Origin of the sequence: Burkholderia sp. NFPP32 (assembly GCF_900119325.1) — a bacterium.
GTDB lineage: Bacteria > Pseudomonadota > Gammaproteobacteria > Burkholderiales > Burkholderiaceae > Burkholderia > Burkholderia pyrrocinia_C.
In genome coordinates, this window is record NZ_FPJP01000009.1 from 57,672 (window position 1) to 115,342 (window position 57,671).

The 57,671-nt window shown below is 66.8% G+C and carries 19 protein-coding genes and 2 pseudogenes (2 of these 21 cut by a window edge); 18 read left to right on the forward strand and 3 right to left on the reverse strand.

Features of this window, described 5'->3' with window-relative positions:
• On the reverse strand, positions 1-417 hold the 5' end (the start) of the coding sequence (locus BT264_RS18635) for an efflux RND transporter permease subunit (RefSeq protein ID WP_072439742.1). The gene continues 2,748 nt to the left of window position 1, outside the view; the window shows 417 of its 3,165 coding nt (coding positions 1-417); the start codon lies at positions 415-417; the stop codon falls past the left edge of the window.
• Entirely contained in the window at positions 414-1,547 is a 1,134-nt protein-coding gene (locus BT264_RS18640) for an efflux RND transporter periplasmic adaptor subunit (protein WP_072439739.1), read from the reverse strand. Before BT264_RS18640 ends, BT264_RS18635 begins: the two co-directional genes overlap by 4 nt.
• A gap of 417 nt (positions 1,548-1,964) precedes the next feature.
• On the opposite strand from BT264_RS18640, the gene BT264_RS18645 reads away from it, so the two are divergent.
• Both BT264_RS18645 and BT264_RS39980 read left to right on the forward strand, forming a co-directional pair.
• Complete coding sequence (locus BT264_RS18645; protein ID WP_083534100.1) at positions 1,965-2,690, forward strand: TetR/AcrR family transcriptional regulator; 726 nt, start codon at positions 1,965-1,967, stop codon at positions 2,688-2,690.
• 168 nt (positions 2,691-2,858) lie between these two features.
• A pseudogene (locus BT264_RS39980) lies at positions 2,859-3,143 on the forward strand (helix-turn-helix domain-containing protein); the annotation flags it as partial.
• Positions 3,144-3,316: 173 nt separating this feature from the next.
• Here BT264_RS39980 and BT264_RS18655 read toward each other — a convergent pair.
• A complete protein-coding gene (locus BT264_RS18655; RefSeq protein ID WP_072439737.1) occupies positions 3,317-3,520 on the reverse strand; it encodes an ectoine synthase in 204 nt (67 codons plus the stop codon).
• Positions 3,521-3,926: 406 nt separating this feature from the next.
• Between BT264_RS18655 and BT264_RS18660 the strand changes: the two genes are divergently transcribed.
• The 16 genes and pseudogenes from BT264_RS18660 to BT264_RS18730 form a co-directional block, all read left to right on the forward strand.
• Entirely contained in the window at positions 3,927-4,646 is a 720-nt protein-coding gene (locus BT264_RS18660) for a thioesterase II family protein (protein WP_072439735.1), read from the forward strand.
• A gap of 153 nt (positions 4,647-4,799) precedes the next feature.
• Positions 4,800-5,750 (forward strand): UDP-glucuronic acid decarboxylase family protein, encoded by a 951-nt coding sequence (locus BT264_RS18665; protein WP_072439733.1) that lies wholly within the window; start codon positions 4,800-4,802, stop codon positions 5,748-5,750.
• 198 nt (positions 5,751-5,948) lie between these two features.
• On the forward strand, positions 5,949-7,259 hold the full coding sequence (locus BT264_RS18670; RefSeq protein ID WP_072439731.1) for a diaminobutyrate--2-oxoglutarate transaminase family protein: 1,311 nt from the start codon (positions 5,949-5,951) through the stop codon (positions 7,257-7,259).
• Positions 7,260-7,336: 77 nt separating this feature from the next.
• Positions 7,337-8,323: a TauD/TfdA family dioxygenase gene (locus BT264_RS18675; RefSeq protein ID WP_072439729.1), complete on the forward strand. Its 987-nt coding sequence runs from the start codon at positions 7,337-7,339 to the stop codon at positions 8,321-8,323.
• Positions 8,324-8,519: 196 nt separating this feature from the next.
• Positions 8,520-12,935 carry a beta-ketoacyl synthase N-terminal-like domain-containing protein gene (locus tag BT264_RS18680; protein ID WP_072439727.1) on the forward strand — a complete coding sequence of 1,472 codons (4,416 nt, stop codon included), beginning with the start codon at positions 8,520-8,522 and terminating at the stop codon, positions 12,933-12,935.
• Positions 12,932-16,255: a type I polyketide synthase gene (locus BT264_RS18685; protein WP_072439725.1), complete on the forward strand. Its 3,324-nt coding sequence runs from the start codon at positions 12,932-12,934 to the stop codon at positions 16,253-16,255. The genes BT264_RS18680 and BT264_RS18685 overlap by 4 nt, the downstream gene beginning before the upstream one ends.
• Positions 16,252-29,508 (forward strand): hybrid non-ribosomal peptide synthetase/type I polyketide synthase, encoded by a 13,257-nt coding sequence (locus tag BT264_RS18690; RefSeq protein WP_072467046.1) that lies wholly within the window; start codon positions 16,252-16,254, stop codon positions 29,506-29,508. Before BT264_RS18685 ends, BT264_RS18690 begins: the two co-directional genes overlap by 4 nt.
• 10 nt (positions 29,509-29,518) lie before the next feature.
• Positions 29,519-31,135 (forward strand): MBL fold metallo-hydrolase, encoded by a 1,617-nt coding sequence (locus tag BT264_RS18695; protein WP_072439723.1) that lies wholly within the window; start codon positions 29,519-29,521, stop codon positions 31,133-31,135.
• Positions 31,123-35,043: a non-ribosomal peptide synthetase gene (locus BT264_RS18700; RefSeq protein WP_072439721.1), complete on the forward strand. Its 3,921-nt coding sequence runs from the start codon at positions 31,123-31,125 to the stop codon at positions 35,041-35,043. The genes BT264_RS18695 and BT264_RS18700 overlap by 13 nt, the downstream gene beginning before the upstream one ends.
• Positions 35,040-44,126 (forward strand): non-ribosomal peptide synthetase, encoded by a 9,087-nt coding sequence (locus BT264_RS18705; RefSeq protein ID WP_072439719.1) that lies wholly within the window; start codon positions 35,040-35,042, stop codon positions 44,124-44,126. The genes BT264_RS18700 and BT264_RS18705 overlap by 4 nt, the downstream gene beginning before the upstream one ends.
• 855 nt (positions 44,127-44,981) lie before the next feature.
• Positions 44,982-48,617 (forward strand): annotated as a pseudogene (locus BT264_RS39985) (amino acid adenylation domain-containing protein); the annotation flags it as partial.
• A gap of 100 nt (positions 48,618-48,717) precedes the next feature.
• Positions 48,718-53,628, forward strand: coding sequence for a condensation domain-containing protein (locus tag BT264_RS39990; RefSeq protein ID WP_371293636.1), 4,911 nt, complete (start codon positions 48,718-48,720; stop codon positions 53,626-53,628).
• A complete protein-coding gene (locus tag BT264_RS18715; RefSeq protein ID WP_072439717.1) occupies positions 53,625-54,281 on the forward strand; it encodes a glycosyltransferase family 25 protein in 657 nt (218 codons plus the stop codon). Before BT264_RS39990 ends, BT264_RS18715 begins: the two co-directional genes overlap by 4 nt.
• Positions 54,282-54,344: 63 nt before the next feature.
• A complete protein-coding gene (locus BT264_RS18720) occupies positions 54,345-54,824 on the forward strand; it encodes a hypothetical protein (RefSeq protein WP_072439715.1) in 480 nt (159 codons plus the stop codon).
• A gap of 16 nt (positions 54,825-54,840) precedes the next feature.
• Complete coding sequence (locus tag BT264_RS18725; RefSeq protein ID WP_072439713.1) at positions 54,841-56,541, forward strand: cyclic peptide export ABC transporter; 1,701 nt, start codon at positions 54,841-54,843, stop codon at positions 56,539-56,541.
• A 465-nt stretch (positions 56,542-57,006) separates the two neighbouring features.
• On the forward strand, positions 57,007-57,671 hold the 5' portion of the coding sequence (locus BT264_RS18730) for a helix-turn-helix transcriptional regulator (RefSeq protein ID WP_256260668.1). The gene runs 172 nt beyond the window's last position; the window shows 665 of its 837 coding nt (coding positions 1-665); its start codon is at positions 57,007-57,009; its stop codon lies off the right edge, out of view.

The window sequence follows — 57,671 nt, forward strand, 5'->3', positions numbered from 1 at the left end:
GACCTTCTTGCGCACCTGATACCAGGTCTCAGGCACCTGATTGACCGGTGCCGAATCCTTCATCGCGAAGAAGATCATCGACTCGCCGGGGCGAGAGTAGCTCTTGATGTTGTCGACGTACGGCGCGGCCTGAAGCTGGCGGCCGATCCGGTCGGTGACCTGCTCCTGGACTTCGCGGGCGGTGGCGCCCGGCCAGTAGGTCTGGATCACCATCGTGCGGAACGCGAACGGCGGATCCTCGGACTGCGCGAGGCGCGTATAGCCGATCACGCCGAAGATCGTCGCAAGGCCGATCAGGAAGATCACCAGTTGCTGATGCTTGAGCGCCCATGAGGACAGATTGAAGCGACGGTCGTCGGCCGGGCCGGCGTCGGTTCGCGCGTCGTCCGGTAGTTGCTGATGTTCGGGGGCGTTCATGACGGGAAGTCCTCCGGATGCAGCGGCGGCACGACGCGCACGCGTTCGCCGGCGGTGACGGTATGGACACCTTGCATCACGACGCGCTCGTCGCTCGCGAGCCCCGACGTGATGGACACCGTGCGTTCGTCGTAGCGTCCGATCGACACCGTGCGCAGTTCCAGCGTGTCGCTGCCCTTGCGGACGACCCACACCGCCGGCATTTCGCCGCGGTGAAAGAGGGCGGTGGCCGGCAGCGTGATCGTATGGTCCGCGGCGGCGTCGGTGCTGCCGTCGAACGCGACGTTGGCCGTCATCCCGGAGCGCACGTCCGGGCTCGGCGCGATCAGCGTCAGTTTTACCCGCCACGTGCGGCTTTGCGGATCCGCGGCGGCCGCGACCTCGCGCACGCGCGCATCGAACACTTTGCCCGGCAGCGCCGTGAGGCTGACGCGCGCGCCGCGGCCGATCACGAGATCGCGCAGGTCGCGCTCCGAGGCGTCGCACACGATGTCGAGCTCGCCGCTCCAGTCCAGATGAAACACCGCCTGCCCCGCCTCGACGTTCTGCCCGGTATCGGCATCTTCGGACGTCACGACGCCGTCGTGATCCGCGACGAGCGTCGCGTAGCGCAGATGATCTCCGGCGAGCGCCATCTGCGCGAGGGCGGCATCGCGCTGCGCGACCGCCGATGTATAGGCATCCTGCGTTGTCTCGAGCTGCGCGGGGGCGATCAGCGCCGCCTGTGCCTGCGCGCGGTCGCGCTCCAGCTGCTGCTTCGCGTAGACGACCCGATGCTCGGCGGCGTCGAGCTGTGCGCGGGCATTGAGCAGCGTGTTGTGCAGATCGGCGGGATCCAGGGCCGCGAGCGTCTGCCCGGCCTTCACGGTGTCGCCGATGCGCACGCGCCGCTCGACGATCTTGCCGCCGACCCGGAACGACAGCGCCGTCGAATAGCGCGCCTGGACTTGCGCCGGCAGCACGCGCTGCGATGCGCCGCTGTCTGCGTGAGCCGGCAGCGCGACCACCGACCGCGGTTCGGGCGCGGGGGTCTCATGCGAATGACAAGCCGTCAGAAGAATTGCACAGCATGCGAGCGCGATCGGCGCCCGCTGAACCGGCGGCGCGATGCGTGTCAGGAGCCGGCGCATCGAAATGCGCGCATCAAGACCTGGTGATTTCACGATGTTTCCAAGACGAATGAAGGGCCAACTAAAAAAAATCCGGCGACCTCGGCGGGCCGGCCGACTGGGGCGGGGCGCGATCCGGCTTCGCTGCCGACGGCGCATCCATTTGCTAAATCAGTACTCCGATGTTTGCGTGGCAGCGTCCGATGCCGGCACGCCAGGTCACGCAGCCTGCGCCCGCCGCAGGGAGCGGTGGGGCTGGCTACCGCGCGGGCATCGAATGCCCGTGCTGGCCGTTACCGCACGTCGAGGACCCTTCCGGCAGACACGCTCGGCGCAGCGATTTCCGAGATTAGACTCATAACTGATAATATTGTCAAGTATGAGACAATAATCTACGATTGCGGAATGCAAGAAATTTCGAAGGGGGGAGACGCTGTCATGGAACAAACGTCCGAGCCGCCGCGGCCCATCGGGGCCGCCGTCGCGACCGAGCACCGGCTGCCGCGGGGCGCGCGGCGCAAGCAGGCGACGCGCATGCGTCTGCTGCGGGCGGCGTTCATGCTGATGGCGGAAAAGGGGATGGACAACGTGGCGATCAGCGAGATCACCGAGGCGGCCGACGTCGGGTTCGGCTCGTTCTACAACCACTTCGCATCGAAAGACGGACTTTTTGCCGCGTTGATCGAGTGGGTGTTCGACGATTTCGCGGATCGGCTCGAGCGCGTGACCGGCGGCTTGTCAGATCCGGCGGAGGTCGTGTCGGTCTGCGTGCGCCATACGCTGATGCGAGCGCATCGGGAGCAGATGTGGGGTCGGTTCTTGATGCGCGAGGGTTTCTCGGTGCGCGCGCTCGACCGAGGGCTTGGGCAGCGCTTGCGGCGGGACAGCGTGCGCGGCATCGCGGCGCGCCGCTTCGTCGTCAGCGATCCGTTCGTCATCGTTCTGGCGTCGACGGGGACGATTCTCGCGGCAATCGCCGCGCAGCTTCACATCGCCAGGACGGTCAAGGGCGGGACGAGGCGACGGGTGGAGGGCGTTGGCGGTTTCCCCGAACGGACCGCCGCGATCGTGCTGCAGACGCTTGGCGTTGCGCGCGCCGAGGCGCACGCCATCGCGAATCGCCCGCTACCGCCGGGCGATTTCGCCGGCGCGGGAGGCGGTTGAGCGGCGGTAGCCGCCGACGCACGTCGGGCCGCTTGGGTCAGGCAACGAAGGCGGCAACGCAACCGTGTCCGGTTGCGAGCGCGCCGCCGGACTCGCGAGGTCAAGGCCTGCAGAATTTGCTGGTTTTGCATTTTACATAAGCTAAATTATCAACGTTAAATCTTGTAGCGGCTAAGTTGTAATGTCCGCTTCGGGGGTGCGGCTGGACTGACGTCGCGCAAACGTGGTCGCCCGGGGAACCGGCGATTGGACGAGGAACTGGCTCGGCAAGCGCTGACGATCATTCGCGAGCGCTACGCGGATTTTGGCCCGACGCTGGCCTGCGAGAAGTTGTCCGAGTGCCACGGCGTCCAGTTGGCCAAGGAAACGGTGCGGCGGCTGATGACGGATGCCGGTTTGTGGGTGCCACGCCGGCAGCGTCCACCCAAGGTCTACCAGCCGCGATCGCGACGAACGCGACGATTCCGAGCCGCACGCGCGATACCTCGATACGCGCGACGAACAACAGGATCGCGACCGTCGCGACGGCACCCGCGACCTGCAGTCCGGCATAGAAACCGTCGGACTGCCGAAACACACCGGTGACTATTGCAGCCGACGTCGCAAGTGTCGGCTTCACTAGACGCTCAATGTGTCGATCCGGATGCGCCGTCGAGCGTGTGCCGTTCGGTGCCACGCAGCGGCGAATTGTCGAGTGCATACATATCTCCCGGCCGGATCGGGTAAACGTTCCCGTCCACGTCCTCTACTTCGCCATGACCTGCGATGCAATAGCAGGCTTCCAGATGATTCCTGTATTGCAACAGCGACTCCGTACCCGCCGGTACCACGGTATTTTAGGTGTGAAATCAGGGGACGACATTTTCGACTACGCGCGTCCCCTTTTCCTACGACATACATCCACGCGGCGTCATGTTTAACTCATGCCAAACCGGATCGGGCGTATTCCGAATCCGAGCGGCGCGCATCTTGAATGTTCACGAAGCAAATCAATGCTTCCATGACTTCCGGTGTGCTTCACGCACTGCCTTTGTACCGCGATGACGAACCGGCTATCGACGTGCGAACTGCGGCGCCTGGCTGTCGCACCCGTTTCTCTCCAAGTGAAGATTGCCGATGCATCGCCATGGCAATCATGACCGGAACTTTAATGGTGAAAAACACCGAACACGTGAATTTCCGCAGCGCGATCTCATGTGCGCCAGTAACAAGCGAGCCGCTCGAGTACCCGCTCGCATGCGTCTGATCTGTTTCCCCTATGCGGGCGGCTCGGCCGCCGTTTATCGTGGTCTGCAAGCCTTGTTGCCCGGCATCGAAGTACGCCGTCATGAACTTGCGGGCCGAGGCAGCCGCCTGTCCGAGCCTGCCGTACGAGACATGTCGACGCTGATCGACGTGTTGCTGTGCGACTTGGACAACTGCTTCGATCGTCCCTTCGCACTGCTCGGACACAGCATGGGCGCGGCTATTGCCGTCGAACTGGCGCTGCGGCTTCCCGCCCAGGCGCAACCGAATCTGCGGCATCTGTTCGTGAGCGGGCGCGCCGCACCGGGCAAGGAGCGACCTGTTCGACGCATGCAGGCGCTGGACGACCGCGCCTTCCTCGATGCACTGCACGAGATGGGCGGCACGCCGAAGCCGGTACTGGACAACAGCGAACTGATGGCGCTGCTGATGCCGGCGCTACGGGCGGATTTCACGATGATCGAAAACTACCGGCCCGTGCCCGGGCGCAGGCTGGCGGTGGACATCACCGCGTTCGCGGGCCGGGCGGATGAACAGGTCCCCGTTGATTCCGTTGCAGGCTGGGGCGCCGAGACGACCGGGCGGTTCGATTTTCACGTCATCGAAGGAGATCATTTCTTCATGAGAAGCGAAATGCGGGCGATGGCCGGCATCATCGCGGCGCGCCTGCGGCGCGCGGAACACGTTGCGTCGAGCGCACTGCAGGCATGACGGGCCGATCCTCGCGATCGGCGTGCCGGCCGGTGCCGTGTCGAATGAAGAGGCTCGTGCGCCCTATCGGCTTCCATGCCGGAGCCGCGGGCCGGTCAAGCATGCCTGGAGGCCGCGCGTCGCTTCCTTGCGCGCGATACTTGGAGTGCAATTGTGCAACGTAATCGAAAGCGAATCCTCGTAACAGGTGGCGCGGGTTTCCTCGGTTCGCATCTTTGCGAGCGCCTGGTCGAACTCGGTCACGACGTATTGTGCGTCGACAACTATTTCACCGGCACGAAGCAGAACGTGGCTGCGCTGCTCGGCAACCCGAGCTTCGAGGCGCTGCGCCACGACGTGACCTTTCCGTTGTACGTCGAGGTGGACGAGATTTACAACCTCGCCTGTCCGGCTTCGCCAATCCACTATCAATTCGATCCCGTGCAGACCACCAAGACCAGTGTGATGGGCGCGATCAACATGCTGGGGCTCGCCAAGCGCACGCACGCACGCGTTCTGCAAACCTCGACAAGCGAAGTGTACGGCGACCCCGATGTGCATCCGCAACCCGAGAGTTACCGGGGCAACGTCAACCCGCTCGGGCCGCGCGCCTGCTACGACGAAGGAAAACGTTGCGCGGAGACCCTGTTCTTCGACTATCACCGCCAGCAAAACGTGCGAATCAAGGTGGTACGCATCTTCAACACGTACGGGCCGCGCATGCATCCCAATGACGGTCGCGTGGTTTCCAACTTCATCGTGCAGGCGCTGCGCGGCGAGGACATCACGCTGTATGGCGACGGCAGCCAGACCCGGGCGTTCTGCTATGTCGACGATATGGTCGACGGTCTGATCCGGATGATGGCCACGCCCGCGGACCTCACCGGCCCGATCAATCTCGGCAATCCGCACGAGATCGCGGTCAGCGAACTTGCGCAGATCATTTTGCGCCTGACGGGCTCGAAGTCGCGGCTCGTATTCCGTCCGCTGCCGAAGGATGATCCGACACAACGTTGCCCCGATATTGGCCTCGCACGCGCCCACCTCGACTGGGAGCCGACGGTCGGGCTCGACGCGGGGCTCCGGCGGACCATCGACTATTTTCGCGCGACCATGCCGGCTTGACGCCGCGTCCGGAAACCACGCTTCGATGATCGGGATGCGATGGCATGACGTAGTGACGTTGCATCGCCTGTGTCCCATTTTTACGTGACAGACGCGATATGGACTACATGCTCCAATCAGGCCGTACCGTTACGCCATTGGCCAGGATGAAGCAATGCCAATGTCCATCAATCCGCCTCGCAAGCCGGATCTCCGCGCATGGAAAAACTTGAGTATCTGAAGCATGTCGAATCGAAGGCGCGAACCTACGCGACATCTTTCCCACGGCTGTTTACCCATGCCAAAGGCATACGGGTGCGCGACTCCGAGGGGCAGGAATACATCGACTGTCTGTCAAATGCAGGTACGCTCGCGCTCGGACATAATCACCCGGAAGTCAATGAAGCCGTCATGCGGTTTCTGTCGTCCGATCAAATTCAACAGGCACTCGACCTGGCGACGCCAGCAAAGCACGCGTTCGTCGAGCAGCTTTTCTCGCTCTTGCCCAACAAGATCGCCGAATCCGGCAAGATCCAGTTTTGCAGTCCCAGTGGGGCGGATGGCGTCGAAGCGGCTATCAAGCTGACCAGGCACCATACGGGCCGCTCGACGATCATGGCGTTCCACGGTGCCTACCACGGCATGACGGCCGGCGCACTCGCCGTGTCGGGAAATCTCACGCCGAAATCGGCCGGCGGCAATGGACGCGACGTTCATTTCCTGCCTTATCCCTATGCTTTTCGCTGCCCGTTCGGCACCGATGGCTCGGCGACCGATCAACTCAGCATCAACTATATTCGGACCGTCCTGTCCGATCCCGAGAGCGGGATAACGAAACCGGCGGCAATCATTGTCGAAGTCGTGCAAGGCGAAGGGGGTTGCATCCCCGCTTCCGACGCCTGGTTGATCGAGTTGCGCAACCTGACGCTGCGGCATGAAATCCCGTTGATCGTCGATGAAGTGCAGACCGGACTCGGTCGAACCGGCGCGCTGTTCGCGATCGAACATTCCGGCATCCAGCCGGACGTACTGGTGTTGTCGAAGGCATTCGGCGGCGGCTATCCATTATCGGTGGTGGTCTATGACAAGCGCCTCGACACCTGGCCGCCCGGCGCGCACGCCGGCACCTTTCGAGGCAACCAGATCGCGATGGTGGCCGGCTTGTCGACCATGCGCATCGTCGAACGAGACGGTCTGTCGGCGCACGCTGACAGAGTCGGAAAACTACTGGTTGCCGGCCTCGAAGCGGTTGCCGGACGCTTCCCCTGTCTGGGCCAGATACGCGGCCGCGGCCTGATGATCGGCGTTGAAGTCGTCATACCCGGCCCACATGGCCAAACAGGCCCGACCCATGCGGAACTGGCAAAAGCCATCAAGCTGAACTGCCTGCGAAACGGACTCGTCATCGAAACCGGCGGCCGCAACGGCGCGGTACTCAGGTTCCTGCCGCCGCTGATCGTTTCGGAAGCGGATATCCACGAGATTCTCAATCGCTTCGAGCATGCGGTGGAAACGGCTTGCCGTGCATAGCCGCACCGCGGCGCGACCATGCAGACCGACCGGTTCGGGTCTCGCCGTGATCCACGTTCAGAAAAGGACTATTGACCATGCTGGGCATGACGGAACGCAAGCTGCTTGCCGACGGGAGTTCTCCGTGGCTGCTGGAGCCTGCGTCGAACGGGCGCGATATCGTGCTGGCGGTGAACGACAACCGGGTGGAGCTGGAATCCCGGCTTCTCGAACATGGCGCGCTCCTGTTTCGTGGCTTCGACGTTTCATCCGTGGGCGGCTTCGAAGCGTTTTCTAACGCGATTTCGGCCCATAAGTCCGACTACGTCTATCGTTCCACTCCGCGCACCTCGATCGGCAATGGCATATTCACCGCAACCGAGTATCCGCCGAGCGAGACAATCGCACTTCATTGCGAAAACGCGTATCAACGAACCTGGCCGCTGAGAGTGGCATTCTGTTGCCTTACTCCGGCCACGACCGGCGGCGAAACGCCGATTGCCGACATGCGCGAGGTGAGCCGCAGGATCGGACCGCGCATCCTGCAGAACTTCGAGGCGAAACAGGTCCGCTATGTCAGGCACTACCGGCGGCACGTCGACATTCCGTGGGAAACCGTCTTTCAGACCTGCGACCGCAGCCAGGTTGCGGCCTTCTGCGCAGACAACGGCATCGAGCTCGAATGGCTCGACGACGACACGCTACGCACCGCACAGATCAGCCAGGGTGTGGCTTACCATCCGGTAACCCGCGACAGGGTGTTCTTCAATCAGGCACATCTGTTCCATATCTCGAACCTGGAAGCATCGCTCGCCAGTTCGATCGTCAGCCTGTTCGGCAATGACCGAATTCCGCGCAACGCTTTCTATGGCGACGGGAGTCCATTCGATCTCGCCGACATCGAGCAGATCCGCAACGCATTCCGCGACTGCGCCATCACGTTTCCATGGCAACGAGGCGACGTCCTGCTGGTCGACAACATGCGCTTCGCGCATGGCCGCAACCCATTCGAAGGCGAGCGCAAGGTCGTCGTGTCATTGCTGGACCCGTACTCCCCCGACAGTGAAGAAATGGCCGACCGTTAGCCAGCGCGAGCGTACGAATAAATAAAAATCCATATTGATCAAGTGCGCGAAACGCCATGTCCATGGATTACGGGGCAGACGTCGGATTAGAGCGATGCTCTAATTTCAATACCATCCAATTCAACAAGCAAGCTTGGCGGGATCGCCGCAACTGGTCCTGATGAATTCAACGTTTGGCAGACAACGAAGGTTGAGTATGCTTCCCGATACAAAATTCAGGACTGTTACAGAAATATTGATATTTCGCGGCAAGGTCGAACCGGAGAAGACGGCATTCATTTTTCTCGAGAACGGCGAATCGGAACTGACTCGGCTCACGTTCGGCGACCTGGACAAGCGGGCTCGCGGCATCGCCGCCAGGCTGCAAGGCATGGCGCAACCGGGCGATCGCGTCCTGCTGGTCTATCCGCCCGGACTGGAATTCATCTGCGCATGGGTGGGATGCCTGTATGCCGGCCTGATCGGCGTGCCTGCCTATCCTCCGCGCAGGCATCGTCCCGCGGATCGTCTCAAGGCCATCGTCGCCGACGCCGGGCCGGTCGTCGCGCTGACCGACGCAGCCACGCTCGACGGCATGGTGCATCGCGCGGACGGCTATTCCGACACGCTGGAACTGAAGATCCTGGCGACGGACCGGAGCTTCGACGCACCGGCCGAACAATGGCGCGCACCGGAAATCACGCCGCAGACGCTGGCGCTTCTGCAATACACGTCAGGCTCCACCGGTACGCCAAAAGGCGTGATGATCAGCCACGCGAACATCCTGAGCAATATGGCGGTCATCGCCGAGGCGAGCGATGCCGATGCGTCGACGGTATTCGTCAGCTGGCTCCCGGTGTTTCACGACATGGGGTTTTTCGGGAAGGTGCTGCTGCCGATCTATCTCGGTGTGCTGTCGGTGCTGATGGCGCCCGCGGCGTTCGTGCAGAAGCCCATCCGCTGGCTGCAGGCAATCACGAAGTATCGCGGCACGCATTGCGCCGCGCCGGATTTCGCGTATGACCTGTGCGCGCGCAAAATATCCGATGAAGCCCGCGCGCAGCTGGATCTGAGCAGCTGGCGGGTCGCATTCAACGGCGCGGAACCGGTGCGCGCGGAGTCGGTGGCACGTTTTTCGCGCGCATTCGCCGCGTGCGGCTTCCACGCGCAAACCATGCGCCCCGTCTACGGCATGGCCGAGGCGACCTTGTTCATCTCCGGTCAGCCGGCACGCTCGCTGCCGCTCGTGGCGGACTACGACGCCGACGGCCTGGCACGAGGCGTGGCGACGAGAAGCGACCGCGGCAAGCGCCACGCGCTGGTCTCATGCGGTCGGACCTGGGCGGAGCACCGCCTGCAGATCGTGAATCCGGATACCGGTGAGCGCTGCCCGCCCGACCGGATCGGCGAAATCTGGTTGACGGGCCCGAGCGTCGGCGTCGGCTACTGGAACCGCGTCGAGGAAACGGAGCACACCTTTCGCGCGAAGCTGGATGGCGATGACGCGCGTTACCTGCGCACCGGCGATCTCGGCTTCGTCGATGGCGATAACCTCTTCGTCACCGGCCGTTTGAAAGACCTCATCATCGTCGCCGGCCGCAATCACTACCCGCAGGATCTCGAGCAATCCGCCGAAGGAAGCCACCCCGCGCTGGCGCCCAACGCGTCGGCGGCTTTCTCGATCAACGTCGATGACGTGGAGCGGGTCGTTATCGCATGCGAAGTGCGCCGGGAAGCGCTCAACACCCTGAACGCGGAAGCCGTCGCCGCGGAGATCCGGCGCAAGCTCGCCGAAGAGCATGACGTCGATCTGTATGCGGCGATCCTGTTGAAGCCCGCCACGATCCTGCGCACGTCCAGCGGAAAAATCCAGAGGAGCCGAATCAGACAGGCATTCCTCGATGAACAGGGGCTCGCGATCGCAGGCGAGTGGCGGCGTTCGTTTTCCCCGGAGGCCGCGCCCTCCACCGCCGCGGCACGCGACACGCAAGCGCTGGTGCAATGGTGCGTCGAGCGTGTCTCGCGACTGTCGGGAATCGATTCCGGCAATATCGACCCCGACGCGCCGTTCAGCATCTATGGGCTCGATTCGAAGGACGCCATCATGCTCTCGGGCGAGTTGCAGGACTGGCTCGGGCTGCCGGTTTCCCCTACCGTCGTCTACGATTTTCCGAGTATTGCCCTGCTCGCGCGCCATTTGAGCGGCACCGGGAATGCCATGCCGGACCAGGCGCCCGGTTCGGCCGAAGCACGCGCGGATATCGCCATCGTCGGCATGGGATGCCGTTTCCCCGGCGCCAGTCATCCCGACGCATTCTGGCAGCTTCTGCAGGAGGGCCGGGACGCGGTCGGCGCGTCGCAGCAGCGCGCCGGCGGCCTTCCGCCCACCGGACTGCTGGAACAGGTCGATCTGTTCGATGCGGCGTTCTTCGGCATCAGCGCCCGCGAAGCCGAATCGATGGATCCGCAGCAGCGTCTGCTTCTCGAGGTTGCGTGGGAGACGCTCGAGCATGCGGGGATCGCGCCCCGGAGTCTCGCCGGCGGACGCACCGCGGTCATCGTGGGCATCAGCAATTCGGACTACATCCGTCTGGCGCAGGAAGAAGTCGCGGATGTCGGCCCTTATGTCGCGACCGGCAATGCGCTCAGCGTCGCCGCCAACCGCATTTCCTACACGCTCGATTTGCGCGGCCCGAGCTGGGCGGTCGATACCGCGTGTTCGTCCTCGCTCGTCGCGGTTCATCAGGCGTGCCGCGCGCTGCAGCGCGGCGAGTCCGATGCGGCGCTTGCCGGCGGGGTCAACCTGATTCTGGCGCCGCAATTGAGCGCCTCCTTCACGCAATCGGGCATGCTTTCGCCGGACGGCCGATGCAAGGCGTTCGATGCGGCAGCCAACGGTTATGTGCGCGGCGAAGGCGTGGGCATGGTGCTGCTCAAGCGGCTCGACGATGCGCTCGAGAACGGCGACACCGTGTTCGCCGTGATCCGCGGCTCCGCGGTGAATCAGGATGGACGCAGCAATGGCCTGACCGCGCCCAACGGCCCGGCCCAGCAGGCCGTGATTCGCAGTGCGCTGCGCGATGCCGGCGTACGCGCGCAGGACATCGGCTTCGTCGAAGCGCACGGTACGGGAACGCCGCTCGGAGACCCGATCGAGTTGAACTCGCTGGCGGCGGTCCTGGGCGAATCTCGTCGGCCGGACGATCACTGCTGGATCGGTTCGGTCAAGACCAACATCGGCCATCTGGAGTCGGCGGCGGGCATCGCCAGCCTGATCAAGACCGCCCTTGCGCTACACCATCGTGCCATTCCGCCGAACCTCCATTTCCGGTCGATCAATCCTCAAATCGCGCTCGACGGCACGCCCTTCCGTATTCCGCAGCAGGTCACGCGCTGGCATTCGGAACACGGGCCGCGCATGGCCGGCGTGAGTTCGTTCGGCTTCGGCGGCACCAATGCGCACATGATCCTGTCCGAAGCGCCGGGGCCCGCGGAGATCGAAGCCGACTCGGCGGCGCCCGCGGCGCGCGTCGTGACGCTTTCCGCGCGCACGCCCGAAGCGTTGCAAGCGCTGGCGGCGTCGTATGCGGCGTATCTCGACGCCCATCCCGAGGTGCGCGTGCGGGATGTCGCGTTCACGGCAAATACCGGGCGCACCCATTTCACGCGGCGAGCGGCCATCGTCGCATCGAGTCTCGATACGTTGCGTTCGCAACTGGACGCCGTTTCGGCCGGCGAGCCCGCCGAAACACCGCCTGCGGTGACCTTCCACTTTTGCGCCGACGACGGCGGCAGCGCCGACGCGGTTCGGCAATTGCGTTCAGCCAGCCCCGCCTTCGGCGCGCTGATGCAGCGGCAATCCGACGCGCCCGGGCACGTCTCCACCGAGGCCGGGTTCACGGCATTCCAGCGCGCGCTGGCGCAACTGTGGATGTCCTTCGGCATTGCGCCGCTCGCCGTCAGCAGCACGGGCGACGGGCATCGCGCCGCAGCCTCGCTGGCGGGCGTGCCGCAGGTGCCGGACGGCGGTGCGGCGGGAAACCCCGGCATCGTGATCGAAATCGGCGCGCACACGGCCGCATGGGACACGATCCTTCACACGCTCGCCGAGCTCTACGTACGCGGCGCGTCCATCAACTGGGATGCCGTGGAGCAGGACGCACCGCGCCGCCGGCTCGCCCTGCCGACCTACCCGTTCGAGCGTCGCGGCTTCTGGATCAGTCCACGCGCGCCTCGGCATCCGTTGCTCGGGCGCCTCATGGAGCCGCACGCGCATGCGCCGGCCACGTGGATCTGGCAGTCGCGTCTCGATGCTCCGGCAACCATCTTTCTCAGCGGTCATCGCGTCAAGGGATCGCCCGTGCTGCCCTATTCCGCCTACGTGGAAATGGCGCTGGCGGCAACTTCGGAAATCGGCGCCGCCAGCCATACCACGTTGAAGGACCTCGCACTGCATGCGCCGTTGCCGCTGCATCCGCATGAATCGTGCACCGTGCAGACCGTGCTGAGTCGCCAGTCCTGGGGACCGTTTTCGTTTGCCGTCTATCACCGGATCGAGGACACCAGCGCCGCCGCGACATGGCAGATGTGCGCGAGTGCCGAAATTCACGAATCGGATCGGAGCCACGCATGAAATTCGGCCTGATGTTCTTCGCCAGCAGTGAAGAGGCGCTGTCCGGCAACAAGTACCAGCTCGTGATGGAAAGCGCGCGTTTCGCCGATGCGAACGGGTTTTCCAGCGTCTGGGTGCCGGAGCGCCATTTCACCGAATTCGGCTCGCTGTACCCGAATCCCGCTGTCCTGCACGCCGCGCTTGCCGCTGCCACCCGACGCGTGAAGCTGGTCGCAGGCAGCGTGGTCGCAGCGCTGCACAACCCGATCCGGATCGCGGAAGAATGGTCCATGGTGGACAACCTGTCGAACGGCCGCGTGGGCGTGTCGTTCGCGTCCGGATGGAATCCGGACGACTTCGTGTTCGCGCCGGACAAATACGCGACCCGGCAGGACGACATGCTGACCACGATGCGCGCCGTCCAGCATCTGTGGCGCGGCGGGTCGCTGGATGCGAAGAACGGCGTCGGCAAGCCGGTGCAGTTGCGCATCTATCCGACGCCGGTGCAGCCGGAACTGCCCGTCTGGGTGACTGCCGCGAGCAATCCGCAGACCTTCGTGCGCGCCGGCGAAGTCGGCGCCAACCTGCTGACCCACGTGCTCGACCAGGATCGGGACCAGCTCGCGCACAAGATCGCCCTCTACCGCGACGCGCGCGCAAAGCATGGCTTCGATCCGGCGGCCGGCACCGTGTCCGTGATGCTGCACACGTTCGTCGGCGACGATGCGGCGCGGGTGCGCGAGCAGGCGCGCGCGCCGTTCTGCAACTACATCCGCAGCAATATCGGGCTGTTGAACGGGCTGGCGCAGAGCCGCGGCCAGTCGGTGGACGTGCGCGCGATGGGCGCGCGCGAACTGGACGAGTTCGTCGAGTTTCTCTATGAACGCTTCGCGCAATCGCGCGGCCTCATCGGCACGCCGGAAACCTGCGTCGAACTGGTGCGGGATCTCGAGTCGATCGGCGTGGACGAAGTGGCCTGCCTGCTCGATTTCGGTCCGCCGGTCGAGCTGATCCTCGGCAATCTTCCGCAGTTGCGTCGACTACGGGAGATGTGCGCCCCCATGCGATCCGCCGCGCCGACGAGATTCGATGCCGCCGAGGTGCAGGCCCGCTGCACCGAAACGACTTCGGGCGCCGACTTCAATGGCGAAATCCGGCAGCACGGCGTGCAGATCGACGGCGTGTTCAACGCAATCCAGCAGATCTGGCGCACGGCCGGTGAGGCGCTGGGGAAAATCAGCCTGCCGGCGGACGCGCTGGCATCGTCGCAATACCAGGTGCACCCCGCTTTTCTCGACGCGTGCAGCCGCGTGCTCGCCGCCGCTATCGATCCGGACGCGCTGGAGGCAGGCGACCTGTACCTGCCCAGTTCGATCGGCGCGGTACGGGTTCATCAGCCGCCGTCGTCAGCGGATGCGTGGAGTCACGCCACGCTGCGCAAGCCGAGCGGGCAAGGCGCGCTGGAGGGCGATATCCGCGTCCATGACCTCGCCGGGCGACCGCTGATCGAGATCGATGCGCTGCGGTTGCAGCATGTGCGTTCCGGGCGAACCGTCGAGCGGCACGACTTGTCCGCGCTGCTTTATCGGCGCGTCTGGAGACCGTCGAGCGTCGACGCGGCAACCGGCGGTTCGGCGCAGGGCGAGTGGCTGATTCTCGCGGACCGTGGCGGCGTCGGCGCGCAACTGTCGGCTCTGCTGGAAAGCGCGGGCGATACGTGCACGCTGCGCTTCGCCGACGCGACGCCGGAACTGTCCGCGCTCGACCGGCCGCTGAAGGGCATCATTCACCTGTGGAGTCTCGATCTCGCGCCCGCCGACATCGCGTCGCGACGGCGTGCCAGCGCGAGCGTGCTGCAACTGGTCAGGGCGCTCGCGTCACGCGCACCGGCAGCCCGGCAGGCGCGTCTGTGGCTGGTGACGTCGGGTGCGATGAATGTACTGGACGGCGAATCGACCGCCGTCGCGCAGGCCCCCCTGTGGGGATTGGGCCGCGCGATCGCCGTGGAGCATGCGGCGATGTGGGGCGGACTGGTCGACCTCGATCCCGCACAGCCGTCAGCGGCGCACATCGTGCAAGCGGTACAGGCCGGCGGCCGTGAAGACATGATCGCGTTTCGCCGCGGACAGCGCTACGTCGCGCGTATCGCCCGCGACGATCGCGAATTCGTCAGCCACCGGCCGATCCGGTTCCACCACGACGCGACCTATCTGGTGACCGGCGGGCTCGGCGGGCTCGGCCTGCGGCTCGCGTCCTGGCTCGCCGCCAACGGCGCCGGCAAAGTCGTACTGCTCGGGCGCGGCGCGCCCTCCCCGGCAGCCGAGAAAATCCTGCGGACGCTCGACGCACAGTTCGTTCGCGCCGACCTGTCGCGTCGCGAGGACGTCGCGCAAGCGCTCGGCGAAATCGCGCATTCGATGCCGCCGCTCAAGGGGGTCTTTCACCTCGCCGGCGCGCTCGACGATGCGCTGCTGACGCGCCAGGACGACGACTTCTTCCATCGCGCCGGTAGCGGCAAGGCCGACGGCGCCTGGTATCTGCACGAGCTGACGGCCGACTTGCCGCTCGACCATTTCGTCCTGTTCTCGTCGATGGCCGCGCTGATCACCATGCCGGGCCAGGGCAACTACGCGGCGGCGAACAGCTTCCTCGACGCCCTCGCGCAGCATCGGCACGCGCAGGGGAAACCGGGGCTCAGCGTCAATTGGGGGCCGTGGGCGGACATCGGTCATGCCGCCACCGACTACGGACGGCGCGCGCACGAACAACTGGCTGCGCTCGGCGTCGGCACGCTGCCGCCCGAACTGGCCATCGCGACGCTGGAACGGCTGATGGCGTCGGGCATCGCCCAGTCCGGGGTGGCGCGCATCGACTGGCCGACCCTGTTCCGGGTCGATGCGCCGGCCGCCGGGTCGGCGCTGTTTTCCGAACTGTCGCAACCGGCCGCGCAGCCTGCGCAGCAAGAGACGGCATTGCTGCGCCAGCTGCATGCGTGCGCGCCGCGCGAGCGGATCGAGCTCATCACCGACACGCTCGCGAAGATGCTGGCCGAGACGCTGCGGCTCTCCGGCCCCGACGCCATTGCGCCCGAGCAATCGCTGCTCGATCTCGGCCTGGATTCGCTGATCGCGCTCGAACTGACCGACCGCCTCAACAAGGTGTTCGGAAGGCCGTTTCGCGCGACGCTGTTCTTTTCCTATCCGAACCTGCAAACGCTCGCCCGGTTCGTTCTCGACGAACTGTCGCCGTCGCTCCCCGCGCCTGTCGTCGATAAAGCATCCGACGACCTCGACGAGGACGACCTTTCCGAACTGATCGCCCAGGAGATAGGCGCCCAATGAACGCCAAGGCCACGCATGCACTGAAAGCCGCGCTCGACGAACTGCGCCTGCGGCGCGCGGAAATCGCGGCGCTGCGTTCGGACCGCAACGAACCGATCGCCGTCATCGGCATGGCTTGCCGCTTCCCCGGCCGCAGCGATACGCCGGACGCGTTCTGGCAGTTGCTCGATGACGCGCGCGATGCCGTCACCGAAGTGCCGGGCGAACGCTGGGACATCGATCGCTATTACGACCCCGATCCGTCCACGCCCGGCAAGATGGCGACCCGCCACGGCGCCTTTCTCGAACGCGTGGATCAATTCGACGCGGCGTTCTTCGGGATCGCGCCGCGCGAAGCGACCTACCTCGATCCGCAGCAACGGCTCCTGCTCGAAGTGGCCTGGGAGGCGCTCGAGAACGCCCATCTCGCGCCCGAGCGCTTCCGGCAGTCCGCCACGGGCGTGTACGTCGGCATTACCTGCTTCGATCATGCGATCCAGGTGTCCAATGCGTCGATGCCGTCGAGCAGCTACGCCGGCACGGGCAGCGCGCTGAACATGGCCGCGGGCCGGCTGTCGTTCGTGCTGGGCCTCACCGGCCCGAGCATGGCGATCGATACCGCCTGCTCGTCGTCGCTGGTCTGCCTGCACCTGGCCTGCGAAAGCCTGCGCTCGCGCGAAAGCAACATGGCGCTCGCGGGCGGCGTCAACCTGATGCTGTCGCCCGAGGTGATGGTCAGCTTCTCGCAAGCGCGCATGCTGTCGCCGGACGGACGCTGCAAGACCTTCGACGCGGCGGCGGACGGCTATGTGCGCGGCGAAGGGTGCGGCATGGTGGTGCTCAAGCGCCTCGCCGACGCGCTCGCCGACGGCGACCGGGTGCTCGGCATCGTGCGCGGCACGGCGGTCGACCAGGGCGGCGCGGGCGGCGGGCTGACCGTTCCGAGCCGCGATTCGCAGGAACGGGTGATCCGCCGCGCACTGAACCAGGCCGGCCTCGCGCCCGGCGACGTCTCCTATGTCGAGGCCCACGGTACCGGGACGTCCCTCGGCGACCCGATCGAGGTCGAAGCGCTGGCCGGCGTCTACGGCCCCGGGCGCGCGGCGACCGAGCCGCTCGTGATCGGTTCGGTCAAGACCAATATCGGGCATCTGGAATCGGCCTCCGGCATCGCCGGCCTGATCAAGGTCCTGCTGTCGTTCGAGCACGACCGGATTCCGGCGCACCTGCATTTCACGCAGCCCAATCCGCATACGCCGTGGCAGGACATTCCAATCCGTGTCGCGGCCGATCCGGTCGCATGGCGGCGCGGGGAACGCAGGCGAATCGCCGGGGTGAGCGCGTTCGGGTTCAGCGGCACCAATGCCCACGCGATCGTCGAGGAACCGCCCGTCGCGCCGGCGCACGCCGCGCAGCGCGGGCTGCTGTTGCTGTCGGCCAAATCGGAAGCGGCGCTGGCAGCGCTCGCGCAACGCTACGAGCGCGCGATCGCCGGCGCGACGCCGCGGGAGCTGGCCGCCATCTGCCGCGCCGCCGCCACCGGACGGAGTCACTATCCGTTTCGCGCGGCCTATGTGTCGGGCGTGAGGGAAGCGTCGGCGGCCGCGGCGCGCACGGGCAAGGCGTTGCGCATGGGCTTCCGGTTCGGCGCGCCGGACACCGGCGTCGCGCGCGAGCTCCACGCGTCGGAACCGCTGTTCCGCGACGCGTTCGCGCGTTGCTCGGTGCCGCTGGAAGCACTCGATACCGACGCGGGCCGTTTCGCGATCCAGTTCGCGTGGGCGGAACTGTGGAAGGGATGGGGCATCCACCCGTCCGTCGTATCGGGCCACGGCATCGGCGAATATGTGGCGGCCTGCGTGGCGGGCGTCGTGAGCGTTGCCGACGCGCAGCGCCTCGTGGCCGCCCGGTCGGATGCCGAAGCGTTGCGCGCCGCACTTCAGGACACGCCGCTCGCACGGCCGTCGGTCCGCCTGATCTCCGGCTGCCTCGGTGCCGAAGTGACCGACGAGGTGACGCATCCGCAGTACTGGCTGCAGCTTGCCGGGGCGTCGGAGCAAGCCGACGCGCCGCACACGCCGGAGGGGCTCGCCGACGGCTGGCTGCCGCCGCCATGCGCCGGCGATGCACTGGAGCGCGCACTCGCGGTGCGGTACGTGCAGGGCTGGCAGTTCGACTGGAGCGCGCTGTTCCCGGCGCCCGCCCAGCCCGCCACGACCCTGCCGAACTACCCGTTCGAGCGGCAGCGCTTCAGCCTGGAGAAGATCCAGTCGCCGATCGTCGGCATGGATGCCGGCAGCATCGACGAAGCGTTGCGGCACCTCAAGTCGTCGGGCAAGTACTCGGAGGACGTACTGAACGCCTTTCCGGACCTGCTCAGGACTGCGTTCACCCCCGCCGAAACCGCCGCCCCGACCGCACCCCCGCTCTATCACGTGGTGTGGGAGCCGCAAGCCGCGTTGCCGGCGGCCCGGTTCGCCGCCGACGCGTCGCCGTGGCTGATCTTCGCGGACGAGAGCGGTGTCGGCGAGCGGCTCGCGGCGCTGCTGCGGGAGCGCGGCGCATCCTGCTCGCTGGTGCGCCCCGGCCCTGACCATGGCGCCGGCGCGGAAGCGGGCCGGCAGATCGCCCCCGAGCGGCCGGACGATTTCGTCCGCTTGCTGAACGAGACGGCCGCCCCCGGGCAGCGCATCGTCTTTCTATGGGCGCTGGACGAAGCCGTCGGCGAGACGCGCATGTCCACTGCCCTGCTGCATCTCGTGCACGCGCTGGTCGGCAGCGAGCGCGAGTGGACGCCTTCGACCCGGCCCAGGATCTGGGTAGTCACGCGCGACGCGGTGGAAGCCGGCGAAGCGCCGCACGTATCGGGGTTCGCACAGGCTGCGCTGTCGGGCCTGGCACGCGGGGCGATGATCGAGCATCCGGAATGGTTCGGAACCTTGATCGATCTCGATCCGGCCGCGCCGGAGGACGAGACGCAGGCGCTGCTTCAGGAGATGCTCGGCGAGAGCCGCGAAGAACAGGTGGCGTTGCGGCACGGCGCGCGCCATGTCGCGCGCCTGAGCCCGCTCGCGCAAGCCGAAACGGCCGCGCTGCGGGTCGAACCGGACGCGGCCTACCTGATCACCGGCGGGTTCGGCGCGCTCGGGCTGCACACCGCCCGGTGGCTGGCGGCGCGCGGTGCGGGCACGCTGATCCTGGTCGGCCGGCAAGGCGCCGCGAGCGATGAGAGCCAGCGGGCGATCGCCGAGCTGCGTGAGCGGAACGTGTCGCTGCGCTGCGAGCGCCTCGATATCGCCGACCCGGTGGCGGTCGCCGATTTTTTCGCCGCGCTCCGGCGCGACGGCGTGCCGCTGCGGGGCATCGTGCATGCGGCCGGCATCGTCGGCTACAAGCCGATCATGCAGGTCGAGCGCGAGGAGCTCGACGCGGTCCTGCAACCCAAGGTCGCCGGCGCGTGGCTGCTCCATCAGCAAAGCGAGCACTTCCCGCTCGATTTCTTCATCCTGTTCTCGTCGATCGCGTCCGCGTGGGGTTCGCGTGAGCAGGCGCACTACAGTGCCGCGAATCGATTCCTCGACGCGCTCGCGCATCATCGCCGCAGCCGGGGCCTGCCGGCCCTGAGCGTGAACTGGGGGCCCTGGGCGCAAGGCGGCATGACGTTCCCCGAGGCGGAAGCGCTGCTGCGGCGTGTCGGCATCCGTTCGCTGGCGGCGGATCGCGCGCTCGACGTGCTGGATCACCTCCCCGCCGTGCCACAGGTGGCGGTCGTCGATATCGACCTGGCGCTGTTCCAGGGCTCCTACGAGGCGCGCGGACCCAAGCCGTTCCTCGACCGCGTGCGGGTGGGCGGAAGCCCGCCGAGCGCGCCGGCGATGCCGGCGTTGAGCGGCGCATCGCCGCGCGAGCGAAAGCGCCTGCTGGCGGACAGCATCGATCGCGCGGTTGCCCAGGTGCTCGGCTACGGAGCGGGGACGCTGGATCGCGACCTCGGCTTCTTCGAGATGGGCATGGATTCGCTGATGGCGCTGGACGTGCGCACGCACCTCGAAAAAGCGCTGGGCATCCCGTTGTCGGTCGCGCTGTTGTTCGATCATCCGACGGTCAACGCCCTCGCGGATTTCCTGGCGGAACAGTCGTCCGGCGCCGCGCCGGACGCGGACGCGCACGCGGCGCCGACGCAGGCCGTGCCGGCGCAGCCGCGGCCGCGGCCGGTCGCGCCGGCCATCGAGGCCCGCGAGGCCGGCACGCCGGAACCGATCGCCATCGTCGGCATGAGTTGCCGGTTTCCGGGCGCCGCGCACGATCTCGACGCCTACTGGCGGCTGCTGAACGACGGGGTGGATGCGATCTCCGAAGTGCCGCGCGAACGCTGGGATGTCGACGCGTACTACGATCCGGATCCGGAAGCGCCGGGGCGCATGGTTTGCCGCTTCGGCGGTTTTCTCGACGACGTCGATCAGTTCGATCCGGCCTTTTTCCGTATCACGCCGCGCGAAGCGGCCGCGATGGACCCGCAGCAGCGCCTGTTGCTCGAAGTCAGTCACGAAGCGCTGGAGCATGCCGGCATTCCCGTCGACAGTCTCAAGGGCAGCCGGACCGGCGTCTTCGTCGGCATCACCACCAACGATTACGCGAACCTGCAGCTTCGCAACGGCGGCGGCAGCGGCATCGACGGCTATTTCTTCACCGGCAATCCGCTCAACACGGCGGCCGGCCGCATCTCCTATGGGCTGGGCGTGCAGGGGCCGAGCATGGCGATCGACACCGCCTGCTCGTCGTCGCTCACCGCGATCCACACCGCCAGCCAGAATCTGCGCACCGGCGAGTGCGATCTCGCGATCGCGGGCGGCGTCAACCTGATCCTGTCGCCGGACAACTCCATCGCCGTCTCGCGCACGCGGGCGCTGGCGCCGGACGGCCGCTGCAAGACCTTCGACGCGGCGGCGGACGGCTTCGTGCGCAGCGAAGGCTGCGGCGCGCTGGTGCTCAAGCGCCTGTCCGATGCGCTTGCCGCGGGCGATCGCGTGCTGGCCGTGCTGCGCGGCTCGGCCGTCAACCACGACGGCGCGTCGAGCGGCTTTACCGCGCCGAACGGACGCGCGCAGGAAGCCGTGATCCGCCAGGCGCTGGGCGGGCTTCCCGCCGCGTCCGTCGATTACGTGGAAGCGCACGGCACCGGCACCCCGCTGGGCGATCCCGTCGAGGTGCAGGCGCTGGCGACGGTGTTCGGCGAAGGCCGCGACGGGGGCCGGCGGCTGCGCGTCGGCTCGGTGAAAACCAACATCGGCCACACGGAATCCGCCGCCGGCATCGCGGGGGTCATCAAGGTCGTGCTGTCGCTGAACCACGACCGCCTTCCCGCCCACCTGCATTTCCGCCACCCGAGCCCGCTGGTGCAGTGGGACGCGCTGCCGCTCGAGATCTGCGCCGAGGCGAGCGCGTGGCCGCGCGGCGAGCGGCCACGGCGAGCCGGCGTCAGCGCGTTCGGCGCGAGCGGCACCAATGCCCACCTGGTGCTGGAAGAAGCGCCCGCGCCGGCGCGGCCGGCGACGCCGTCGAAACACAAGGTGCATCCGCTGGTGCTGTCGGCCAAGACGCCAGCGGCATTGCGAGAGCTTGCCGGGCGCTATCAGCGGCGGCTCGAAGCCGAACCCGGTCTCGATATCGCAGCCGTGGCGTTTTCGGCGGCGACCGGCCGCTCGCATTTCGCGCATCGGCTGGCGCTGCCGGTGACGTCGCTCGAGGACGCCATCGACAAGCTGCGCGCGTTCCAGGCGAAGGAACCCGCCGGCGTGGCGCGGCCCGCCCCCCGCGTGAAGATGGCATTCCTGTTCACCGGCCAGGGCTCGCAATACGCCGGCATGGGCCGCCGTCTGTACGACGCGTATCCGGTGTTCCGCGACGCCATCGACCGCTGCCGCGCGGTGGCCGATCCGTTGCTCGACAAGCCGTTGCTCGAGGTGCTGTCCGCCCAGGGCGAGGAGATTCACCAGACCGGCTACAGCCAGCCGGCCCTGTTCTCGCTGCAGTTCGCGCTCACCACGTTGCTGGCGTCGTTCGGCGTGGTGCCCGACGCCGTGATGGGCCACAGCGTCGGCGAGTACGCGGCGGCTTGCGCGGCCGGCGTCTTCTCGCCGGAAGACGGCCTGCGGCTGATCGCCGAACGCGGCCGGCTGATGCAGGCGCTGCCCCGCGACGGCGAGATGGCGGCCATTTTCACCGACCTCGCGACGGTCGAGCGCGCGATCGAGGCCTATCCGCACGATGTCGCGGTGGCGGCCGTCAACGGTCCGGCGAGCATCGTGATCTCCGGCAAGCGCGAGCGCATCGCGATGCTGGTCGACGCATTCGCCGCGCAGGACATCCGGTCCGTGCTGCTCAATACGTCGCACGCGTTCCACTCGCCGCTGGTCGAGCCGATGCTGGACCGCTTCCAGGCCGCCGCGAAAGCCGTGCACGTCGCGCGCCCGGCGATCCCGTTCTATTCGAATCTCACGGGCGCCGTGATGGACGAGGCGCCCACCGACGCGTACTGGCGCCGTCACTGCCGGGAGCCGGTGCAGTTCGCGAGCAGCGTCGAGCGCCTCGCCGAAGCCGGTTTCAACGTGCTGGTCGAAATCGGCCCCAAGCCGGTGCTCGTCAACCTGGCCCGCGCGTGCTGTGCGCCGGACGCCGGGATCCAGTTCCTTGGCCTGCAGCGGCCGCAAGTCGAGCAGCAAGCGCTGGTCGAAACGCTGTCGAGCCTGTATGCCCGCGGCGTCGATGTCGATTGGGCCCCGACCGAAACACCCGCGCCCACGCGCGTCGCATTGCCGTCCTATCCCTTCCAACGCAGCCGTACCTGGTTCCAGAAAGCGGACACGTCCATGACTCAGACAATCGCATCACCCATCGCCGCCACGCCGGCGCACAACCGTAGCGGCGAGGTTCTCGAATGGCTTCGCGGCAAGATCGGCGAATTGATCCAGGCCGATCCCGCCACCATCAACATCGACCTGCCGTTCCTGGAGATGGGCGCCGACTCGATCGTGCTGATCGAGGCCATCCGGCACATCGAGAAACAGTACGGCGTGAAGCTGGCCATGCGCCGCTTCTTCGAAGACCTGGCGACGGTGCAGGCGCTCGCCGAGTATGTCGCGGACAATCTGCCGGCGGCCGCCGCGCCGTCCGGGGCCGAGTCCGTCGCAGGGCCGTCCACGGCGGCGGTCGCGGTCGCGGTCGCGCAGTCTGCGGAGGTGCTTGCGCCGCTCGCCGCCGCCCCGGCGGAATGGGTGGCGGCCGAAGGCGGCTCCACGGTCGAGCGCGTGTTGCGGGAGCAGAATCAGCTGCTGTCCCGCGTGATGAGCCAGCAGATGGAACTGCTGCACACGTCGCTGACCGGCCAGGCCGGCGTCCGGCCGACGACGCTCGCCGCACAAGCCTTCGCGAGCACGGCGAGCGTCGCACCCGCGGCCGCGATCGCAGTCCCGGCCGCCGCGCCCGCAACGAAGCCCGCGCCTGCAACTGCGGCCGCAGCGGACGATCGGCCGCCCAAGCCGATGATGCCGTGGGGCAGCCCGGTCGAACAGCGGGCGCGCGGCTTGTCCGCCGTGCAGCAGGAGCATCTCGAAGCGCTGATCGTGCGCTACACGACGCGCACCCGGAAATCGAAGGACTCGGTGCAGGCGTCGCGCCCGGTGCTGGCCGACAGCCGTGCCACGGTCGGCTTCCGCTTTTCGACCAAGGAGATGCTGTATCCGATCGTCGGCGATCGCGCGGCCGGTTCGCGGCTGTGGGATATCGACGGCAACGAGTACATCGATTTCACGATGGGCTTCGGCGTGCATCTGTTCGGCCACACGCCGGACTTCATCCAGCAGCAGGTCACCCGCGAATGGCAGCGCCCGCTCGAACTGGGCGCGCGCTCCAGCCTCGTCGGCGAAGTGGCCGCGCGCTTTGCCCGCGTCACCGGCCTCGATCGCGTGGCGTTCTCGAACACCGGCACCGAGGCCGTCATGACCGCCATGCGGCTCGCGCGCGCCGTGACCGGGCGCGACAAGATCGTGATGTTCACGCATTCGTATCACGGCCATGCCGACGGCACGCTCGCCGCGGCGAACGCGGAAGGCGTGACGGAAACCATCGCCCCCGGCGTGCCGTTCGGTTCGGTCGAAAACATGATCCTGCTCGACTACGGCAGCGACGCCGCGCTCGAGGCCATTCGCGGCATGGCGTCGACCCTCGCCGCCGTGATGGTGGAGCCGGTGCAGAGCCGCAACCCGTCCCTGCAGCCCGTCGCGTTCCTCAAGGAATTGCGCCGCATCACCGAGGAGGCCGGCGTCGCGCTGATCTTCGACGAAATGATCACCGGCTTCCGCGTTCACCCGGGCGGCTCCCAGGCCATGTTCGGCATCCGGGCCGATCTCGCGACGTACGGCAAGATCATCGGCGGCGGCTTGCCGCTGGGCGTCATCGCCGGCACCAGCCGCTTCATGGACGCCATCGACGGCGGCATGTGGGCCTACGGCGACCACTCGTTCCCCGCCGCGGACCGCACCGCGTTCGGCGGCACGTTCTGCCAGTATCCGCTCGCGATGGCGGCCGCGCTGGCCGTGCTGGAGAAGATCGAACAGGAAGGTCCGGCGCTGCAGGCCGCGCTCAACGAACGGACCGCGCAAATCGCCGGGACGTTGAATGCGTTCTTCGCGGAGGCCGAGGCGCCGATCAAGGTCACGTGGTTCGGCTCGATGTTCCGCTTCGAATTCACCGAGAACCTCGACCTGTTCTTCTATCACATGCTCGAAAAGGGCATCTACATCTGGGAATGGCGCACCTGCTTCCTCTCCACCGCGCATACGGATGCCGATATCGACCGGTTCATCCGGGCGGTGAAGGACAGCGTCGCCGACCTGCGCCGGGGCGGTTTCATCCGGCCGCACTCGAAGCACGGCACGGTGGCCGCGCTGAGCGAAGCGCAACGCCAGCTGTGGATCCTGTCGGAAGTCGATCCCGAAGGATCGCTGGCCTACAACGTCAACACCACCCTCGAGCTGAATGGCCGGCTTGACGAGGCCGCCATGCGCGCGGCCGTCCAGGGGCTCGTCGATCGGCACGAGGCGCTGCGCACCACGTTGACGCCGGACGGGTCGGGCCAGATCGTGCATCCGTCGCTGACACTCCAGATTCCGCTGATCGACACGGACCAGGACGCGTGGCGGGACCACGAAAGCCGCCAGCCGTTCGACCTGGTGAGCGGTCCGCTGTTTCGCGCCGCGCTCGTACGCCTGGACAGCGAGCGTCACCTGCTGGTGATGACGGCCCATCACATCATCTGCGACGGCTCGACGTTCGGCATCCTGCTCGAGGATCTGGCCCGCGCTTATGCCGGTGCGGCACCGGCCGCGGCGCCGCTGCAGTTCCGCGAGTACCTGAAGCAGCTCGACGGCCAGCGCCACAGCCCGGAAACGAAAGCGAATCGCGCGTACTGGCTCGAGCAATGCGCGCGCCGGGCCGAACCGCTGAATCTTCCGTTGGACTACCCCCGGCCCGCGGTGAAGACGTTTCACGGCGAGCGCGTGTCCCTGCATCTGGACGCGGCGGAGGCCGGGTCGCTGCGCGCCGCCGCCCGTCAGAACGGCTGCACGCTCTACATGATGCTGCTCGCGGGCTTCAATCTGTTCCTGCACCGCATCGCCGGCCAGCAGGAGATCGTCACCGGCATCCCGGTGACCGGCCGTTCCGTGGCCGGCAGCGATCGCCTCGCCGGCTACTGCACGCATCTGCTGCCGCTGCGCTCCACGCTGCCCGAGCAGGCCACCGTGGCCAGCTTCCTGGCCGGCACCCGGCAGAACCTGCTCGACGCGCTCGAGCACCAGGATTATCCGTTCGCCGAGCTGGTCCGCGAAATCGGCGCGCAGCGCGATCTCAACGCCGCGCCGCTGGTATCGGCGGTCTTCAACCTCGAACCCGTGTCGGCGCTGCCCGAGCTGCCCGGCCTGACGGTCGGCCTCGTGGCCCCGCTGATCCGCTATACCGCGTTCGATCTGAACGTCAACGTGCTCGACGCGGGGCAGGAACTCCTGATCGATTGCGACTACAACACCGATCTGTTCGACGAAAGCACGGTGCAACGTTTCCTCGCCATCTACCGGACCTTGCTGATGCGTCTCACGGACGATGCGTCGGCTGCCGTTGCCCGGCTGCCGTTGCTGAGCGATGCGGAGCGGAACCTGCTGACCGTCGAATGGAACCGGACCGAGACGGATTTCGGCGATGACGCCGAACAACCGCTGCATCGGCTGTTCGAACAGCAGGTCGAGCGCACGCCCGACGCCGTCGCCGCCGTCTGCGACGACGCCTCGCTCACCTACGCCGAACTCAACCTGCGCGCCAACCGCCTTGCCCATCGCCTCATCGAACTCGGTGTCGTTCCCGATGCTCTCGTCGGCGTGGCGCCGCTAGACAACACCGACGCCCGCGTGATCGTCGTCGATCGCGACGCGCTCGAGCTCGACGCCGCGCCCGCGTCCAACCCCGCGCCTGCGCTGAGCGGCGAGAACCTCGCCTACATGATCTACACCTCCGGTTCGACCGGCCGGCCCAAGGGCGCGCTCAACACCCATCGCGCGATCACCAACCGCATCCTCTGGATGCAGCACGCCTACGCGCTCGACGCCGACGATGCCGTGCTGCAGAAAACCCCGTTCAGCTTCGACGTCTCGGTCTGGGAATTCTTCTGGCCGCTCATCGCCGGGGCGCGCCTCGTGTTCGCCCGCCCCGGCGGCCAGCGCGAGACCGACTACCTGGTCGAACTCATCGAGCGCGAACGGATCACCACGATCCATTTCGTGCCGTCCATGCTGCGCGCCTTTCTCGATCATCCGGACCTCGACGCGCACTGCGCGTCGCTGCGCCGCGTCGTGTGCAGCGGCGAGGCCCTGCCGTTCGACCTGCAGCAGCGTTGCCTCGCGCGCCTGGACACCAAGCTGTTCAACCTCTACGGCCCCACCGAGGCTGCCGTCGACGTGACCGCTTGGGAATGCCGGCGCGACGACCCGCACCGCATCGTGCCGATCGGCCGGCCCATCGCCAACACCCGCCTCTATATCGTGGACGCGCAGTTGCAGCCCGTGCCGGTCGGCGTGGCGGGCGAGCTGCTGATCGGCGGCACGCCGGTCGGACGCGGCTACCACGGCGAACCCGAACTGAGCGCCGAGAAGTTCATCGCCGATCCGTTCTCCGCCGACCCGCATGCACGCCTCTATCGCACCGGCGATCTCGCGCGCTACCGGCCCGACGGCAACATCGAGTTCCTCGGCCGCATCGACCATCAGATCAAGCTGCGCGGCCTGCGCATCGAACCCGGTGAAATCGAGGCCGCGCTGACTTCGCACCCGCTGGTCGACGCCGCCGTCGTGGCGCTGCGCGGCGTGGACGACGGCGCGCGACTCGTCGCATGGCTGTGCTCGTCGCACCCCGAAGCCGAACTGATCGAAGCGGTGCGCGGCCACCTGCGGCAGCGGCTGCCGGATTACATGGTGCCGTCCGCATTCGTCGTCGTGCCCGCGTTCGAGCATCTGCCCAACGGCAAGCTCGATCGCGCCAGGCTGCCCGAACCCGGCGACGGCCTGGACCACGTTGCGCCCGACAACGCGCTCGAAGCGCAGTTGACGGCGATCTGGCAGGAAGTGCTCGGCAAGGCGCGGATCAGCACGACCGCCAATTTCTTCGAGCTGGGCGGCAATTCGCTCTCCGCGACGAAGGTCGTCGCGCGCATCCGTCGCGATCTGCATGCGAAGCTGGAAATCCGCAGCCTGTTCGCGCACCCCACCATTTCGAGCCTCGCGAAGCGCATCGCCGATACGCAGCCGATCGATTACGCGCCGGTGACGCCGCTGCCGGCACAGGCGCACTACGAACTCTCTCCCGCCCAGACGCGGCTGTGGGTCCAGGATCGCCTCACCGCGGCGCAAGCCGGCGGGCCGCTGCCCACGTCCCTGCTGTTCGAGGGCGTGCTGGACGTGGACGCGCTCGTGCGGGCGTTCCGCGCGTTGAGCGAACGTCACGAGATCTTGCGCACGCGCTTCGTGCTGGCAGGCAATCAGCCGGTCCAGCAAGTGCTGCCGCCCGGCGAGGCCGCCTTCGCGGTCGAGGTCGTGGATCTGCAGGATGCCGAGGACCGCGATGCGCAGGCCATGTCGATCCAAGCGAGCGAACGGCTCGCGCCGATGGATCTCGCCACCGGTCCGCTCTTCCGCGTCAAGCTGCTCAGGCTCTCCGAAGTCCGTCACGTCTGCATCTGCACGATGCATCACATCGTGAGCGACGGCTGGTCCACGGAGGTGCTGCTCGACGACCTGTCGAAGATCTATGACGCGTTTGTCCAGCGTCGCGACAATCCGCTGCCCGCACTCCCGATCCAGTACAAGGATTACGCCGGCTGGCTGAACCGCCTGCTCGCCGGGCCGGACGGCGAACGCATGAAGGAATACTGGCTGACCAAGCTGGGCGGCGGCCTGCGCGCGCTGGAACTGCCGGGCGACCTCGAGCAGCCGGCCGCGCCGAGCTGGAAATCCTGGCAATTCGAACTGCCCGCCGCCGAGACGACGGCGCTGGAATCGCTCGGCAAGCGCCACGGTGCGACCTTGTTCATCGCGCTGCTGTCCGCCATCAAGGCGCTGTTCTACCGCCGTTCCGGCCAGGAGGACATCGTCGTCGGCACGCCGGTCGCGGGCCGCGAGCTGCCCGAACTCGAGTCGCAGGTCGGCCCCTACCTGAACGTGCTGGCGCTGCGCGATCGCGTCGCCGGCGACGATCGTTTCGACACGCTGCTGACCCGGGTGCGGGACACCACCCTCGAAGCGTTTTCGCACCCGCTGTATCCGCTGGATCGCTTGCTCGACGAGCTGCACATCAAGCGCGTTGCGGGGCGCAATCCGCTCTTCGACATCGGCCTGACGCTGCAGAACCAGCGACAAGGCGCCGTCGATCGCTACGCGGGACAAGTGCACATCGCCGAGCTGCCGGACCACGACCCGCAGGGCGCGGACGCGGAAGCCGCGACGGACTTCTGGTTCCTGGCCGAGCCGCGCGCCGAGGGCCTCGCGATCAGCGTCGTCTATCACGCCGGGCGGTTCAGCGAGGCCCTGGTGCAAGGCCTCGCCAACGAACTGACGTCCGTCATCGGGGAAGTGCTTGCCAATCCCGGCGTTCGCATCCGGAACCTGACCTTGGGACAACGCGCGCTGCACACCGAAGCCCGCCAGCCCACCGTCGAACTCAGCGCATTCTAAGGAGCCTTCGTTGACCATTTCGTCCAACACGCAGGTCTACCTGCGACAAAACATCCAGTTCGAACCGCTGATCAACGGCTGGTACGCGTGGTTTCACACGCTTCCGCCGTTGACCGCCGCCCTCAACGTGGCCGAGCGGTTCCTGCCGCTGATGAAGTCCTATGCCGCATCGCCGATGATGCATGCGGCGGCCTGCAAGGATCCGGCGATGCGCGGCGGCCCGTTCCTCGACCTGGGCGGCAAGCGCGTCGACGAAATCCGCGCGCTGATCGAGCAGACCACCCGGCGCGCGACCCGGCAACTGGAGCTGGCGAAGGCCTACAAGGCGTTCTCCACGCTGCTGCTGGAACAGGCGAAGGGAATGGCATCGGACCCGCTCTACCCCCAGATTCCGGAGGTGTTGAAAGGCTATGTCGAGATCTATTACGACCTGAACCACAACCCGTCCTTCCGGGTGTTCGAAAGCCTGCTGTACGCGAGCCCGCTCTATGCGCGCGATGCGCAGAGCATCGCGCTGTCGGCGATCGAGGAGAACACGCCCCGGCCATTCATTCTCAGCACGCCCCGGCTCAGCGACGAGCGCACGCTGTTCAGCAACATGGCCTTCGACGATCGCGCGCTCGATGCGCTGTTCCGCATGCGCGACACGCCCGGCAGCTACGCGAAAATCGTCGACCTGATGCGCGTGGAGGAGAAGGACGAGCCGCTGTTCCGCTCGTTCTTCGTCGAGGAGGCGCCGGAACCGAAACCGGATCGTTCGTTCGACGGCGACGACATCCGCATCCGCTACTACGGCCACGCGTGCCTGCTGGTCCAGAGCCGGGGCGTGAGCATCCTGATCGATCCGGTGATCAGCTACGGCTACGACACCGCGCTGCCGCGCTATACCTTCGCCGACCTGCCGGACCAGATCGACTACGTGCTGATCACGCACAGCCATCACGATCACATCGTCCTCGAAACGCTGCTGCAGCTTCGCCACAAGGTCAAGACCGTGGTGGTCGGCAGGAATCTCGACGGCTTTCCGCAAGATCCGTCACTGGAACTGGCGTTGCGCAAGCTCGGCTTCGACGACGTGCGGGAAGTTCGGGATGCTCAGGAAATCAAGGTGCCCGACGGGGCCATCACCGCCATTCCGTTCCTGGGCGAACACAACGACCTGGCGATCCAGAGCAAGCAGAGCTTCATGATCCGCTTCGGCACGCGCTCGGTGCTGTGCATCGCCGATTCGTGCAACCTGGACCCCGCCCTTTACGAGCATGTCTTCCGCCTCGCCGGCAAGCCGGACACGCTGTTCGTCGGGATGGAAACCGAGGGCGCGCCGCCGTCCTGGGTCTATGGCCCGCTGTTTCCCAACGCGCTGCCGCGCGACATCGATCAGTCGCGGCGGGCGCGGGGCTGCCAGTTCGGCGAGGCCGCCGCGCTGGTGGACGACTTCGCGTTCAACGCGGCGTACGTCTATGCGATGGGTCAGGAGCCGTGGCTGAACCACCTCCTCGACAACACCTTCGACGAAAACTCGCCCAGCCATATCCAGTCCACCCAGTTCGTCGCGCACTGCAAGGCCAAGGGCATCGCTTCCGAAATCCTGTACGCGACGAGGGAGATCGTGCTTTGTCAGAACTGAATTTCAACGCGCTCTCGACCAGCGGGCAATACCAGGAACACATGGCGTTCTGGAGCGATACGCTCGGTCGCATCGACGAAGACTTCCGTCTTCAGCAGGCATGGCAGGCGTATGCGCTGCCGCTCGGCCCCGCGCCGGAACTGACGTTCGCGCTCGACCGCGACGCCGCGCAGGTGCTGGAGAAGCTCGCCGCCGGCAACGAGCTGGGCGCGTTCGTCGTGCTGCTGGCGGCGCTGTTCCGTGTGCTGGAGCGCTACAACGGCGCGGCCGGCCTGTTCGTGGAGTCGCCGCGCCTGATCGTCGAACCCGCGAGCGGCCTCGCCGATCACGTCCCGCTGCTCGACGCCATCGAGCCCGGCCCCACGGTTCGCGCGTATCTGAACCAGGTGCGCGACAGGGTGCGGCGCAGCTATTCGTATCAGGATTTTCCGGTCGCCGCCCTCGCGCACAAGCTGCATGGCGAGCGGCGCACGACCAACGTCGGCGTGCGCTTCGACGGTCTGCACGAAGCCTGGGCGTCGGCCGACTACGACCTGTCGATCGAGATCCGCCATCGCGAGCGCTACGAGATCGTGCTGACGGGCCGGCCGACGGTGTTCACGCTGCATTATCTCCAGCATGTCGCGCGACACCTGCGCAACGTGCTGGCCGGCTTCGGCACGCTGGACGCTCCGCTCGACACCGTCTCGCTGCTCGACGACGAAGAACGCGCGCGCCTTCGTTCGCATGCGGCGCCCGTCGCGGTACATGGAACCTTCCTGGAGCAGTTCGCGCAACGGGTCGCGGCCGCGCCGGACGACATCGCCGTGGTGACCGCCGATGCATCGCTGACCTATGCCGAACTGGACGACCAGGCGTCCCGGCTGGCGAGCTTCCTGCTCGCGGAATACGCGATCGAACGCGGCGACGTGGTGGGCGTGGTGGCCGACCGTTCCGAGCGCTGGATCGTCGGCATGCTCGGCGCCCTCAAGGCGGGCGCGGTGTATCTGCCGCTCGACCCGGAGTTTCCGCGGGAGCGGCTGCGCTTCATGATCGAGGACGCGAAGGTCAAGGCGCTGCTGACGCACTCGGAACACCTGCCGTTGCTCGCCGATTTCTGGGCGATCCCGATGTTCGCCCTCGACTTCCAGCTCGACACGCTGGCGCCTGCATCGGCGGCAGCGCAGGTCGAGGTCCGGCCGGACGATGCGGCGTACATCATCTACACGTCCGGCTCCACGGGTGTGCCCAAGGGCGTCGTGCTCGAACACGCAGGGCTCCTGAACATGGCGCAGTACCATGTGGACGCCTTCGGTTTCGATGCCGCCGACCGGTTCGTGCAGTTCTACTCGCCGGGCTTCGACGGCTCGATCATGGAGATTTTCGTCACGCTGCTCGCGGGCGCGCGCCTGGTGCTGGCGAAGCCCGCCGTGATCCGGGACGTACCGCGTTTCGTCGAATATATCGCGCAGCAGGGCGTCACCACCGTCAACGCGACGCCTGCCTATCTCGCCGCGCTCGACTGGAACGCGCTCGGCGCCGTGAAACGCGTCATCAGCGCCGGCGACAGCGCCCGCGCGGCGGATCTGCGCGAGCTGGCCCGGACCCGCACGTGCCACAACTCGTACGGCCCCACCGAGGCAACCGTGTGCATCGCGGACTACGTGGTCGACCCGGCAACCGCCTACGGCGCCCGTCTGCCGGTAGGCCGCCCGATCCACAATACGCACCTGTACCTGCTCGACGAGCACGGGGCGCTGGCTCCCGAGGGCTGCACGGGCGAGATTTGCGTGTCCGGCACCGCATTGGCTCGCGGCTATGTCGGCCGGGACGACTTGACGGCCGCCGCTTTCGTCGACCACCCGTTCGACGCGGGCGAGCGCCTTTATCGCACCGGCGACCTCGGCGTCTGGCTGCCGGACGGCAACCTGGAAGTCACCGGGCGCCGCGACACACAAGTGAAGATTCGCGGCTATCGCATCGAAATGGGCGAAATCGAAGCGGCGCTCAGGCAGCACGCCGACGTCGCCGACGCGATCGTGTTCGTGCGCGAGGACGCGCCGCAGCACAAGCAGCTGGTGGCCTGCGTCGCGACGGCGACGGCGACGGCCAGCGTCGCCAGCCTGCGGGAACACCTGAAGGAACGCCTGCCCGAGTTCATGCTGCCGGCGTCGATCGTGACGCTCGAACGCCTGCCGCTGACGCCGAACGGCAAGCCCGACCGCAAGGCGCTCGCCGCGCTGGAACTGGCGCCCGTGCCGGGCGAAACCGCGTATGCCGCGCCGACCAATGACGTCGAAGCGCGCCTGGGCAAGATCTGGTCCGAGGTACTGGGCCGCGAGCCGATCGGCGTGCACGACAATTTCTTCGAACTGGGCGGCGACTCGATCCTGCTCATCCAGGTGATGTCGCTGGCCCAGCAAGTCGGCCTCAAATTCACCGCCGACCAGTTTTTCGCGCATCCGACCATCGCCGAGCTGGCGCAGGTCGCGGTGCAGGCGCCGTCGATCCGGATTCCGCAGGAGCCGGTGGTCGGCCCCGCCCCGCTGACGCCGATCCAGCATTGGTTCTTCGCGCAGGACGTGGCCGATCCGCACCACTACAACCAGTCGACGATGATCGAGGTGCCCGCGTCGCTGCGGCCGGACGTGATCGAGCGCGCGCTGGCGGCCGTCGCGACGCATCACGACGCGCTGCGGCTGAGTTTCGAGCGCGTCGCCGGCGTGTGGCAGCAATCGCATGCGGCGCCGCCGCTGGCGATTCCGCTCGGCGTCACGTCGCTGGCGGACGCGGCGCCCGCCGCACGGCAGGCCGAGATGCTCGCGACGGCCACCCGCATGCAGGAAAGCTTCACGTTGTCCGTGGCGCCGCTGCTGCGCGCCCACCTGTTCCAGTTCGGTCCCGACGCGCCGCAGCGCCTGCTCGTGGTGGCGCACCATCTGGTGATCGACGGCGTCTCGTGGCGCATCCTGTTCGAAGACCTGTACACCGCGTGTCGCCAGCTCGAAGCGGGCGAAGCGGTGCGGCTCCCGGCCAGGACGACGGCCTGGCGCGACTGGTCGGCGCGTCTGTCCGAACTCGGCGCGACCGCGCTCGACGAGCTGGGCTACTGGCTCCGGGAGCACGCCGACGAGCACGCGTGCTTCGACGACATGCCGGTCGGCACCGTCGCCGACGCCGGCACGGCGATCATCGAGTTCGACGCGCAGCAAACGCTTGCGCTGTTGCAGGACGTGCCGCGCGCGTTCAATACCCAGATCAACGAAGTCCTGCTGACGGCCCTGCTGCTCGCGTTCGGCGACTGGACCGGCAACGCGTCGCTGGTCGTCGATCTCGAAGGCCACGGCCGCGAGGACCTCTTCGACGGCGTCGATACGTCACGCACGATCGGCTGGTTCACCGCGCACTATCCGGTGTTCCTGAACGCCGGCGACGCCACCGTGGCGGTCGAGGCGCTGCGCCACGTCAAGGAGCAGCTGCGCGCGGTGCCGATGCGCGGGCTCGGCTACGGCATCGCCCGCTACCTCGGCAACGACGCCGGCATCGCGGCGGCGCTGGAACGGCAGCCGCCGGCGCCGGTGCGCTTCAACTATCTCGGCCAGGTCGATCGCGTGCTGGCCGACGACACCGGCTGGAAACCGGTGCTCGACTTCCAGAGCCCCGAGCACAGCCCGCGCGCGCGTCGCGGCCATCTGTTCGAGATCGACGGGATGGTGTTCGACGGGCGTCTGCACCTGACCTGGCACTACAACCGCGAGGCCTGCGCGCCCGGCGTCATCGAGCAGCTGACGCAGTGCTACCGCAGCCGTCTGCTGTCGATCGTCGCGGCCAGCGGCGACGGCCCGCGCGGGCTGAGCCCGTCGGACTTCCCGGCCGCGCGCATCAGCCAGGAAGCGCTGGACGCCCTTGTCTCAAGGATCAAATCGTGACATCCCCCACCATCGCCGATATCTACGAGCTCTCCCCGATGCAAGAGGCGATGCTCTTTCATGCCGTGCACTCGCCCGGCACGAGAAGCAGCTTCAACCAGCTCGGTTGCCGGATCACCGGCAGCCTCGATCCCGCGCTGTTTCATGCCGCATGGCAGCAGCTCATCGATCGGCATCCGGTGATGCGCACGTCGTTCCATTGGGAGGAATTCGACAAGCCCATGCAGGTCGTGCACGCGCACGCCACGCTGCCGTGGGTGCAGGACGACTGGCGCGACCTGCCGGAACACGAACAGCGCACGCGGTGGCGCGCGCATCTCGAAAACGACCTGGCCGAGGGCTTCGCGCTCGATCGCGCGCCGCTCGTGCGCTGTCGCCTGGTGCGCGTCGCCGCTGACGCATACCTGTTCAGCTGGAGCCACCATCACATCCTTGCCGACGGCTGGTGCCTGTCGCTCGTCATCGAGGAGATCTTCCAGGTCTATGGCGCGCTCGCGCGCGGCGTGCCGCCGGCGCTCCCCGCGGTGCGCCCCTATCGCGACTATATCCAGTGGCTGCAGCAGCGCGAGCCGCAAGCCGCGCAGCAGTACTGGACACGCTATCTCGAAGGTTTCCACTCGCCGACCCCGCTGCCCACGTCCGCGCGCGCGGACGCAGGCGAGCGCTTCGGCCAGGGCCTCGCGCAAGTGCGGGCCGACCTGTCGGCCGACCTGAGCGCACGCCTGCGGCAATTCGCGGCCCGGCATCACGTCACCCTCAATACCCTCGCGCAAGCGGCCTGGGCGCTCGTGCTGTCGCGTTACAGCGGGGAGACCGACGTGGTGTTCGGCGCCGTCGTGTCCGGGCGAGGCGCCAATCTGCCGGGGATCGAAACCATGCTCGGCCTGTTCATCAATACGGTTCCGGTGCGGGTGCGGGTCGACCCGCGGCAGCCGCTGGTGCCGTGGCTGAAGATGATCCAGGCGCGCGTGGCCGCCCGTGCGCAATTCGAGCACACCCCGTTGCCCGACATTCAGCGCTGCAGCGAAGTGCCGCTGACGACGCCGCTGTTCGAGAGCAACATCACGTTCATGAATTACCCGCTCGACGCGTCGCTGACGCACGGCGCGCACGGGCTGGCGGTCGACGAGGTGCTGCTCTACAACCGCGCCGACATTCCGCTCGAATTCGTGGTGACGGCGCGCGACGACTGGCAGATGGAACTGTCGTTCGACCCGCGGCGCTTCGATGAAGACACCATGCAGCGGATGCTGGGCCACGTGGCCGCGACGCTCGACGCCTTCGCGGCCGATCCGAACCGGCTGCTCGGCCGCCTGCCGATCCTGCCCGAGGCCGAACGCCGGCAGTTGCTGGAGACCTTCAACGACACCGCCGTGCCGTTCGACGCCGCGCGCACCGTGGTGCATCGCCTGGAACAGGCCGCCGCGGACCACCCCGAGCGGCCCGCGGTCGAGTACCGGGATGACGTCCTGAGCGCGGGCGAACTGAATGCGCGCGCCAACCGCACCGCTCACCGCCTGCTGGCCGCCGCCGAGCTGGGGCCGGACACGCTGGTCGCGATCTGCATGCACCGGTCGGCGCGCCTGATGGAGGCGATCCTCGCCGTGTGGAAGTGCGGCGCCGCCTATATTCCGATCGACCCCAACTATCCGGCGGGCCGCATCCGCACCATTCTCGAGGATTCCGGCGCCGCCCTCGTGATTACCTGCGACGGCCTGCTTCCTCCCGAGCTGGCCGCGCTCGCACCGGTCGTGTCGCTCGACGCCGCCACCGATATCGTCGACGACACCAATCCCGGCCGCCCCGTATCGCCCGACAGCCTCGCCTACGTGATCTACACGTCCGGCTCCACCGGCAAGCCCAAAGGGGCGATGGTCGAGCACGCCGGCATGCTGAACCACATGCTCGCCGAGATCGACGAATTTTCGATCTCGGCGTCGTCGGTGATCGCGCAAACCGCGCCGCATTGCTTCGATATTTCGGTCTGGCAATTTTTCACGGCGCCGCTCGTCGGCGGCAGGACCGTGATCGTCGACGACGAATGCATTCGCGATCCCGCGAGTTTCGTCACGACCCTGGAAGCCGCCCGGATCAGCATCGTCGAACTGGTGCCGTCCTATCTGTCCGCCGTGCTCGACCGCGCGTCGGAACGGCCGGCGCTGATGCGGCACCTGCGGCACCTGCTCGTCACCGGCGAGATGGTCAGCCCGGCCCTGGTGAAACAGTGGTTCGACGTGTTCCCGGACATCCCCATGGTGAACGCGTACGGCCCGGCGGAAGCGTCCGACGACGTCGCGCAGCACCGCATGACGTGCGCACCGACCACGCCTTACGTACCGGTCGGCAAGCCGATCCGCAACGTGCGCATCTACGTCGTCGACCCGCAGATGAACCTGTGCCCGATCGGGATTCCCGGCGAACTTTACGTGTCCGGCGTCGCCGTCGGCCGCGGCTATCTGAACAACGAAGCCGCTACGCGGGAGGCTTTCGTCGAGGATCCGTTCCATCCGGACCGCGGTGTCCGCCTGTATCGCACCGGCGACATCGGCTGCTATCTCCCCGATGGAACGATCGTGCTCCACGGCCGCAAGGACCACCAGTTGAAGATCCGCGGCTACCGCATCGAGCTCGCGGAGATCGACAACGCGCTGGCCGCCATTCCGGAAATCCGCCAGGCGGCCGCGCTCGACTATCGCGACGAGACCGGCCGCGCCGCGCTGTGCGCGTATGTCGCGTTCCGCGACGGCGCGTCGCTGAGCGACGGCGAGATTGCCGCCGCGTTGTCCGCCACGCTGCCGGACTACATGGTGCCCGGCATCTACGTGGTGCTCGACGCGCTGCCCCTGAGCGGCAACGGCAAGATCGACCGCAAGGCGCTGCCTCCGCTGGACCGGTCGCGGCTGTCCGCCGCGGCACACGCGCCGACGCTGCCCCGCACGCCCACCGAGACGCTGCTGTGCCGCATCTGGGGAGAAGCGCTGGGCATTCCGTCGCCCGGCATCCACGACAACATCTTCGCGCTGGGCGGCGATTCGATTCTCAGCATGCGCATCGTGTCGCTGGCCGCCAAGGCGGGCCTGAAGCTCACCACCCGGCTCATCTTCCAGCATCCGACGGTCGCCGAACTCGCCGCCGTGGCTACGCGCGGCACGGTCGGCGCGGCGGAGTTCGTCGCGTCGTCCGGCCCGCTGCCGCTGACGCCCATCCAGAAGCGTTTCTTCGCGCAGCGCAAGGACGACCCGGACCAGTACAACCAGGCGGTCCTGCTCGACGTGCCGGCGGATTTCGATCCGGTGTTGCTGCGCCAGGCGCTGCGGCACGCGATCAAATGGCATGACGCGCTGCGGCTGCGCTTTCGTGCGGGCGAGTCCGGCTGGATTCAGGAAGTCGTCGACGATCCGGAGGTCCCCGTCGGCGTGTTCGACATTCCGCGCGATCGGCTCGCGCAGCACGTCGCGCAGTCGCATGCGAGCCTGAATCTGTCGGACGGCCCGGTCTTGCGCGCGGACCTGTTCCGCCTCGACGAAGGCCGTTCGCTTCGTCTGCTGCTGGTCGCCCATCATCTGGTCGTCGACGGCGTGTCGTGGGGCGCACTGCTCGAAACCGTGTACGACGCCTATACCCGCCTGCGCAACGGCCAGGCGCCCGAATTCGCGGGCGGCAGCGCGACGTGGACCGCATGGACGCGTGCCTTCTCGAACTGGGCCGGCTCCGGCGCCGCCGACGCAGATCTCGCCCATTGGCAGGCGTTGGCGCATGCCACGCTGCCCGGCCTGCCGCTCGATCGCGCCGCGTCGGCCGACGCCAATACCGTGTCGTCCGCCGCAACGATCGTGGTCGAGCTGGGTGAAGCCGCCACCGCGGCCTTGCTGGGTGCGGCGCCCCGGGCCTACGACGCGCAGATCAACGACGTGCTGCTTGCCGCGCTCGCGCGTGCCGTCAGCGACTGGAGCGGATGCGCCGACGTGCTGCTGGATCTCGAAGCGCACGGTCGCGAGGAACTGATCGAAGACCTCGACATCTCGCGCACGGTGGGCTGGTTTACGTCCGTCTTCCCGGTCGTGCTGACGGTCGATGCCGGTTCGCACGATCCGGCTCGCCTGGTTGCGTCGGTCAAGACGCGACTGCGCGCGGTGCCGAGCGCGGGCATCACCTACGGTCTGCTTCAGGACAGGCTCGACGGCCCGGCTCCGCAGCCGCAACTGCTGTTCAACTACCTGGGCCAGACCGACCAGCTGTTCACCGCCGCACGCGACTGGAAACAGGCCGCCGAGCCAAGCGGAGACGGCCGCAATGCGAACCAGCTGCGCGAGCACCTGCTCGACGTCAACGCCTACGTGACCGGCAACCGCCTGCACGTCGCGTGGGAATTCAGCCGGGCCTGCCACGACACGGACACCATCCGGCGCGTCGCGCAAGCCTACATCGCGGCGCTCGAAACCCTGGTCGCCGACCATGCCGTCCAGTCCGCATCGACCCGGCCCGCGACCGGTCTGCCGCAGGCGCCGGCCTCGGTCATGCCGGACGAGATCGCCGACGTCTACGCGCTGACGCCGACCCAGCAGGGCATGCTGTTCCACGGCCTGTACGAACCCGCGTCGGATGCCTATTTCAGCAGCCTGAATTTCCGTATCGACGGGGCGCTCGACGTCGAACGGTTCCGCCGCGCGTGGGATACCGTGGCGCACCGGCACGACATCTTGCGAACCTCGTTTCACTGGGAAGAAATCGAAAGCCCCGTGCAGGTCGTGCATCGCCGTATCGACTTGCCCTGGCACGAGGAGGATCTGCGCGCGGCGTCCGCCGTGGAGGCCGGGCAGCGTTGGGAAGCCTACGTGGCGCAAGACCGGGCGCGCGGCTTCGACTTTACCCGCGCACCGCTGATGCGGCTCGCGCTGTTCCGCGTGGGCGATCACGCATGGCGCTTCCATTGGAGCCATCACCACCTCCTGCTCGACGGCTGGAGTTCCGCCCGGCTCCTGAGCGAAGTGGCCGCCGCCTATCAGGCGCTGCCGGCCGAACGCGCTCCGGAGCGGAATGCGCCGCCCGCCTTCGCCGATTACGTGCGCTGGCTGGCGCGCCAGGACGCCGCCGCGGCGGAACGCTTCTGGAAGACGAAGCTGGCGGATTTCCCGGCGACGACGCCGCTCGTGCTGGGCCGCCCCGAACTCGACGGCACGGCCGCGCCGGGCGCCTATGTGGAAGAGCCGCTGCTGCTCTCCGAAAGCGACACGCAACGGCTCGTCGCGTTCGCGCAAACCCATCGCCTCACCCTCAACACGCTCGCGCAGGGCGCGTGGGCGCAGTTGCTGAGCCGCTATAGCGGCGAAGCGGACGTCGTGTTCGGCACGATCGTTTCCGGTCGCCCCGCGTCGCTGCCGGCGTCGGACGAGATGGTCGGGCTGTTCATCAACACGCTGCCGGTGCGGGTCCGCATCGACGCGCGCCCGACGTCCGCGTGGCTGGCGCAATTGCAGATGGATCTCGCGCAGCAGGAGGAATATGCGCACTATCCGCTGGCCGACATCCAGAAATTCGCCGGCCTGCCGCCCGGCGTGCCGCTCTTCGAAAGCCTGCTCATCTTCCAGAACTATCCGGTCGAGGAAGCGCTGGCCGATGCGCTGCCCGGCCTGCGGATCGGCGAATTCCAGGTGTCCGATCCGAACAATTACCCGCTGACGCTGGTCGTGACGCCGGGCAAGCGCCTGTCGCTGCAGGTGCTGTACGACGACGGCCGGTTCGATCGCGAAACGATCGTCCGCCTGCTGCGCCATGTCGAAACCCTGCTCGTCGGCCTGGCGGGCGCGGCAGATCGCCCGAACCGCGGCGTTGCGCTCCTCACCGCCGCCGAGCGGGACGCCATCCTGCTGGGCTGGAACGATACCCACGCGCCGATTCCGTCCGACCGGACGCTGGCCGAACGGATCGAGGCCGTCGCCGCCGCGCACCCCGAGCGCATTGCGGTCCGTTGCGGCATGGAAGTTCGCACCTATCGGGACCTCGTCGAGGGCGCCAACCGGATCGCCGGCCATCTTCTGCAGACGGCGCCGATCCGGCCGGACGACCGGATCGCCGTCTGGATGCCGCGCTCGCCGCTGATGCTGGAAACGATCCTGGCCATCTGGAAGTGCGGCGCGGCGTATGCTCCGGTCGATCCCGCCTATCCGGCCCCGCGGGTCGAGACCATCCTGACGCTGGCCCGGCCGACCATCATCGTCGGCACCGACTGCCAGCCGCCGCCGGCGCTGGCGTCGATCCCGCTGGTCGATCCCGCCCGCCTGCCCGTCCGTCACGACGCGGGAGCACCGGCGCCGCGCTGCCGGCCAGCGGACCTCGCCTACGTGATCTTCACGTCGGGTTCGACCGGCCAACCGAAGGGCGCGATGGTCGAGCATCGCGGCATGCTCAATCACGTGCTCGCGATGGCGCGCAGGGTCGGGCTCGGCGCGCAGAGCGCGGTCGCCCAGACCGCTTCGCACTGCTCCGATATTTCGGTCTGGCAGTGCTTCGCGGCGCTGGCGTCGGGCGGCACGACGGTGATCTATCCCGATGCCGTCATCCTCGAGCCCGCGCGCCTGATCGACAGCCTGCACCGCGACCGCATCACGGCGATGCAATTCGTGCCGTCCTATCTGGCGACCTTTCTCGGCGAGCTCGAACGGCACGCGACGCCGGCCTTCCCGCACCTCGAAACGCTGCTGACGATCGGCGAAACCCTGCAGCCCGCCGCCGCGCAAGCCTGGTTCCGCCTGAATCCGGCGGTCCGGCTCATCAACGCCTATGGGCCGACCGAAGCGTCGGACTCCGTCGCGCATTACCGCATGGAGCATGCGCCGGATCTGCCGGCGATTCCGATCGGCCGACCGATCGAGAACCTGCGCCTCTACGTCGTGGATGCCGACATGAATCCGTGCCCGGCCGGCGTCAAGGGCGAGATCTGCATCGGGGGCGTCGGCGTCGGGCGCGGCTACCTGTTCGACGAAGCACGCACCCGGGCGGTGTTCCGCGACGATCCGTTCAGTCCGGAACCGGGCGCGCGCCTGTATCGCACCGGCGACATCGGCTGCTTCGGGCCGGACGGCAATCTCCACTTCTTCGGCCGCCGCGACTTCCAGGTCAAGATCCGCGGGTATCGCATCGAGCTCGGGGAAATCGAAGCCGCGCTGACCGGTCTCGCAGGCATCTCCAACGCCGTCGTGGTCGCCCGCGAGACGTCGGGCCCGGAAAAGACCCTGTGCGGCTACGCGTCGGGTACCGGCTGGACGCCCAAAGACCTGCGCGACGCACTGCGCGAAAAGCTGCCGGCGCATATGGTGCCCGACACCGTGATGCTGCTGCCGGCGCTGCCCGTCATGCCGAACGGCAAGATCAACCGCGCCGCGCTGCCGCTCCCGGATGCCGCGTCCGTCCCCGACGGCGTGCCGGCCGAACCGCAGACGCCTGTCGAAGCGGCGCTGCTGCGCATCTTCGCCGAGGTGCTCGGCCGCCGGCCGAACGGCGTCGACGACGATTTCTTCGAGCATGGCGGCCAAAGCCTCAAGGCGATCCAGATGGTCAGCCGGATCCGGCGCGAACTGAAACTGAACGTCGCGGTCGCCGACATCTTCCATGCGCCGTCGCCGCGCGCGCTCGCGCAGAAGCTGGCTGCCACGCCCGCCGACGGTGCCGGCGGCGACGCGATCATCCCGGCGCTTGCCGTGCAACCGTCCTACGCGGTGTCTCGCGCACAGAAGCGGATCTGGCTCGCCAGCCGCAGCGCGGATCCGTCCACGTACAACATGGCAGGCGCGCTGCAGCTGGACGGCGCGGTGGATACGGCGCGCCTCGTTCGCGCGTTTGACGCGCTGGTCGATCGCCACGAGAGCCTGCGCACCGTGTTTGCGATGATCGAGGGCGAGCTGCGGCAACGCATCCTCACCCGCGACGCATCCGGATTCCGGGTCGAGCAAATGGATCTGGCGGACGATGCCGGCCCGCAAGCGATCGATGCGCTGATTCGCGCGGAAAGCGAGCAGCCGTTCGATCTCGCGTCGGGACCGCTCTTTCGCGTCAAGCTGGTCCGGCTCTCGCCGGAGCAACACCTGCTGCTGCTGAACATGCACCACGCGATATCGGATGCGTGGTCGATCCGCGTGCTGACCGACGACCTGCATGCGCTTTATGCGGGACGCGACCTGCCGCCGCTTTCGATCCAGTACCGCGACTACGCCGCGTGGCACAACGCGAGCCTCGCAGGTCCGCGCGCCGCCGCGCATCGCGCGTACTGGCTCGAGCAACTGGCGCCGCCGCTGCCCCGCCTGCAACTGGCATCGGACTACCCGCGTCCCGAGCGGCTCGGTCATGCCGGGCAGACGCTCGAAGTCGAACTGTCGGCCCCGCAGGTGGAAGGGCTCGCGCAGCTGGCCCGCGCTCACCATACGTCGCTCTATGCAGTGCTCCTGGCGTCGTTCTGCGTGCTGATGCACCGCTACACGGGGCGCGAGGACATCGTCATCGGCAGCGTGTCGGCCGGGCGCGACAGCGAACAGCTCGAATCGCAGATCGGGGTGTACCTCAACACCGTCGTGCTGCGCGTCCCGGTGCGTAAATCCGCGACCGTCGCCGAGGTGATCGACGGTGTGGCGAAGGCCTCCACGCAAGCGCTGGAGCATGCGTCCTATCCGTTCGACGTGCTGCTGGAAGACCTGAAGATCCGCACCCCGGCGAACCATTTCCCGATCTTCGACATTCAAGCGAACTACGTTTCGATACCCGCGCCGCAGCCCGGTCTGCACATCACGGACATCTCGCAGACGGACAGCACGGCCAAGTTCGACCTGTCCTTCCAGATCGTGGAAAGCGAAGGCAGGCACCTTATCCAGTTCATCTACAACACCCGCCTGTTCCGCCCCGCGACCATCGCCGCGATGCGCGATCGGCTGCTCGCGATCCACGACGTCTTCCGCCGCGATCCGACCACGCCGGTCGATCGCATCCCGCTCCCCGGCGACGCGCCCGCCGCCAGCGCCCGGGTCCGGGTCGGCCTGCGCCTGAAGCGCGCGCCCGAAGTCACGGCCGACGACGTGCTCGAGGAGAAGACGTGATGCGGGCCGGCCGGAGTTCGAGCAGCGGGCGCCGTGCGCGCCGCTTCGGGTTGTTTCAGGTGAACAAAACGTCTCAAGGAGTTTCCTGTGCAAGACAATAACGTGCTGGTCACCGACCATCGCTATGCGCAAACCGCGCGCTTCTGGCGCGAAAGCCTTTCCCTGGTCGCCGGCGTCTACCGGATCGCAGCGCACGCCCCGGCACAGCAGCCGGGTCGCCTGCTGTCCCGCACGGTGCCGCTCACGCCCGCGTCGCTCGACCTGTTGCGGCGCATCGGCGACGGCGAGCTGGCCGAATTCGCCGTCACGGCCGCGGGCATTGCGTTCCTGCTCTGGAAATACTTCCGGATTCCGGTCACGGTGCTCGGAACGCCGGGGCTTGCCGAGCATCCGCCGGCCCGTGCCGCCACCGTTCCGCTGATCATCGAGGTCCGTCCCGAGGAGCGCGTCGAGGACTACCTGTCGCGCGTGGCGGGAATCGTGGAAGACAGCTACGCCGAGCACCATTTCCCGCTGGAAACGCTCGTGCGCAACGAAAAGGACATGGATCTCGCGCAGCTCACGAAAGTCGCGCTGGTGGACGATCGGGTGCACCACGCGCTGACCGGCCACGACGACGACCTGCAGTTGCACCTGCGGCTCGCGCGCGGCGAAATCGAGCTCCGTCATACCGGCGCCATCGAGCCGTTCGTCATCGACGGTTTCGCGAACAGCCTCGGCGCGGTGCTGGAGGCATTCGAACACCTCGACAAGCCCGTCGGCGACATCGAATCGAGCCCGCCGGAAGAGCGCCGGCTGCTGGCCGCCTTCAACGAAACCGCGGCGGCCGGGCCCGGCCACCTCACGGTCGTCGACATGTTCGAGGCGCAGGTCGCCCGCACGCCGGCGGCGCCGGCCCTGGTCACCGACAGTTCGCTGATGACCTACGCCGACCTGAACGCCCGGGCCAACAGTCTGGCGCATCAATTGCGCGACCACTACGGCGTCGGCCCGGAATCGCTGGTCGGCGTCATGCTCGACCGTTCCGAATGGATGATCGTCGCGATTCTCGGCATATTGAAGGCGGGGGCGGCGTTCGTTCCGCTGGACCCGGCGTATCCGGCCGAACGGATCAATCACATCCTCGGCGACACCGGCCTGTCGCTGCTGGTGACCCAATCGAGTCAACTGGCGCAGTGGTATGAATTCTCCGGCGCGACGCTGCTGCTGGATCAGGAACTCCCCGGCTGGACGCCGCTGCCGGACAATCCGCCGCGCCGCGCCGGGCCGTCGCAGTTGGCCTACGTGATCTACACGTCCGGCTCGACCGGGCGACCGAAAGGCTGCCTGCTCGAACACCGGAACCTGGCCCACTACATTGCCTGGGCCGCCGGGTATTACTTTCCGGAAAGCACGACCGGCAGTTTCGGCCTGTACAGCTCGCTTTGCTTCGATTTCACGCTCACCAACATCTTCTGCCCGCTGGTGCGCGGCAAGACGCTGCGCATCTATCCGCAGTCGGAAAGCATCGACACCATCCTGGCCCGGATGTTCCAGCCCGGCAGCGGCGTCGACACCCTCAAGCTCACGCCCACCCACATTCACCTGCTGGAATACATGAACCTGGCACGCTCCGGCGTGCGCAAGGTGATCGTCGGCGGCGAGGAACTGACGCCCCAGCACATCGCCACGCTGCGGAAGATCGATCCCGCGATCGAAATCTACAACGAGTACGGTCCCACCGAGGCGACGGTCGGCTGCATCGTCGAGCGCGTCGAGGACGCGCCGTCCACGGTGCTGATCGGCCGGCCCATCGCCAACACCCGGGTGTACATGCTCGACGAAGCGCTGCGGCCGGTTCCGATCGGCGTGCCGGGGGAAATCTGCATCGCCGGCGACGGCCTCGCGCGCGGCTACCACAAGCGGCCGGACGTCACCGCCGCGAAATTCGTCGAGCATCCGTTCACCGGCGAAGCGCGCATCTATCGCACCGGCGACATCGGCCGCTGGCTGCCCGACGGACAGATCCAGTGTTACGGACGCGTCGACGATCAGGTCAAGATCCGTGGGCACCGTGTCGAGCTGGGCGAGATCGAGGCCGCGCTCACCGCGCATGAGGATGTCGTCGGCGCAGCGGTCATGCTGCGCGAAACCGCCCAGGGGGTGCGCAAGCTGGCGGCCTACGTCAAGGGTTCCGCGAGCTTGAGCGTTGCGGACCTGCGGGCCTTTCTGGCCGGGAAACTGCCGGACTACATGGTCCCGTCCGACATTTTCACGATCGCCGAATTTCCGCTCAACGCCAACGGCAAGCTGGATCGCCCGGCGCTCCTGGCCATGGAGCCTGCCGCCGCGTCCGAGGCCGCCAGTCTCGACGCAACGCCGATCCAGCTCGAGCTGGTGCGCATCTGGCGCGAAGTGCTCGGCAATCCGGCCGCCGATCTCACCGGCCGCTTCTTCGACTACGGGGGGGATTCGCTGCAGGCCATGCAGCTCGTCTCGCGGATCTGGAGCAGTTTCTCCGTCGAGATCGGCATCGACGCGATCTTCGAACTCCAGACCATCAGCGCGGTGTCCGACCTGATCGAAGCGTCGTCGCCCCGGACCGGTTCGATGGCCGGCAACATCCTGCCCCGCTCGCGCGCGAACGACCTGCCGCTGTCCTTTCCGCAGCAGCGCCTGTGGTTCCTCGCGCAACTGGAAGGTCCGTCGGCCACCTACAACATCTCGAGCGCACTGCGTTTCGACGGCGACCTGGACATCGCGCGCCTGCGCGCCGCCGTGTCCGAAATCAGCCGGCGTCACGAGATCCTGCGCACCACGTTTCCCGCGGTCGACGGCCGCGGGGTTCAACGCATCGCCTCACCGGCACCGGTCGCGCTTGACGTCATCGACGTCGGCACCGAGTCCGACACGCTCGCGCTGCTCGCCGAGGAAGCCGACCGCCCATTCGATCTCGCCGCCGGCCCGCTCTATCGTGTCGTGCTGTATCGCGTGCACGAGCGCCTGCACGTCTTCGGCATCACGATGCATCACATCATTTCGGACGCGTGGTCGTCCGGCATCCTCATCGGCGAACTGGCCGCGCTCTATGCCGGCCAGTCGCTGCCGGAACTGGCCGTCCAGTATGCGGACTACGCCGGCTGGCAGCATGAACGTCTGGCGTCGGCCGACACGCATCGGGAACTGGCGCTCGTGAGCGCGGCGCTGGCGGACGCGCCGGACCTGATCGAACTGCCCACCGACCGCCCGCGGCCCGCGATCCAGCGTTTTCACGGCGCGGTTCTGCCGTTCCAGTTGAACGGTGAGCGCGCCGACGGCCTGCGCGCGATCGCGCGTGCGTCCGGCACCAGCACGTTCATGGTCGTGCTCGCCGCGTATGCGCTGCTCCTTTCGCGGTACAGCAACCAGCAAGACCTCGTCATCGGCTCCCCGATCGCCAATCGGCGTTCCAGCATGACCGAGCCGCTGATCGGCTTCTTCGCGAACATGCTCGCGCTGCGCGTGGACCTGTCGGGCAACCCGACCTTCGGCGAACTGCTGGCGCGCGTGAAGCGCGTCGCGCTGGACGGTTATAGTCGCCAGGAGATTCCGTTCGAGCAGGTGGTGGACTCGCTCAAGCTCGAACGCAACCTGAGCCGCACGCCGGTTTTCCAGGCCGTGTTCGCGTATGAGAAAGCGCAGCCCCATGCGGTGAACTTCCCCGGTCTCGTGGCAACGCCTGTGTCGGTGGAGACCCACACCGCCAAGTTCGACCTCACGCTGCATATCCAGGATGCCGAGCACGGCCTCGCGGGCTCGCTGGAATACAACCTCGACCTGTTCGACGCCGCCACGATCGATCGCATGGCGGAACACTTCCGCACGCTCGTCGATGCCGTGGTCGCCGATCCGGACCGACCGCTCAGCGAGCTTTCGTTGACGAGCGATGCGGAGCGGAACCTGCTGACCGTCGAATGGAACCGGACCGAGATGGATTTCGGCGATGACGCCGCGCAACCGCTGCATCGGCTGTTCGAACAGCAGGTCGAGCGCACGCCCGACGCCGTCGCCGCCGTCTGCGACAACGGCGCGCTCACCTACGCCGAACTCAACCTGCGCGCCAATCGCCTCGCCCACCGGCTCATCGAGTTCGGTGTCGTTCCCGATGCTCTCGTCGGCGTCGCCATGGAGCGTTCGCTCGACATGATCGTCGCGCTGCTCGCCATCCTCAAGGCCGGCGGCGCTTACGTCCCCGTCGACCCCGACTACCCCGCCGAACGCGTGCGCTTCATGATCGACAACGCGCAGTTGCGCTGGCTCCTCACCCAGCAGCATCTGCTTGCCGCGCTGCCCGACACCGACGCCCGCGTGATCGTCGTCGATCGCGACGCGCTCGAGCTCGACGCCGCGCCCGCGTCCAACCCTGCGCCTGCGCTGAGCGGCGAGAACCTCGCCTACATGATCTACACCTCCGGTTCGACCGGCAGGCCCAAGGGCGCGCTCAACACCCATCGCGCCATCACCAACCGCATCCTGTGGATGCAGCACGCCTACATCCTCGGAACAAACACACGCCCGCCCCGGCGGCCAGCGCGAGACCGACTACCTGGTCGAACTCATCGAGCGCGAACGGATCACCACGGTCCATTTCGTGCCGTCGATGCTGCGCGCCTTTCTCGACCATCCGGACCTCGACGCGCACTGCGCGTCGCTGCGCCGCGTCGTGTGCAGCGGCGAGGCCCTGCCGTTCGACCTGCAGCAGCGTTGCTTCACGCGCCTCGACGTTTCGCTGTTCAACCTCTACGGCCCCACCGAGGCTGCCGTCGACGTGACCGCATGGGAATGCCGACGCGACGACCCGCACCGCATCGTGCCGATCGGCCGGCCCATCGCCAACACCCGCCTCTATATCGTGGACGCGCAGTTGCAGCCCACGCCGGTCGGCGTGGCGGGCGAACTGCTGATCGGCGGCACGCCGGTCGGACGCGGCTACCACGGCGAGCCCGAACTGAGCGCCGAGAAGTTCATCGCCGATCCGTTCTCCAACGACCCGCATGCACGCCTCTATCGCACCGGCGATCTCGCGCGCTACCGGCCCGACGGCAACATCGAGTTCCTCGGCCGCATCGACCATCAGATCAAGCTGCGCGGCCTGCGCATCGAACCCGGTGAAATCGAGGCCGCACTGCGCGAGCATCCGTCGGTCGACGACTGTGTCGTGATCGCGAAAACCGACGGAGCCCGAACGTTCCTCATCGCCTATGTCGCGACCGCATCGCCGGACATCGCCGATCTGCGCGGCCATCTGAGCGGCAAGCTTGCGGACTACATGGTGCCGTCGAGGTTCGTCGCGCTCGAATCCCTGCCGATGCTGCCCAACGGCAAGATCAACCGCAAGGCGCTGCCCGTCCCGGCGGACACGGTCGACGCCACTCGGTTGCACGCGCCTGCCGTCACACCCAGGGAAGTCCTGCTGGCGTCCATCTGGCAAGACGTGCTGCAACTGCAGTCCATCGGCATCCACGACAATTTCTTCGAACTTGGAGGCGACTCCATCCTGAGCATCCAGGTGATCTCGCGCGCCAATCAGGCGGGACTTCGCGTGACGACGAAACAACTGTTCCAGTATCAGACCGTCGCCCAGCTGGCCGCCGCGCCTGAAGAACGGGCAGCGCATGCGCCGAGCGTCAGCCCGCTGGGCGATGCGCCGCTCACACCGGTCCAGCACTGGTTCTTCGAACAGGAGATCGATGCGCCGTCGCACTACAATCAAACGGTCCTGATTCAGGTGCCGTCGGATATCGACGCGTCGACGCTCGCCGACGCGTTCCGACAAGTCCACGAACATCACGATGCGTTGCGCCTGCGTTTCTCGCGCAGCGCCGGCGGCTGGACGCAAGAAGTCGTCGCAGGTGGCGAGATGCCGGCGCTGTTCGCGAAGCAAGCGATCGCAGGCGACACCGGCGAGCGCATGGCGGCCATGCGCGCTGCCGCTGCGCAAGCGGAACGCGGCATCGACATCACGCATGGCCCGTTGCTGGCGGCCCGGCTTTTCTGCTTTGCCGACGAGCCGCTCGCCCGCCTGTTCGTGTCGATTCATCACCTTGCGGTGGACGGCGTGTCGTGGCGCGTGCTCCTCGAGGATCTGCATGCCGCCTACCACGGCCAGCCGTTGTCCGAGAAGACGACTTCGTTCCGCGAATGGGCCCTGCACCTGCAGCAACTGGCCCGGTCGCCTGCCATCGGCGACGAAGCCCCATTGTGGCAAGCCCTCCTCGCGCAGGACGTCGAGCCCATGCCGGTCGATTATCCGGCCGCGGGCGCGGCCCACAACGCGGTCGGCGACTCGGCATCCGTTTCATTCGAGCTGGACGCAGCCGAAACCGCGGCGTTGCTGCGCCGGCTGCCGCGGGCCTACGACACCCGCATCAACAACGTCCTGCTCGTCGCGCTCGCGCAAGCATGCAGCATGGTCACGGGCAACGCGCGCACCCGGATCGATGTCGAAAGTCACGGCCGCCACGTCTGCGATGCGCCGATCGACGTCAGCAGGACGGTGGGCTGGTTCACCTCCATCTATCCGATCGTCCTCGAGGTCGACGCGAGGCAGACGCCGGAGCAAGCGTTGCGCGACGCGCAGCAACAGTTGCGCCGGATTCCGGCCGAAGGCCTCGGTTATTCGCTGCTCCGCTACCTGGGCCCCGACGACGCCGTGCGTGACAGCCTCGCCGCGCTGCCGAATGCCGACATCCTCTTCAACTATCACGGGCAGCTCGATACCGTGCTGCAGCAATCCGATGGCTGGAGCCCGGCTGCAGAAGACCTCGGTTCGCTGCGCTCCGAGCGGTCCCTGCGCACGCATGCGTTCGAGATCGTCGCCGCCGTTTCCGACGGCAAGCTTCAGGTGGACTGGCGCTACGGCGAGCGTCTCCACCAGCGGCAGACGGTCGAAAACCTGGCCGCGCACTTCAAGGACCGGTTGCTCGACTTCGCGGCGTCGGTTCCCGACACCGCGTGGGACGACCTCGAAGACAGCTACCCGCTCTCGTCCCTGCAGCAGGGCATTCTGTTCCATTCGCTATACGAGCTGGATCCCGCTGCCTATTTCCAGCAGTTCAGCTTCGTCGTCAGCGGCCCGCTCCAGGTGCCGGCGCTCAGGCAAGCCTGGGCCAATGCGCTCGAGCGCCATGCCGTGCTGCGTACCGCGTTCGCGTGGGCCAATCGCGATCATCCCGTCCAGACCGTCCGGCACACGGTCGACCTGCCGTGGACGTTCCTCGACTGGCGACACCGCGATGCATCCCGCCGCGCGCAGGACTTCGATGCATTCCTCGCCGACGACCGGCGGCGCGGCTTCGATCTGCAGCGGGCGCCGTTGTTCCGCTGCACGCTGATTCAGGAAGCGGAGGCACGCCATCGGTTCTGCTGGAGCGCACACCACATCATTCTCGACGGCTGGAGCACCGCCACCCTGATGAAGGAAGTGTTCGACGATTACCTGTCGCTCGTCCGCACCGGCGTGCCCGCGCTCGCACCGTCGGTGCCGGGATACCGCAGGTACATCGACTGGCTCGCGCGCCATCCTCGTTCGGCCGACGAAACCTGGTGGCGCGCCGAACTGGCCGGGTTTCATGCCGCCACGCCGATCGTGGCCCATCCGGCCGGGCAGATCTCCGGCGATGCCGCACGGCAGGACAAACGCAGGACCCAGCAATTCCTGCTGGACGAGGCCCTGACCGCTCGGCTGCAAGCGCTCATGCGAACCCATCGCCTCACCCTCAACGTCCTGATCCGCGCGGTCTGGGCGTTGGTGCTGCGGCGCCACGCCGGGACGGACGACGTCGTCTTCGGCGTCACCGTGTCCGGTCGCCCGCCGCAGCTCGACGGTGTCGAATCGATCGTGGGCCTGTTCATCAACACGCTGCCGTTTCGCCTGCGCATCGCGCCGGAACGCCCCTTCATCGAATGGCTGGCGACGGTTCACGCAGCCCAGACGGCGATGGAGCCGCATTCGTACAGTTCGCTGGTCGATATCCAGTCGTGGAGCGAACTGCCCGCCCGCGACAGCCTGTTCGACAGCCTGCTGGTGTTCGAGAACTTCCCGGTTGCCGCCGCCCCCGATCTCGGGCCCGACGACATCGAGATTCTCGACACCCGCGCCTTCGCGGAAGCGCATTACCCGCTGACCCTGACCGTACACCCGGATACGCGCGTCAGCTTCCAGATCGCGCACGATGCCCACCGCGTCGCCCCCGAGGTGGTCCGGCAGATGCTGGACACCATCCGCGCGTTGCTGGAACGATTCGCCGACGACCCGGCCCAGCTGACCGGCCGGCTCGCCGATGCGCCGGAGCCGGACGCCGGCGGACAGCCGGGCGCGCCGCGCGGCGCGGCCGCCGCTGGCGTCGAACCCGCCGCCGGTGCGGCCACGACGGCCCGCACCCGCGCGCCGACGGCGGACGAAAGCACGTTGCTGGAGATCTGGCAGCGGATCTTCAAAAGAAACGACATCGCGGTCAGCGACAATTATTTCGACCTCGGCGGACACTCGATCATCGCGATCCAGCTGATGGCCAATGTCGAAAAAGCGTTCGATCGCCGGCTGCCCATTTCCTGTCTGTTCGAGAATCCGACCGTCGAGAAACTGGCGGCGGCATTGGCCAGGAAAGCGCCGGCCGCCCCCGCCGGCGGACTCGTGCCGATCCGGGACGGCGGTCCCGCCGCGCCGCTTTTCCTCCTTCCGGGCGCCGGCGGGAACGTGGTCTACTTCCACCCGCTCGCGAACCACCTGACCGAAGCTCACGCGGTGCACGGCCTGGAAGCGCTCGGCCTCGACGGCTCCTGCCTGCCGCTCACCCGCGTGGAAGACATCGCGGCCCGTCATATCGAATGCATCTGGCCGCTGGTGGGCGCGGGCCCGTACTACCTGGCGGGCCACTCGTTCGGTGCGCAGGTGGCGCTCGAAATGAGCCGGCAGCTCGTCGCCAAGGGCGCGGTCGTCGAACTGCTGGCGATCCTCGACGCTTCCGCGCCCATCGACAGCCCGGCCGCAACCTACTGGCAAGACTGGGACGACACCGAATGGCTGGTCGCGATCGCCCACGAAATCGGCACCTTCCTCGGGACCGACCTTCAGGTGACGCGAGCAGACCTCGTCCAGCTCGACCCCGACGGCCAGGCCGGCCTGATCCTCGACAGAATCGGCAACCGCGGCAACTGGTTTGCGGATGCCGGATCCGACCGCCTGCGCGCCTATCTGCGTGTCTATCAGGCCAACTTCAAATCGCGCTACGCGCCGCAAGCCGACCCGCTTCCCGTGCCGATCGCGTTGTTCCGCAGCACCGAGCGGGATCCCGGCGACTACGATCCGTCGCCCGAGATAGCGCAGCTCCGCCTCGACCCGACCTGGGGGTGGTCCCGCTTCTCGGCGCTGCCCGTCGAGGTGACGGACGTACCCGGCGACCACCTGACCATGCTGCTCGACCCGCACGTCGCCGTCCTCGCTACCCGCATCAACCAGTTTCTGGAAAAAAAACGCTCATGAAATCCGTACAAACGATCGACAACGCTTTCGCCCGCAAGGTCTGCATCAATCTGGACCGGCGCCCCGACCGCTGGGAAGCGATGCAAAGAAAATTCGCCGAACAGAACATCCTCACGGTGGAACGACTGCCCGCCGTCGATGCAAGGCTGGTGACCGTGCCGCCATCCTTGAGCCATATGCGTCCGCAGGACTACGGCTGCACGATGAGCCATCTTGCCGCCGTGAAGCAGGCCAAGGCCGCGGGCGCGAGCGAAGTCCTGATCTTCGAAGACGACGCCTTCTTCGACCCCGACTTCGCCGCGCGCTTCCCCGAGTTCATCGCGCAAGTGCCGAATGACTGGCACATGCTGTTTCTGGGCGCCTATCACTTCACGCCCCCCATTCCCGTCGCGCCGAACATCGTCAAGGCCGTGGAGACGCTCACCGCGCACGCCTACGTCGTCAGGGACTCGCTTTACGACGCATTCATTGCGATCAACGAACACCCGCCGGCGATCAACGACCGCAACAACCTCATGCTGCAGCAGAAGTTCAATTGCTATTGCTTCGAACCCAATCTGGTCGGACAGGAGTCCGGCTACTCCGACATCATGGACGAAGTCATGCCGGAAAAGCCGCTGACCTATTCCCTTCCGATTCCGGATGGCTGGTAACGCCTGCGGCCGGCGCGCGCTGCGATCCCCTGCGGTCCCTATCTCAACAGGCCATTGAAGCTCATGAAAACCATCACCGTTGACCTCGAAGCGGAGTTCGTAAAGTCCGCGCTCGATTCGCTCCACCGGGACTGCAAGCTCGGCGAGGCAATTTCGCTGGCTTATGGGAAATGCGAATCGACCGACGACGTGATCGATCTGATTTTTCCGTTGATCACGAAGACACGGCGGGTTGATTACATCCTGATGTACAGCATCGAAAGGAATCCCCGCACCCTCCTGCAGTTTCTTCGACTGATCGAAGCGCGGTTGACACGGAACGATAGCTGGACAGTCGCGTCGGTCGAGGCTTCGTTGCGTAGCGTGGCCGATTCATCGGGCCTCGGTTGGGACCGTGCGCAGCGCTTGCTGAAGTGCTGCATCCTGTTTTCCGACTCGCCGCTGGAAATCGTGGAAAGCATCGCGTTCCTGGGCAAGCACGAAACCTCGTCGAGATTGAGATCAGCGGCAAAAAACGTCGAACTCAGCCACCTGATCAACTGAACGATATTGGCGACTCATGGATTCCGCTCAAAGTAAATCGCCGCCGTGGCATTCGGCCGTCACCCTGATGTGGCGCAGTCATCCCTGGTTGACCCTGGGCACGGTCCTTACGGGCCTCGTCAGCGGCATTGCGTCGATCGTGGGCGTCGGATTGATCAGCAGGGTGCTGCATGACCAGGACGACCGCCAGACGCTGCTGACGATATTCATTGCGGTGAACGTCATCGCAGTTTTCTGCAGGAGCAGCGCTGCCGTGATGCCCTCCTATGCCTGCATGAAAGTCATGACGAGACTGCGCGTCAATCTATGCAAAAGGATCCTGGCGACCCCACTGGATGAAATTGACCGACGCGGCGCCCCGAATATCCTGACCATGCTGACGCAGGACATTCCGCAGTTGAGCCAGACCCTGCTCACCATACCGACGATCATCGTTCAGTCCGTCGTCCTGGTATGCAGCATCGCCTATCTCGCCTATCTGTCGTGGATCGTTTTCGCTTCGACAATCACCCTGACAATCGTTGGCCTGGCGCTTTATCTGTTTTTCTATCGAAAGGCGGTCAATTTCACGGAAAGAGTTCGCGATGAATTTGTCCAGTTCAATGAATACACACATGGCCTCGTGTTCGGAATCAAGGAACTCAAGCTCAACAGGACCAGACGACGCTGGTTTACCAGGGCCGCGATCGAACTATCATCGAAGCGCGTGGCCGGATTCAATTACATAGAACGCTTCTGGTTCATGAGCGGCGACAGCATTGGCCAGATCACGGTAGCGGTCCTGCTCGGATTTTTGCTTTTCGGCGTACCTTCGTTCGGCGTCGTGGACCCCTCCGTACTCACGGCGAGCATTCTGGCCGTTCTCTACATGATGGGGCCTTTGACCATGCTGATCAGTATCCTGCCGATCGTGGCCGAAGGCAAAACCGCGCTCGCCCGGCTGGCGGAATTCGGTTTCTTGATCGATGACAGCGAGGATTCGCGCAAGGAACCGCCCCATCCGCGCACCAGGGAATCCTCGGCGAAGCCATGGCAACGCATTGAGCTGAAAGATGTGACGATGAACTATCGTGACAATGATTCGTCGGTCGATTTCGTGCTCGGCCCCATCAATATGACGATTCACGCCGGAGAACTCGTCTATGTCATCGGTGGAAACGGCAGCGGCAAAAGCACGTTGGGCAAAGTCCTCAGCGGCCTCTATGTGCCTACCGAAGGCCATATTGCCCTTGATGGAAAAGTCGTTGACGACGATGCCAGGGAACGGTACCGCAATCTGTTTTCCGCCGTCTTTACCGATTTCCATTTGTTCAATCGCATCATAGGGCCGGACCGGGAAAATGCTGGCATCGAGCTTGCCCGCAAATATCTTGAAACACTGAAATTGGCGGACAAAATAGAGATCGATGGCAACAATTACTCGACAACCAGAGCCTTATCGACAGGGCAACGCAAGCGATTGGCGCTGCTTTGCGCCTATATCGAGGATCGTCCGATTTACATCCTGGACGAATGGGCTGCCGATCAGGATCCGGTCTTCAAGAGATTTTTCTATGAAGTGCTGGTTCCCGATCTGAAATCCCGCGGGAAATGCGTCATTATCATTACCCACGACGATCAGTACTTCAAGCTCGCGGATCGGGTCATTCGCCTGGATAGCGGCCGCATCTTCTCCGATACGGCCATGCGTGCCGTCCGGGCCGAAGTTGCGGGATGAGCAGCGATCCGGATGCGGTGCGCGCGTCGCAGCTCCGCGCAGATCCGATCCGCCGCACCGTCCCACGATCGAATGGCCGGCGTTCCTCGATCCCGGGCAACTCGATCTGCAATCGCGACGCCGGCCGATCGCTCTTCGCATTATTTAAAGAATCGGCATCAATGCCAAAATAATTCAATCAATCAGGGTCAACCGATTTTCCTTTCATCAAGCGGCATTCAGCCGCTGCCGAGATCTCGTCGCGCGTCGACAGTGCGGCGAGCTCGCGAACGCCACCGCAATTCGCCTGTCCCGGCTATCCGTTACAGACGCGTTCGCCGCCGGGTGTTTAAATCATGCCGGCAATCATGCGCGCAAGCGCAGCTTCAACGTCTCACCAGGAATCCGTTCATGGAGTTCAGCAGATTGTTCGCACACGTCGGCGAAGCGATCTCAAGCAGCGGGAGCCGACGCTTTCCCCGAGTGATGTACAGCCTGATCTCTGCGGCCGTCCCCGTCGACGAGATCCGCATTTCGGAGCTCGCGGTCGACGCGACGCCTGACGGCGATCTCGCGGTGCGCAGCCTCGGCGCGGTCGGCGCGGTCGGCGCGGCGCTCGCGAAGGCCGGCCCGGCAGCCGCCTGTTACGGGCCGCAGATGCCGCCGCGCTCGGGCGCGAGCTGCGTGCACGTCGATGACACGCTCGCGGGCCACGGCCCGACCCACGCGCTGCTCCATCGCTTCGTCCTCATGCAGGCTGCAATCGTGCCGCCGCGTTGCGCGCAGTTCCATCTCTTGACCCGCAAGCGGGGCCACTATTACCTGATCTCGCTGTATCGCACGAACACGTTCGACGACTTCTCGTCGCGGGAGCAGACCGTCCTCAAGGAGCTCTCGCACGTGCTGTTTCCGATCGTCGAGACCCATGTCGCGGCGCTCGATTCGGCTCCGCCGCCCGCCCACGCGGCCGCGGCCGCGCCGCCGGCGACGCAATCGGGCCGGGAGCGCGTGGCGCGGCGGTTCGCCGACCGTCTGCGGCAAGCCGGCGTCAAGCTGTCGACGCGCGAGATCGAGGCATGCACGGCGCTGCTGGCCGGCGACACGGTGCCCGCCATCGCCGTGCGTTTCGCGCTGCGCGAAAGCACCGTCGA

Coding starts and splice junctions, on each gene's coding strand:
- BT264_RS18640 (WP_072439739.1), bottom strand. CDS start 1,547: ATGCGCCGGCTCCTGACACGCATCGCGCCGCCGGTTCAGCGGGCGCCG.
- BT264_RS18660 (WP_072439735.1), top strand. CDS start 3,927: ATGCGTCTGATCTGTTTCCCCTATGCGGGCGGCTCGGCCGCCGTTTAT.
- BT264_RS18670 (WP_072439731.1), top strand. CDS start 5,949: ATGGAAAAACTTGAGTATCTGAAGCATGTCGAATCGAAGGCGCGAACC.
- BT264_RS18690 (WP_072467046.1), top strand. CDS start 16,252: ATGAACGCCAAGGCCACGCATGCACTGAAAGCCGCGCTCGACGAACTG.
- BT264_RS18645 (WP_083534100.1), top strand. CDS start 1,965: ATGGAACAAACGTCCGAGCCGCCGCGGCCCATCGGGGCCGCCGTCGCG.
- BT264_RS18715 (WP_072439717.1), top strand. CDS start 53,625: ATGAAATCCGTACAAACGATCGACAACGCTTTCGCCCGCAAGGTCTGC.
- BT264_RS18680 (WP_072439727.1), top strand. CDS start 8,520: ATGCTTCCCGATACAAAATTCAGGACTGTTACAGAAATATTGATATTT.
- BT264_RS18675 (WP_072439729.1), top strand. CDS start 7,337: ATGCTGGGCATGACGGAACGCAAGCTGCTTGCCGACGGGAGTTCTCCG.
- BT264_RS18720 (WP_072439715.1), top strand. CDS start 54,345: ATGAAAACCATCACCGTTGACCTCGAAGCGGAGTTCGTAAAGTCCGCG.
- BT264_RS18685 (WP_072439725.1), top strand. CDS start 12,932: ATGAAATTCGGCCTGATGTTCTTCGCCAGCAGTGAAGAGGCGCTGTCC.
- BT264_RS18725 (WP_072439713.1), top strand. CDS start 54,841: ATGGATTCCGCTCAAAGTAAATCGCCGCCGTGGCATTCGGCCGTCACC.